The organism is Rhizobium sp. 05L429, assembly GCF_056397645.1.
Genome location: NZ_JBFTNV010000019.1, coordinates 1 through 54,702 on the forward strand (window position 1 = coordinate 1; position 54,702 = coordinate 54,702).

The following is a 54,702-nucleotide window of genomic DNA, read 5'->3' on the forward strand; positions in this document are numbered from 1 at the left end:
CCCAAACGGGTTATATCCACAGGCCGAAAGGCCAAAACGGCCCTAGCTCTTTCGAATCATCATATTTTTGAACGCAAAAGGCGCGCTCCGGGGAACGCGCCTTCAGGAATATTATACTCGCTATCCGCGATTATCCCGCTTCGCTAACTCGCGCCAAAGCAGTCCTCAGGCTTTCAATCTGGCTCGTCAGCTCTGCATGACGCTCGCGCTCGGCCTCCACCACTTCCGGGTTGGCATTGGCGACGAACTTCTCATTCGACAGCTTGCCGTCGATGCGCACGACTTCGCCCTCGGCCTTCGCAATCGCCTTTTCGAGGCGGCTCTTTTCCGCCGCCAGATCGATCAGATTGCCAAGCGGCAGACAGGCGGTCGCTTCTGCGACGATGATCTGAGCGGCACCCTTCGGCGCAGCTTCCGCCAGCGAAATGGCTTCGACACGTGCCAGGCGCTTGATGGCTGCGTCGTGACGGAACAGCCGTTCGCGCGTCAGGCTGTTGGCACCAACGACGACAAGCGGCGCGGTTGCCGCCGGCGGCACATTCATTTCCGAGCGGACAGAGCGGATGCCCGAAACGAGGTCGATCAACCAGTTGATCTCATCGGCCGCGGCATTGTCGGCGTAAGACGGCGACGGCCAATCGGCATGGCAGAGCAATCCGTCACGTTCCTGGCCCTCACCAGCCGTATGCGCCCACAGCTCTTCGGTCATGAAGGGCATGAAGGGATGCAGCAGCTTGTAGATCTCTTCCAGAACATAGGCGCTGCAGGCCTGAGCTTCGGCCTTCGCACCCTCGTCCTCGCCGCTGAAGACCGGCTTCAGAAGTTCGAGATACCAGTCGCAGAACTGGTTCCAGACGAAACGATAAAGTGCCCCGGAAGCATCGTTGAAGCGATAGGCTTCAAGAGCTTCCGTAACGTCACGTTCCGCGCGGGCAAGCTCCGTGAGGATCCAACGGTTGATGGTGAGTTCGGCGGCTTCCGGTACGAAATGCGGATCGCTTTTGACGCCATTCATTTCGGCAAAGCGGGTGGCGTTCCAGAGCTTGGTGCCGAAATTGCGGTAGCCGGCGATACGGGCCGGGTCGAGCTTCACGTCGCGACCCTGCGCGGCCATGATCGTCAGGGTAAAGCGCAGCGCGTCTGCACCATATTCGTCGATCAGTTCGAGCGGGTCGATGACGTTGCCCTTGGACTTCGACATCTTCTGCCCGTTCTTGTCGCGCACCAGAGCGTGAATATAGACGGTATGGAACGGCTCGACCGGGTTATCGTCCTCGTCCTTCATGAAATGCAGGCCCATCTGCATCATGCGAACAACCCAGAACGGGATGATATCGAAACCGGTAACAAGAACGCTGGTCGGGTAATATCGCTCCAGTTCGGGTGTCTTGTCCGGCCAGCCAAGTGTCGAGAACGGCCAGAGTGCCGACGAGAACCAGGTGTCGAGCACGTCTTCGTCACGTACCAGAATCTCGCCCGGCCTGAAGTTCTCAAGCAGGTCCTCGACATAGGCCTTCATCGGCCCTTCATGCGACAGGTAGTGCTGGATGGCGGCCTGCAGCGCCTCCTCTTCGGTCTTCTCGACGAAAACCTGACCATCAGGGCCATACCAGGCCGGAATCTGGTGACCCCACCAGAGTTGACGGGAGATGCACCACGGCTGGATATTGTCCATCCATTGGAAATAGGTGTTCTCCCAGTTCTTCGGGACGAACTTTGTCCGGCCTTCGCGAACGGAGGCTATGGCAGGCTTGGCAAGGGTCTTGTTATCGACCCACCATTGCTCGGTCAGACGCGGCTCGATCGGCACACCACCACGGTCGCCATGCGGAACCATATGCTTATGCGGCTCGATCTTGTCGAGCAGGCCGGCTTCCTCGAAAACCTCGACGATGATCTTGCGTGCAACGAAACGATCCTGGCCTTCCAGCCGGTCCCACGCGCCATGCAAGGCGGCCGGGTGATCGAGACCTTCCAGAAAGTCCTCGTTTTCTTTGATGGTCACCGAACCATCGACGTTGAGGACATTGATGGCGCGCAGGCCGGCACGCCTGCCGACTTCAAAATCGTTGAAATCGTGCGCGGGCGTGATCTTGACCGCACCCGAGCCGGCTGCCGGATCGGCATAGTCATCAGCGACAATCGGAATCCTGCGGCCAACAATCGGCAGGATGACATGTTTTCCAACGATGGACTTGTAGCGCTCGTCCTTGGGATTAACCGCAACGCCGGTATCGCCAAGCATCGTCTCCGGCCGCGTCGTCGCAACCACGAGGTAATCGCGTGTTTCGAATTCGGTGGGCTTGCCCTCCTCATCAAAAGCGATCGGGTACTGATAGGTGACGCCGTCTTCCAGCGGATAGCGCAGATGCCAGAGATTGCCTTTAAGCTCGATCTGCTCGACTTCCATGTCGGAGATCGCCGTCAGCAATTTCGGATCCCAATTGACGAGGCGCTTGTCCTTGTAAATCAGGCCTTCCTTGTAGAGCGTGACGAAAACCTCGAGAACGGCCCTCGAGAGGCCCTCGTCCATGGTGAAGCGCTCACGCGACCAGTCGCAGGAGGCGCCGAGACGCTTCAACTGGTTGAAGATCAGGCCGCCCGATTCGCCCTTCCACTCCCAGACCTTTTCGATGAAGGCATCGCGGCCCATGTCGCGGCGGCCAGGAAGCTGCTGCTCCATCAGCTTGCGCTCGACGACCATCTGCGTGGCGATGCCGGCATGGTCCATGCCCGGCTGCCAGAGGACATCCTTGCCGCGCATGCGCTCGAACCGCACCATGACGTCCTGCAGCGTATTGTTCAGCGCATGACCCATGTGCAGCGAGCCGGTGACATTCGGCGGCGGGATGACGATGGTGAAGCTCTCCGCACCCGGCTTCGCATTGGCGCCGGCACGGAAGGCATCCGCCTCATCCCATTTCGCAGCGATTTTCGGTTCGACGGCGGCGGAATCGTAGGTCTTTTCGAGCATTTTCTGACCAATTCGAAGTTCGAGGATGGGCGTTTTGTAAATAGGATGGCTACGGCCAAGTCAATAAAAAAGCCGCCCCGGAGACCGGAGCGGCTCTTGTCCAGAAAAAGCGGTTCCGATCAGCGGCGCGGGCCGCGCGCCACGCGTTCGATCTCTTCGCGCACGAGCCGTTCGACGAGCGTCGGCAGATTATCATCAAGCCATTCGCGCAGCATCGGACGCAGCATGTCCTCGGCAATCTCATCTAGCGAGCGGCGCTCAGCGGCGCCATCGATCGCGGCGGCAAGCTCATCGAAGGAGCGAGCAACCTGCAGGCCGGTGTTCTGGGACAGAAGCGCCGGCTGAATTTCTTCCGCTGCGCGCACAGCCGCAAGTTCGGCAGGCTGGAAAACCGGGGGCTCGACACGCTGTTCGACAGAAGAAAGCACGGGCGCCTCGTCGACGATTGCAGGCTGCGGGATCTCGGGCAGGCGTGGCTCGGCAAAGACCGGCGCAGGCTCTGGTGCATATTGGGCGACGGGCGCAATCGGGGCAACGAAGGGAGCCGGCTCGACCGGGCGCGGAGCAGCAGCCACGCGCGGTGCTTCAAAGGCCGGCTGTGGCTCGAATTGCGGCTGCGATTCATGGAACGCCTGGGGCATATCACGGAGAGCCTGACCGGCCTGAACAGCGCTGCGCTCGGAAGCGGCACGGACACGCGCTGCAACATCGGCAAGCGACATGGCGCGGGCCGGCATTTCCGGCTCGGGCGCCGTGCCGGCAGAATTTGCAGCGACGAAACGCGGATCGGGACGCAACGCAAGCGGTTCCGGAAACTCAACACCGGCGTAGGTGTCGTCAACCGTCAGATGGATTTCGGAGTCGTTTTCTTCTTCCGCACCGTAAACGGGAGGAAGCGAGGCGGATATCGCCTTTCCGGCGCCAGGCTCATTGCTTTCGATGATCTGGCGAATGGAGGCCAGAATCTCTTCCATGGACGGTTCACGCACTACACCTGGCTGAGCCATATCTATCCCCGTTATCCCTTAAACAACGACCGGACGGCGTGGAGCATGCATCCGAATCACCTTGACTTTAGAATACCCCAAAGGGGAAAAAAATCAGCGCGAATCAAACAAATGCAGCCATGCACAGTTTTGTTACCCAAGTGTAAGCGAAGTCTGTGAAGGCTTTTTGGGCGGCAGAAACGAAAGCGGGCGCCCATGGCGCCCGCTCAATAAATCGGCGACAGGAACGCCTTAAAATACGAACTCGCGAGCCTTGGCGAAACCGGGCAGCGGCTTGACCGAAGCATTGAAGAAGACGTTTTCGGAAACAGCGCCGCGCTCGCTGACAAAGACCTTGGCGCGGGCAGCATTGCCATAACCCTGCACGACAACGAGACGGCCGCCATCCTGCAGCTGGCCGAGAAGTGCGGCAGGAACCTCTTCCACCGAACCGTTGATAAAGATCAGATCATAAGGAGCACCGGCGCTATTGCCCTTCTCAAGCGGGCCAGTCGCTATCTGCACATTTGCATAACTGGCGAGATTCGCCTTGGCTTCAGAAGCCAGGGTCTCATCCGCTTCGAGGGCCACGACTGAGCCTGCGATCAGCGACAGCAGCGCGGAGGTGTAACCCGTGCCGGCGCCAACTTCGAGAACGGTATCATCCTTGGTGATGGCGGCGAGCTGCAGCAGCTTGGCAAGCGGCGATGCCTCCATGAGGAAGCGGCCCGGATTGCCGGCAGCCGCCGGAGCAATTTCGATATCATTATCGATATAGGCCAGCACCTTCGCCTTTTCCGGCACGAACGCTTCGCGCGGGACGGTGAGGAAGGCCGTCAGCACCGAATGCGAGGTAACGTCCGTCGTGCGGACCTGGTTGTCGACCATCTTTACGCGTGCTGCTTCGAAATCCATCATATCCTCTCGCCGATGAAAGCGGTTCTGTCTTCCGTCTCTTAGTCTCCGCCACGAATGCTTTCAAGGCTTGCCGGCCGCCTGCTTGAAGAATCCCGCGGGTCCTTCCCCGCATGCAACAGGTAAAAAATGGAAGCTGCAACTTCTGCGTGGAACAAACAGTGATTCCGTGATACTAATATGACCGGAGGAAATGAGGAGGAGGAGCAAGCCATGTCTGCCGTTCTGGAATATTTCACGCTGTTCGACTTTTTCATCGTCGCGGCGCTCGTTGGCATATTCTGCTGCGGGCTGCTGGACGGAAGAGCGACCTGAACAGATCGCGCTTCCTGTATAAAAGTTTCCTGGCCGCCTACCCGGCGCGCCGGAAAAATAGGTTTTGGTGTCCAATCGGATCAAGCCGGCACAGTCGATTGCGTTATTAACTCTATGTCAACCATATTGTTGCGCCAGCCGCGGCTTCCGCTAAGTTGGCGGCATGCAAACCTTCGCCATTCAATCGCCAGAGATCGAAACGCTTCACTACAATCCGGAAGCGAGGCTGCTGCTTGTGAAATTCAAAAGCGGCGCCATCTGCAATTTCACGCGGATCTCAGCGCAGGCGCTGCAGCGACTGCTCGGCCCTGATGTGCGGATAGAGAACAAGACGGCTGGTGACGATGCCGGCTATCTGGCGGGCCTGCGCAGCGGCGGATTGCGGGCGCTTTACTCTCTGACCGGCATCAAGCCAGCCCAATTCGATTTCAGCCAGGTTCCCGTAGTCTGGTAAGACTGCCGAATCGATACCGCGCCTCATTTTATGAAGCGGATCGGATTTCTATGTCGGTGAAAAAGTTATTGGAGGCCTCGCCCGGAATTGAACCGGGGTACAAGGATTTGCAGTCCTCTGCGTCACCACTCCGCCACGAGGCCTCACAGGCTGTATTAGCCGTGGCGAGCGTTTAGAATGATCGTAAGGAAATCGCAAGAGGGCTTTCCAAAAACATTTCCCGCAATTTCAAACTCTGGCCACATCGGGCGTATAGAGAACAAGGATCAATCCAGCGTCGTAGGCACCGAGACGCCGCTCCCAGGGACAATGATAAAAGCTCCATTCTGCTGAAAAATCGCGCTCGCCCGAACAACAAATAGGCTATCAGCTGCTTGAATAGGCCTTTAGGCCATCTGGATTGTGCAACAGGCTAAATTCAGCAAGCTTTACCCTATCGCCTATATTGATCGGTGAGACGCCAACTGTGAAGACGACAACGCGATCACTTCTGTTATATTAGACACATCGAAACATCGCTCAAATATTAGTAACAAATTCTTAACTTGACTTTCAGCATCGTCGTTACATCCTGTTGTGGGAGTGACAGGAGCAGAAATGAACTGGGTGCCTTTGAATTCCAAACAGATCCGCGCCGTATCCTACGATCCGGAGACCCAGGTTCTTCATGCCAAATTCGCCGGCGGCCGCTCAATTCGGCATAACGGGGTGCTGCCGCATATTTACGACAATCTCATCGAAACCAGCGATCCGGAATTTTACTATAAATATTATCTGGAGCCTTCGCGTATCCAGGCCGGCTGGTGGCAGAAAGCCAACCTCAGTTCCCATGCGGTGAAGCTGTTGATAATTCTCATCGCCGCACTCGTGATCACGGCGACCGCACTTGAGGAAAATGGCGAGCTGCCAATCCACCTCTCGGAGATCACAGGGTCAGAAACAACCGCTCCAGCCTCTATTGAAGGCCCTGTCGTCTCTCCGCAGTGACAAACCACACATACTGCACGACCGGGGCATACGATTCCGCGGGCAGACTTCTATTGGCGCCCATCCTCGATATGGCAGCTTGCGGCTTCCCTGAAGACTTTACGCAGGGCGCTTTCGGCGATGCCACCAGACCGCGACGCGTCGTCGCCATCTGCGTGCGATCGGCAAATCGTGGGACAGCACGAGGAAGCCGAGTGGCAACATCCAGAAGCCAAGAATAGGCAAAAAGCCCAGTATGCCGCCGAAAATGAGCAGTGTTCCGGTCGTCATGCGTGCAATGCGCGAGCGCGGCATCGGTACCCGCAGCGAGCCGAGAACCAGCTTGCCATCCTTGTGATCAATGCCGAAACGTGTTTCTGCGGCCTTTTTCGGCCCATTTTTCCTGTTAATCATCTATAAAAGATGGGCTTAAGCGGCACGAATACAAGCTGATTTCATTTTTTTGAAAAAACTGCTTGGCAAATCGGGAAAGCATTTGTATTACCCCGCTCACGCCGCGGCCAAGCGGTGATCCCTGGTAGCTCAGCGGTAGAGCATTCGACTGTTAATCGACAGGTCGCCGGTTCGAATCCGGCCCGGGGAGCCAGTTTCTTCAGCTAAGCAGCTGATTGTATTGAGGGAGTCGGTTCTTAAATGGGCCGACTCCTAATTTTTTTCCCAGTTCTGTTTCTGTGGATATAAGTTCGAGCCTGTAGTTGGCTCCCTCTCTCGAACCCATTCACCATGCTGTCGTTCCTAAAGCGCGCCGGTTTTGCCGTTGCGCCGATGATCGACTGGACAGATCGCGCCGCAAATCTGGGCCAGTGAACGGCTTGTCGTACCGACCTAAGGCTCCTGTTCCTCGAAGATGATGTTCTCAATGAGAAGCGACAGATACGTCAACTGATGCTGCCCATGTAGGCGATGCGGCCCAACCCTTCTCTGAGGCTGGGCGGGGCGTTAGGATTTTCTTGACTTCGCTCACCTGGGGCAGGCATTCACTGGCCAACCAACCAGTGCAGGTGTAAGCACGTGCCATGGCGCTAGATCCTCAGAAAGCATTTTTAGATTACAGTGCGGCGGACTGCAGCGTGCAGTTCTGGACCGCCAACGCACCCGCCGTGCAATTCACCTCTTTGGAGGCCGCCGTCAGGTTCGCGAAAGACAAGGGCGGCAGATGGGAAGAGATCGAGATAACGGTCCATCTGGCGCGCGAAGACATCGTTTTCGCCACCGGAAAAGTGCATCAACTAATTGATGCTTTACCAAGTGATGTCCGGAAAAAGCGTTAGTCTGGTCGATTTGCAGTCAAGAAACCGGCCGTCGGTGCCGGGCACGCGAAAATGGGATCTGCACGCGATAGACACCCTGCTCAACGCATTCAGCGGGATCGGTGATCCATATGCCAACAGATATCATTATCGCAACATTTGCGCTTTTCGCAGCCGGCCTCGCCTTCGCAAGCATCACCTCCGGCAAATAGGCAAGGAAAAGGCTGGCTCCGCTCCAATACGGCTTCTGCTATAGGCTAGAAAACAAAGACGCCCCGGAGGCCAGAGCGTCTTTGATTCAATCGTAATGCCGGCGGAGTGAACTCATGCGGACGGCTGCTTGGTCTTTCTGAGGTACGGCAGAACCGTATCGAAGGAGCCGAAGCGGGCGATGGCGTCTTCGTTGGAGACGGCGGCGGTGATGATTACGTCGTCGCCCTGGTTCCAGTTGGCTGGTGTTGCGACCTGGTGCTTGGCGGTCAGCTGGATGGAGTCGATCGCACGCAGAATCTCGTTGAAATTGCGGCCCGTCGTCATCGGGTAGGTGAGGATCAGCTTGATCTTCTTATCCGGGCCGATGACGAAGACCGAGCGCACGGTGGCGTTGTCGGCAGGCGTGCGCCCCTCGGAGCTTTCGCCGGCACCGGCAGGCAGCATGTCATAGAGTTTGGCGACCTTGAGGTCCTTGTCGCCGATCAGCGGATATTCGACATCGAAGCCGGTCGCCGTCTTGATGTCGTTCTTCCACTTGCCGTGGCTTTCGACCGGATCGACGGAAATGCCGATGATCTTGACGCCGCGCTTCTTAAACTCGCCTTCGAGGCCGGCCATGGTGCCGAGCTCGGTCGTGCAGACCGGCGTAAAATTCTTCGGATGCGAGAAGAGAACGGCCCAGCCGCTGCCGATCCAGTCATGGAACTGAACGGGCCCCTGGGTGGTGTCGGCGGTGAAATCGGGAGCAATATCGTTGATACGTAGGCTCATGGTCGGCCCTCCAATTGCGGATCGTTAAATCTGAACACTCGCAGGCAGTTCTGCGTGCCATGACTATCTACAGACCTGCGCCAACCGTGGTCAAACCAAAGCCTTCCCCGAAAGGGGCGACGGCGGAATATTTATTTCCAACGTGCAAGATGGCCTGACATCGGACTAACGACATCATGCGCGCAAAAAGGCAGCGGCGTGCGCGCAAATCGATGCTTTTCGCATGCCGCGTTATTCCCTACTCACTATCGAATAATGACAAAGAGGGAAGCGGCGATGGCGACACCATTCTTCTGGAATGAACTGAACACTTATGATTTTGCCGCGCTTTCCCCCGACACGACCATCGCTATCCTGCCGATCGCTTCGACTGAGCAACACGGTCCGCATCTGCCCATCGCCACCGATGTGGCGATCGCCAACGGCATGTTGGCGGAACTGCGCCGGCAACGGCCCGAGGACCTCGATATCCTCGTCCTGCCGACCCAGGAAATCGGCAAGGCCAACGAGCATGTCTATGGTCCAGGTACGCTTTCCCTCAGCGCCGAACTGCTGATCCCCGTCTGGACGGCGATAGGCGCGAAGGTGGCGGAAACCGGTCTGCGCAAGCTTGTCATCGTCAATTCGCATGGCGGCAATGTCGATATCATGAGCATCGTCGCCCGTGAGCTGCGAGTACGCCACAAGATGGCCGTCGTTTCCACCCAGTGGGGCCGGTTCGGCAATCCTGACGGCATGATCAGCGAGCATGAGTCACGTTACGGCATTCATGGCGGCGAAGTGGAGACGTCGCTGATGCTGCATTTCCGGCCGGAACTGGTGCGGATGGAGAAGGCCCAGAATTTTACCTCGAAAGCCGAATGGATGCGCGAGCAATCGCAGTATATCCAGCCGCTGCCGCCGCATTCGCTGGCCTGGATCGCTCACGACCTCAATCCAAACGGGGTCGTCGGGGATGCCTCCAAGGGCACTGCGGAGAAGGGCGAGGCGATCTGCGGCCATCAGGTCAAGGGCTTCATCGAGCTGCTCTACGACCTGAAGCGCTATCCGCTCTCCAACCTCTATTCGAAGTAATCAGGCGACTGCCGGCCGCTCCAGCGGGATGTGGCCCTTGGTCTGCAACTCCTGGACAAGGCCCGCGAGTTCGGCGAGCAAGTATTCAACGAAAAGGCTGGTTGCGGAATCGAGCGGCGTACGGGCGCGGGCAAAGAGCTTGAGCGGCTGGTGGCGGCTATGCGGGTCTGCAATCGAGCGAAAGACCAGCTCGCCCTGACGGCATTCGGTGATGACATCGAGTGGGTTCAGCATGGAGAGCCCTGCCCCGCATCTGACCAGCTTCTTCAGCATTTCCGAAGCATTTGTTTCGAGCACTGGCTCGATAGAGACGTCCAGTCTTGCCATTGCGAGGTTGATGACATCGCGAAGACTTGTGCCCTGCTGCGCGAGAACCAGTCGCTCCTGCACCACGTCGGCAAGGTTGATCGGCCCCGGCCCGATCAATGGGTGACCTGGCGGCAGGATGACGCCGATCGGGATATCGAAATTGCCGAGGGTGCGGATGCCGGGCGTGGCAGGAATATTGAAACCGAGGCCGATGTCCACCTCGCCTGACAGGACCTGATTGATCGAAGCCGTGCCGGCATCGCTGCGGAGCTGGAAGAAAACCCGTGAATGCTCCGACTGAAAGCGCGTGATGATTTCCGGTAGCGGGCCGGAAGCAAGGCCGACCGTTGTGGCAAGCCTGACCTTGCCTGCCTGCTGCATCTTGAGGCTCTTAATGCGCCCTTCCAGCCGATCGTAGTTCTTCAGCACTTCTCGAATATGTTCGATGCAAAGTTCTCCCGCAGCCGTGAGGCGCAGGCCTCGCGGCAGGCGCTCGAAGAGCGGAGCACCCATCTCCTCCTCCAGCGCCAGGATCTGCCTGTTAATTGCCGAAGAGGCGACGTTCAGACGGGCTGCTGCCTTCCGGATGGAGCCCGTTCTGGCGATCTCGTTGATGTAGAGAAGCTTTCTGGAGTGCAGCATCGCGACCTCGTTGCATCGTTTTTAAGCACAGCGCCTAAATTAGGCACAGACACATCATGAGATGCCAAAAAGGCATCACTGCGCACGAATTTTGCTGCTTTTCAAAGAGCGAAGCAATCGCTCAAATGAAGAAAATCGGGGTTCGAAAACGAGCTTCAAGGCACCAGAAGGGGAACGCCGCCATGTCCAACACACTGAAAACGTCCATATTTTCTGCAGTTCTTGGCCTTGGCGGCATGCTTGCTGCCAGTGTACCCGGCTATGCGCTCGACAAGGTGAGCTATGGCACCAACTGGCTGGCGCAGGCCGAGCATGGCGGTTTCTATCAGGCCGTGGCCGACGGAACCTATGCCAAATACGGCCTCGACGTTTCCATCGTGCAGGGCGGGCCGAATGCCGCCAACAATGCGCTGCTGATCTCCGGCAAGATCGACTTCTACATGGGCGGGCCGCAGGGCGAAATCTCAGCTGTCGAGCAGGGCATTCCGCTCGTCGATGTCGCCGCGATCTTTCAGAAGGACCCGCAGATCCTGATCGCCCATCCCGATGTCGGCGTCGACAAGTTCGGGGATCTTGCCAAGCTGAAGACGCTATTCCTTAGCAAGGATGGCTACCTCACCTATTTCGAATGGATGAAGGCAAACTTTCCCGGATTCAAGGACGAGCAGTACAAGCCCTATAACTTCAATCCAGGCCCCTTTCTAGCCGACAAGCAATCTGCCCAGCAGGGTTATCTGACCTCAGAGCCCTACGAGATCCAGAAGCAGACCGGCTGGGAGCCGAAGGTCTTCCTGCTCGCCGATAACGGCTATTCGCCCTATTCGACGATGATCACCACGACACAGCAGATGGTCGATACCAAGCCTGACGTCGTGCAGCGCTTTGTCGATGCCTCGATCGAGGGCTGGTACAATTATCTCTACGGCGACAACAGCAAGGCCAATGCGCTGATCAAGAAGGACAATCCGGAAATCACGGATGGCCAGATCGCTTATTCGATCGGCAAGATGAAGGAATACGGCATCATCGAATCCGGTGAGGGCCTGGAAAAGGGCATCGGCTGCATCACCAACGCCCATTACAAGAAGTTCTTCGACGAAATGGTGGCGATCAAGGTCTTCAAGCCCGAGACCGACTACACCAAAGCGTTCACTACGAAGTTCGTCTGCAAGAGCGTCGGTGTATCGCTTAAGAAATAAGCTCCCAAGGCAGGGCCCGTCGCCTTCCGGCGGCGGGCCTCGTCCCCTCGATAAAAGAGCGAAAGAATGTCCCTAGCCGAAACCAAGGCGGCGCCTTCGAAAGATATACGCAGGCGGCCGTTGGTCGTCATGCAGTCCCTCTCGAAGGTCTTTTCCAGCGGCACGATTGCGCTTTCAGGCATGTCCCTGACGGTCGAAAGCGGCGAGTTCATCAGCCTTCTCGGTCCCTCCGGCTGTGGAAAATCCACCGCGCTGCGCATCATCGCCGGCCTCGGCGACGTTACATCCGGCAAGATCGACTGGCCGAGTTCACGCATAAATTCAAAAGGCCTTCCGGAAGGCGATATCGGTTTCGTCTTCCAGGAGCCGACGCTGATGCCCTGGAAGACTGTTTTCGGCAATGTCTACCTGCCGCTGAAACTGCGCGGCGTCTCCAAGGCTGAAGCGAGCGGCCGGATCATGGAGGTGTTGGCGACCGTCGGCCTGCAGGATTTCGCCAGCGCCTATCCGCGTGAGCTCTCGGGCGGCATGAAGATGCGCGTTTCGATTGCCCGCGCGCTGGTGACAAAGCCCAAGCTGCTGCTGATGGACGAGCCTTTCGCTGCGCTTGATGAGATCACCCGCCAGAAGCTCAATGACGACGTGCTGCGGCTGTGGAAGGCGACTGGCATTACCGTGATCTTCGTCACGCATTCCGTTTTTGAATCCGCCTATCTTTCCAACCGGATCGTTGTGATGAAGGCGCGGCCGGGCCGGGTGCATGCAGATTTTCCACTGGCGACCAGCCTTGAGCGGGATTCGCATTACCGAACCTCGGAAGAATACCGGCGAGCCTGCGAAACCGCGTCCCGATCGCTAATCGAGGCCATGGGCGGATCGGAGGAGCACTGATGAGTGTCAACAGTATCGAAACGACCGAGGTCCCGCCCCTGCCCCTTCCCAATCCCGTCAATGCCAACAGGCGCGATCTGGCGCTGCGCATCGCCGTGCCTTTTCTGGTCATCGGCGCCCTCATCGCCATCTGGGAGCTTTACGTGGTGCTCTCGGGCGTTCCGCCCTACATCCTGCCCGGGCCCGGCGCTGTCGCGGCCGCCTTCATCAATGACTGGGGCACGCTTGCCCCAGCGCTTTGGGTCACGACGCAGATCACCTTGATATCGCTGATGCTGGCGCTGATCGGTGGCGTGGGTTTTGCGATCTTTCTGGTGCAATCGCGCTGGATCGAAATCGCCTTCTATCCGCTTGCGGTCATCCTGCAGGTCACGCCGATCGTGGCGATTTCGCCGCTCATCCTGATCTACGCACCGTCCACGCAGGTGGCACTCCTGATCTGCGCCTTCCTCGTTGCTTTCTTCCCGATCCTTTCGAACATGGTGCAGGGCCTGAAGAGCGTCGATCACAACCTGATCAACCTGTTCGAACTTTATGGCGCCTCACGCTGGCAGACGCTGATCTATCTGAAGATCCCGGCCGCTCAGCCTTACTTCATGACAGGGCTTCGCATCGGCGGCGGCCTTGCATTGATCGCCGCCGTGGTTGCGGAATTCGCTGCGGGTTCGGCGGGTGCCGGTTCGGGCCTCGCCTTCCGTCTGCTGGAATCGCAATATCGCATGAACATTCCCCGCCTGTTCGCGGCGCTCTTCATGCTCTCCATGCTCGGCGTCGCGATATTCGCCATTACCTCCTTCATTTCATGGCTCAGCCTGCATCGCTGGCACGAGAGCAGCCTGAAGCGGGAAAACTGATGACCTATTCCTTCATGTTGCCCCCGAATGCGGGCCGCTTCGTGCTGGCCAATGCGACGCTTCCTGCAGTTACCGTCAGCGGCTTTGCTGCTGAGGCGAATGAGGGGCTCGTCAAGGCCGATATCGTCATAACGGACGGGGCGATTTCAGCGATCCTGCCACCCGGCACAGCGCCAGCGGAGTTTGCCAAGTCCGATATGAGGGAAGGTATGGTCTGGCCGTGCTTTGCCGATATTCATACGCATCTGGACAAAGGCCACATCTGGCCGCGCAAGCCCAATCCGGATGGGACCTTCATGGGCGCATTGGAAGCCGTGGGCAGGGACCGGGAGGCAAACTGGTCGGCCGCCGATGTGCGCAAGCGTATGGAATTCTCGCTGCGCTCAGCCTATGCGCACGGCACCGGTCTTATCCGCACCCATCTGGATTCGCTCGCACCCCAGCACCGCATTTCCTTCGAGGTCTTTGCCGAACTGCGCGACGAATGGAAGGAGAAGATCGCCCTGCAGGCAGTCGCCCTCTTCCCGCTCGACAATATGGCGGACGAATCCTTCTTCGCCGATCTCGTCGCGGTCGTAAAGGACAAGGGCGGCTTGCTCGGCGGTGTCACCAGGATGGGACAATCGCTCGACTGGCAGCTCGACACGCTTTTGCATGCGGCGGCGAAGAACTGCCTCGATGTCGATCTGCATGTCGACGAAACGGATGATCCGGACGCCGAAACATTGAAGGCGATCGCCGAAGCCGTTTTGCGCAACCGGTTCGAAGGCAAAGTAACGGCAGGTCATTGCTGCTCTCTGGCGCGGCAGGATGACGATACGGCCAAGCGGACCGTGGATCTCGTTCACAAGGCAGGGGTTTCGGTCATCTCGCTGCCGATGTGCAACATGTACCTGCAGGATCGTTATCCCGGCCGCACGCCGCGCTGGCGTGGCGTCACTCTGTTCAAGGAATTGGCGGCTGCCGGCGTCGAGACGGCTGTCTCCTCCGACAATACGCGCGACCCCTTCTACGCCTATGGCGATCTCGATCCGGTGGAAGTGTTTCGCGAGGCGGTTCGCATCCTGCATCTCGACCATCCGCTCGATAATGCGGCGCGTGTCGTCACGGCGTCACCGGCTAAGATTGCCGGCAGGCCGCAGATGGGCCGCATTGCCGTCGGCAGCCCCGCCGATCTCGTGCTCTTCAGCGCCCGGCGCTGGAGCGAATTCCTTTCCCGTCCGCAGTCTGACCGCGTCGTGCTTCGCCGCGGCAAGGTGATCGACCGCAGCCTGCCGGATTACCGTGAACTCGATAGCGTCGTTGGAGGCTGACATGGCCGATTATCAGAAGATCAGACAAGAACTCGAAGGTATTGCGATCGAGGACAATCCGGCGCTCGTTCGCCAGAAGAGCCGCGATTTCTACTGGTATTCGCCGATCCTGAAGGCGCAGCTCGACAACGTGACGGCCGATATCGTCGTTACGCCGAAGAACGAGGCCGAAGTCATCCAGACGCTGAAGGTCGCCTATGCGCATGGGGTTCCGGTGACCCCGCGCGGGGCCGGCACCGGCAATTACGGCCAGGCTATGCCGCTTTCCGGCGGCATCATCCTCAACCTTGCCGCCATGGACAAGATCAAGGAAATCCATCCCGGCCGCGTCATCTGCGAGCCGGGCATCGTAATCGCCCAACTCGACAAGCAGACCAAGGTGCATTCCGGACAGGAACTGCGCTTCCACCCCTCGACCGCCCAAACGGCAACGGTCGGCGGCTTCATTGCCGGCGGTTCGGGTGGCGTCGGCTCGATCACCTGGGGCGGGTTGCGCGACCTCGGCAATATTCTGCGTCTGCGCGTCGTCACCATGGAGGCGGAGCCGCGGGTGCTCGACCTCACCGGCTGGGATCTGCAGAAGGTCAGCCATGCCTATGGCACCAACGGCATCATCACGGAAATCGAGATGCCGCTTGCGCCTGCCTATGACTGGGTGGATGTTCTCGTCGGTTATGACGACTTCATGGACGCGGTGCGCTTCTCAGACGCGCTGGCGAAGTGCAACGGCATTCTCGTCAAGGAAATAGCGCCGATCGCCGCACCCATCCCGCACGACTATTTCACCCGGCACAAGCCCTATATCCGTCAGGGCCAGTCGATCGTCGTGCTGATGATCGCGCCGCATTCCATGGATGCCTTCCTGGCCTTCACGGCAGCGCAGAAGGGCGAGATCATGTTCCGCTCGGACAAGGTCGAAAGCATGCGCGGCATTCCGCATGCCTATGAACTGGCCTGGAACCATACGACGTTGCGCGCGCTCAAGGTCGACCCGACGTTCACCTATCTGCAGGTGCAGTATCCGGGCCCGGATCATGTCGCCAAGGTGCGGAAGATGGTAGAGATCTTCGGCGATGAAGTACCCGGCCACCTCGAATTCATCAGGTTTGACGGGCAGATCCAGTGCTCGGGCCTGCCGCTGGTACGCTACACGACAGAGGAACGGCTGGAAGAGATCATCAAGATCCACCAGGACCACGGCTGCCCGATCTTCAATCCGCACCGCTATACGCTGGAAGAGGGCGGCATGAAGCGCACCGACAAGGTGCAGCTCGCCTTCAAGCACGAGACCGATCCGAAGGGGCTGCTGAACCCCGGCAAGATGATTGCCTGGGAAAATCCCAATTTCGACTTCAACGCCGGCAAGAACTATCTCTTCCCTGGTCTTGCGGCTGTCATGGAGGACTCATGAGGGTTCTCGTCCTCCACTCGCACCCGGTCGAGGAAAGCTACGGCAAGGCGCTCTACAGGCAGACCTTGGAAAGCCTTGCCGAAGCCGGGCATGAGGTGGATGCCTGCGATCTCTACGCGGAAAAATTCGACCCCGTTCTCTCTCAGCACGACCGGCTGATCTATCACGACTATCCGGAGAATACGTCTCTCGTAAAACCCTATGTCGACAGACTGAAGCAGGCCGAGGCTTTGGTCATCTGCACGCCGGTGTGGAATTTCGGTTTCCCGGCCATCCTGAAGGGCTATTTCGATCGGGTCTGGCTTCCCGGCGTCTCCTTCGAACTCGTGGACGGCAAAGTCGAATCCCGTCTGCGCCATATCAAAAAGCTTGGCGCTGTACTTACCTACGGTGCAACACCTTTCCGTGCCTTTGTCGCCGGCAATCCGCCAAAGAAGATCGTCAAGCGGGTTTTGCGGGCGCAGATCAACCCGATCAATCCGGTCACCTTCCTCGCTCATTATGACATGAACAATTGCACGCCGGAGACCCGGTCAGCATTTCTCGCCAAGGTGAAGAGCGCGATGGAACGTTTCTAAAGAATTTCCGTTTTCTTCGAATCCCGAAAATTCTCTATCCATTTGTTTTCACGCAGAGATTTCGATCAGCCCATAGAGATCAGACGACCCTTGCGGCCGTCACTTCCACTTCGACCAGAAATTCGGGCCGGGTGAAGCCGCTGACGATGATGAGTGTCGAAACCGGTTTCGGCTCAAGCGTGAAGCGGTCGCGCACCGCCATGTAGGCCGGGAAGTCGTCGCGCTTCGTCACGAAGCCGGATATGCGGATGACATCAGCAAAGCTCATCTCGGCCTCGACAAGGATCGCCTTGATCGCTTCGAAGCAGAGTTCGGCCTGGGCGGTCACATCCTCAGGGATCGTATCATCGAGAGCGATGCCGAGCTGACCGGATGTGACGAGAAGGGACGCGCCTGGCGGCACGAGGAGGCCGTGATTGTAGTTTCCGAAGGGGCGGCGAATAGACGCCGGATTGAAAATCTTCTTCATGAAAAACCTCGCTAAAGACAGAGTTTTATAGCGAAGAATTTCACCGCATTCCAAGCACTTGCTTGCCGTGCACCCTCAAAAATCCAGAGATTGCTGGGCCGGTGCGGGCGGACCGACGTGCACGCCTTCAAGCTCCAGCATGCGAAGCTTGGAAGACGAGCCGCCGGGTGCGGAAAAGCCGCCGACCTTGCCGCCCGCGGCAAGCACGCGATGGCAGGGAATGATGAGTGCCACAGGGTTCTTCGCCATCGCCTGTCCCACATCCCGCGCAGCCTCCGGCCCCGCTCCGAGCTCTTTGGCGAGCGTGCCGTAGGTTGTCGTATGGCCCCAGCCGATGCGGCGCGCAGCGGCATAGATATCGCGGAAAAATGCGTCCTGACCGTCGAGATCGATATGCACATCGGAGAAGTCGATTTCCTCGCCTTCGAAATAACGCTTCACCGCGGCAACGGCCTCCTGAATCAGTGGCGTCGGCGTGCCCGGTTCCGCAGCCGCCAGGCGGCGCAACAGCAACCGTTCGGTCGATTCGGCGCTTTTTGTCGGCAGCTGGAATCGCGTCACGCCGGCATCGCTCCAGGCGATGCCGCAAAAGCCGCCGGCGGTTTCGAAGATCAGATACTGATGCACTTTCTGAGCCATGGTGAAGCTCTCACATTCCATCTGATATCAGAATCGTACCGTGGAAGCTCAAGTTCAACCCGTTTCTTGCTCTGCCCCGATAAAACTTCACGCCGATGCGCCGGTCGCTGCAAGCGGGGATACCTGCGGTCTCTTTGCCTTCGCCTTGCCTTTCACCGCATCAAACAATGCATAACTACCGGTCCAGCGGCCGAAACCGCTGGCAATATTGATATGGCCTGCGAGACCGATATTGCGAACCTCGGTTTTCCAGAGGCGGGTGTAGAAGCTCAAACGGTCGAGCGACATGTATTTGTCGTCGAGGCTGCCGACGGTAAGGCTCGGAAAGGGAAGCGGGTTTGTCGGCATGGGACCGAAGGCGAGCGAACCGGGATGCAGCCTTTCAGTCGCAGGCAAATCGCACGGGGCGACCATAAGCGCTCCCTTTACCCGGCGAGCGAGTGGCCGGTCGGCGAGCCTGGCTGTGAGGATGCAGCCGAGGCTATGGGCAACGACATACGCTTCCCCTGCCTCCAGCAGCGCCTGTTCCAGCCGCTCCATCCAATGATCGAGACGGGCGTGCTTCCAGTCGTCCTGTTCGACCAGCCGGCTCTGCGGAATATCGCTCTGCCAATAACGTTGCCAATGTCCCTCGTCGGAACCGAACAGACCCGGCACGATCAGGATTTTTGTCATTGCCATCTCCTGGCGGTCCGCAGCAAAGTGCCGCGACGCATCTACGCCAGAATTATCCATAAAATTTATGGACTAAAGAAATGAAGCTCCAAAACCCAGGAGAAAGCTGGAAAATCCATCGCTGGGATCAGAAATTGTCGCCCAGCGAAAAGGCCAGCAGATCGCAGGATATCTTGAGGCCAATGGTGTTGTAGCAGGGCATTTCCTCGCCTGCGGCCACCTCCCGCCCGTCTGAAACCTCAATGCGCTCAGCGCCGTCGACGCGGACCGGGCCGGCGGACCAAAGCGTAGGTCGGTTGACGTCGATGACAGAAACCCGCCGCTCTGTTCCCTTCACGAAGGTGGACGCCGCAGCCATGCCGCTCGCCGTCAATGTGAGCGCAAGCGCGACCTGAAGGCAAAGATCTCCCGCCTCACGCAGTGAAAAGAACATGGCGGCCTCATGCCGTAAACAGGTGGTTTCGCTGCGCAGGTAAGGCAAGGAAGAGCAGACGCAAAGCGGCTTTCGCGGTTAAGGTTTATGCGTAACCATGCGCCGGTTTTCTCAACTACTCCGCTTTAATTTCGGAACAAGGAGTTTTGTCACGGGTTGGGGAAATGTCACCAAAGATGAAAATCGAAGGAGGATATCTCCCATGCGCAAATCCCTTATCGCCGCATCGCTGCTTGCCATCGGCATGGCGTCGTCGGCATTCGCCCAGTCCAATCCTGACGCCATCGGCCCGACCAATGGTGGTTCCACGGATCCGGGCTCGGGCAATTACTCGTCCGACTATACGAGTGACAGCAACGGTATTCATCCAATTCCCGCAGGCCCGGTAGATCCGACCACGACACAGAGTATTGGCGGGCAGGCAATCGAATGCCCGGGAATGCCGCAGCAGAACACGGGCGTTGATACGCGCGGCGGCGAAAGTGGTGCTTCGATCAGCGAAGCGTGCCGCGAATACGACAACTGATCGGGTAAAGCCCCGTTCATTGAGAGAGGCCGGCGCGACCGGCCTTTTTCATGCGCGCCCGATGAAACTGCTGATCCGATTGCCTCGTATTTCCGTAACAGACCCAGAGGCAAACAGGGAGCAGCCAGTGGCACGAGAGACTGTTGCAAGACCGGTGATCGTGTGGTTTCGCAAAGATCTGCGCGTTGACGATAACAGGGCTCTGCATGCGGCATGCGCATCGGGGCGGCCGGTCATTCCCCTTTATATCCGTGAACCCCGCGAAGACGGCATCGGGCCGCTCGGCGCAGCCCAGGCCTGGTGGCTGCATCATTCGCTTCACGCACTTGGCGCAGCCCTCAGAAAACATGACGGCAAGCTCGTACTTGTCAGCGGTGATGCCCGAAATGTGCTGGCCGACATCATCAAGCAAAGCAGTGCGGAAGCGGTGTTCTGGAACCGCCGTTTCGATCCGCCGGGCACCGCGATCGACATGCGCCTCAAACATGAACTGGAAAAGCAGGCCATCGAGGTGCGCAGCTTCGGCGGCCAGCTGCTGCATGAGCCGACGAAACTCAAGACATCGGCCGGCGCGTCCTATCGCGTCTATACACCGTTCTGGCGGGCACTCGAAGGTGGAGAGCCCGAGGCGCCTGTCGATGCCCCAGAGAGTTACCGCTTCCCCAAGCAGTTTCCAGCTTCCGAAACGCTCGCCTCCTGGCAGCTCCTGCCGCAGAGGCCGAACTGGGCGAAATTCTTCCCCGACATGTGGACGCCGGGTGAAGAGGCTGCCCACGAAAAGCTACAGGATTTCGTCGAAAATGGGCTTCACGGCTACTCGGCCGATCGGGATTTTCCTGGAAAGACGGCAACCTCCCTGCTCTCTCCGCATCTGGCGCTCGGTGAGATTTCGCCGGCTCGCATCTGGGAAGCGACAAAAGGCCTTTCCCGGCGCATTCCTTCAGACGACATCGTACGCTTCCGCAAGGAGCTGGCATGGCGGGAATTCTCCTATCATCTGCTATTCCATTTTCCGCAACTTGCCGAGGCCAACTGGAACGGCAATTTCGACGGTTTCGGCTGGCGGGAGGATGAAGACGGATTTCATGCCTGGTGTAACGGCCAGACGGGCTATCCGATCGTCGACGCCGGCATGCGCCAGCTCTGGCGCCATGGCTGGATGCATAACCGCGTACGGATGATAACAGCTTCGTTTCTCATCAAGGACCTCCTGGTCGACTGGCGCCGTGGCGAAGCCTGGTTCCGCGATACGCTTGTCGATGCGGACCCGGCTAATAATGCGGCCAGCTGGCAATGGGTCGCGGGCTCGGGTGCCGATGCCTCCCCCTTCTTCCGCATCTTCAACCCGGTGCTGCAGGGCGAGAAATTCGACGCAGATGGCAGCTATATCAGGCAGTTCGTGCCGGAGCTCGGAAAGCTCGAGGACAAATATATCCACCGGCCGTTCGAAGCACCAGCGAGCGTGCTCGAAGACGCAGGCGTGACGCTTGGTGAAACCTATCCCAGACCCATCGTCGATCACGCCACGGCGCGCCGGCGGGCGCTGAAGGTCTATAATGCCATAAAGGACGCAGCATGAACGCGCATGTTCCCTCGCTGCCACGCCGCCTCAAGGTGGCCATCATAGGGTCGGGCATATCGGGTGCCTCAGCGGCCTGGGCGCTCAACACTGTCCATGACGTGACACTTTACGAGAAAGATGCCCGGCCGGGCGGCCATACGGCAACGGTCGATGTCGATTATGACGGACTGAACATTCCGGTCGATACCGGCTTCATCGTTTACAACGAGTGCAATTATCCCAATCTGACCGCGCTCTTTGCAGAGCTCGGCGTCGCCACGCATGCCAGCGACATGAGCTTTTCACTGTCGCTGGATCAGGGCAGGCTGGAGTGGAGCGGCGGCGGGCTGTCGTCTATATTCGCGCAGAAGCGCAATCTGCTAAACCCCTCCTTCCTCTGGATGATCCGCGAGATCCTGCGTTTCAACCGCACCTGCCTGGAAGACCGGGCGGCCGGACACCTGGTCTCGCGCTCAATCGGCGATTATCTCGACTGGCGCGGCTTCTCGCCTGGTTTCACCAACAATTATCTGGTGCCGATGGCCGCTGCCATCTGGTCGACGCCATCGGTGCGTATGCTGCAATTTCCCGCCGAGCATTTCGTCAATTTCTTCGACAATCACCGGCTTATCTATCGCCGTCAGCATCAGTGGCGCACCGTCACCGGCGGAAGCCGCAACTATCTGAAAAGGCTTCTGTCACCGCTCGGCGACAGAGTGAAGCTCGGCTGCGGTGTGCGTGGCGTGATCCGCAGCGACAGGGGCGTCACCCTGATCGACGAGATCGGCGGCGAGGCCTTCTTCGACAAGGTGATCTTCGCCTGCCATAGCGATCAGGCCGCGCGTCTGCTGATCGATGCGACGGATCAGGAAAAGCGACTGCTCGCTGCCGTTCCCTACGAGCCCAATCGCGTGGTGTTGCACCGTGACGCCAGTCTGATGCCGACGCGGCGCAAGGTCTGGGCCTCCTGGAACTATCTGCGTTCAAGCCATGCCGACGGCGAGGCCGGTGTGGCGGTGACCTACTGGATGAACAGGTTACAGGGCATAGACCCGGATTTTCCTCTCTTCGTCACGCTCAATCCGCACCGCGAACCGGAAAGCCGCAAGGTCTTTGCCGAATTCACCTATGAGCATCCGCAGTTTTCCGCCGAAGCGATGGCAGCGCAGCGGGCGATCGCTACCATTCAGGGAAGAAACGATTGCTATTTCGCGGGCGCCTGGACCGGATACGGATTCCACGAGGATGGACTCGTTTCCGGCCTTGCGGCGGCGGAGGCGCTGGGCGGGATCACACCTTGGCGGACCGCCCGGCCCTCCTCCCGTGGAACCACACTGGAAGCGATGGCATGACGGCGTCCCGCACGAGGCCCCACGCAACGAGGTATGGCGTCAGCGTGACGCGAAACGGCCCTCCACCGGAGGCGCCGGCCGTCCTTTATGCGGGCGATGTCATGCATCAGCGCATGAAGCCGTTCGGCCATCGCTTCCGGTACCGGGTCTTTTCATTGTCTATCGATCTCGACCGGGTCGAGGAAGCCGGGAGACTGTCGGCGCTGTTTTCGGTCAACAGAGGCAACCTCGTCTCCTTCCATGAAAAGGATCATGCGGAAGGCGGAAGCCTGCGCTCCTATGTTGAAGGACTCCTTGCGGACGCCTGCGTCGAGCGACCGGCCCGGATCCTGCTTGTCTGTTATCCGCGGATCTTCGGTTACGTCTTCAATCCGCTTTCGGTCTATTATGCCTATGACAGCGGGAATGCGCTGATCGCGCTGATCTACGAGGTGCGCAACACCTTCGGCGAGCGGCATAGTTATGTATGCCCTGTCGAAGATGATGAAATCTCCGAAGGTGGTCTTCGCCAGACCTGCGAGAAGCTCTTTTACGTTTCTCCCTTCATCGGCACGGGCATGCGCTATCATTTCCGCATGCTGCCGCCGGGCCGCGAAATCCGCTGGCGCATCCTGGAAACCGATGCTGAAGGTCCGCTTCTTGCGGCAACGTTCTCCGGTCGACAAAAGCCGCTGACTGGCCGAGCGTTGGGTTATCTTCTCGCGGCCATTCCCTTCCTGACTGTCAAGATCATGGCCGGCATACATTGGGAGGCTCTGAAACTCTGGCTGAAGGGCGCCATCTATATTCGTCGGCCACCGCCTCCGGCCCCTGTGAGCGTAAAGCCGGCAAGCCGGCTTGCAGAAGCTGCGGAATGAATCTAGCGTTCGCCTCAATCGCCGGAGGAGAGGCGCAGGCGTCGTCCCCAACCGGCCAGAAAATGCGGGAGGACGGACGATGAGCAAAGCGCAAGACTGGAACCAAACTGCCCGGGATGCCGTGACACTGACGGCAGAAAACATCTCGCGCATCGTCAAGGGCTTGCCCTTCAAGGCCAAGCTTGCGCTGCGAGGTCTGCTGCGCATGCAGCACGGTTCGCTTGCCGTCACACTGCCAGACGGGCGCAGGGTGCTGATCGAAGGCAGGAGCGCCGGGCCGAATGCCGCGCTGACACTGCGCAACTGGAACCTTGCCGGACGGGCACTGACAAGCGGCACGATCGGGCTTGCCGAAAGCTACATGGACGGCGACTGGGACAGCCCCGATATCACCGCTTTTCTCGAGCTTTTCCTCGTCAATGGCGATGCCGCGCATGGCTATTCCAATGGCAAACGTGGTGTTGGTCGTTTCGTGGAGCGCCTCCGGCACTGGATGAATGCCAATACGAAGACCGGTTCCAAACGCAATATTTCGGCCCACTACGACCTCGGCAACGACTTCTACAAGCAATGGCTCGATCCGAGCATGACCTATTCCTCGGCGCTCTATTCGACCGGCGCCATTGACCTGCAATCGGCGCAGAACGCGAAATACCGCTCGCTGGCGGAGGCGACCGGCATCCGCCCTGGTGATCATGTGCTTGAAATCGGCTGCGGCTGGGGCGGTTTTGCCGAGTTCGCGGCGAGCGAATTGAATTGCCGGGTGACGGGGCTGACCATCAGTCGCGAGCAGCTTGCCTTTGCGCAGGCGCGCATCAGCAAGGCAGGGCTCAGCGACAAGGTCGATTTCCGCTTCCAGGACTATCGCGACGAGACCGGGATCTATGACCGCATCGTCTCGATCGAGATGTTCGAGGCCGTCGGCGAGAAATATTGGCCGGCCTATTTCTCCAAGCTGAAACAGTGCCTGAAGCCAGGCGGAAAGGCGGGGCTGCAGATCATTACGATCCGTCCCGAAGCCTTCGAGCAATACCGCAGCAATCCGGACTTCATCCAGAAATACGTTTTCCCCGGCGGTATGCTGCCGACGCGTCATCACCTTGCCGAACTCGGCAGGAAGATGGACCTTTCACTGGTCAGGGACTTCGGCTTCGGCCTCGATTACGCCCGTACGCTGGCGGAATGGCGCGAGCGGTTCTGGTCCGTATGGCACAAGCTCCGGCCGATGGGTTTCGACGACCGGTTCAAGCGCCTCTGGGAATTCTATCTGTTCTATTGCGAGGCCGGCTTCCGCGCCCGCAATATCGATGTGCGGCAGGTGGTCTTTTCGCGCAGCTGATCACTCGGCCGGATGCGGCGTCGCCGGACGGTGACTGGCGTTGGCAGGTCGCTCGCCCCAGCCGGTGAAGCGGTTCACCAGTGCGAAATAGAGACCATAGGGCAATATCCGCAGGAACTTCAGCACATAGGTGAAGCGCCTCGGGAAAGTGATCTCGAAGGCCTGCGATTTGAGGCCCGTCGCAATCCGCTCGGCTGCCGTCTCAGGCGAAACGAGTGCCGGCATGGGAAAGCCATTCTTGCGCGTTGCCGGCGTATCGACGAAGCCCGGATTGATGAGTTGGATGCGGATGCCGATCTTGTCGAGATCGAATTTCAGGCTTTCGGCCATATTGATCAGCGCAGCTTTGGTCGCGCCGTACGCGGCGCTGGTCGGCAAGCCTGAGTAACCCGTCACCGAGGACACGATGGCGATCTGGCCCTGCCCTTTCGCCTTCATATGGCTGATCGCCGGCAGCAGGCAATTGACGACGCCTGACAGATTGACGGCAAAAGTCTTCTCAAAATCCGCTCGGTTCAGATCCTCGCCGTGAACGGGCTGATAGACACCCGCACACAGGATCGCCATGGCGAGCGCACCGTGCTCATATTCGATCGAGGCCATGACATGTTCCATGTCCTCGGCATCGGTCACATCGCCATCGAGCACGATGATGCTGCCAGGCAGTCCGGCTGCCTCGACCTGCAATTCCACCAGCTTTTCGTGATTGCGTGCCGTGGCTGCGACCTGGTATCCCTCGCCTGCAAGCTTCAGCGCCAGCGCCCGCCCTATTCCAGAGCTGGCACCGGAAATCCAGACGATACCATGTTCCGGGCGGGCAATGAAATTACGCATGACACTTCCTCCAGTCTGCCGATATGAACTCGAAAACAGGCCCGGAAGTTCCTCATCCTCTCCCGGGACAATGGCTCTATCACAGCATTGTGGCTGCTTTCAGCCGATGAGGTCGCCGAGGATCTGCCGGAAGGAGCCGGTAAGCTTGATCGGCCCATCAGAAACGGCAAAGGCGATGCAGGGCCGATCTTTTTCAGCGACGGGGCGATGGTCGACGGTCGCGTCAGCAACCGAGATATCTCCCGGCCCAAAACGGCCGCGCTCGTCGCGGAAAGCGCCATCGAGGATGAGGATCAGTTCCATGCCCGCATGCGTGTGGGCAGGCAGCGCGCGACCCGGCCGTATCCACATCAGGCTGACCTCGCAGCCGTCTATATCGGTCGCATATTCTTTAAAGCCTGGAAGACGCTTGCGCCACGGCACGTCATCGACTTCGAAACCGACGAGATTGCGCAAGGCCCGCGGGAAAAGGGCTCCCTGCGGACGCGACGGCAGCTTCGGAAGGGAAGCAGGAGCCTTCGAGCCGAAGATTGCCGCGAGCTTCGCGTCGCGTTCGCTGATCGGGCTTGCCGGGGCACTTTCCAGAGCCTCTCCCGCCAGTCGTTCGAGGTCGGCCACCAGACTTCGATTGTCCGGTTTCATTTCCAGATGGGATTCCACGAGTGCGCGGGCCGGCTCCGGAAGGGAGCCAGCAACAAAATGCGCCATCAATGCATCGATCGTGTCGATATGCTCGTGAACCATGTCGGATTCGGTCACGCCTTGTTCCTGCGCCCGTGCTTGCTTTGTCGTCATCCATACGCCGAAAGTCAATCTTCGGATCACTAACGGCCGGACGCACGGCGAAGGGCTGGAATTGGAAGACTAATTTTATCGCGGGCTCCAAAGGCATGGAATAGGATTTCTTGCCAATGCCGCCTTGTGAAGGGAAAAGACCGTTCCTAAACTATGCGTAAACGAGGCAGATTCCATGACCTTCCACCCCTCCGTAATCGAGGCTATCGGCAACACGCCCCTCATCAAGCTCAAGGGTGTTTCCGAGGCGACCGGCTGCACCATTCTCGGCAAGGCCGAATTTCTCAATCCCGGCCAATCGGTAAAGGACCGAGCGGCGCTCTATATCATTCGTGACGCTGAGAAAAAGGGCCTGCTCAAGCCCGGCGGCGTCATCGTCGAAGGCACGGCTGGCAATACCGGGATCGGCCTGACACTCGTTGCCAAGGCGCTCGGCTATCGTACCGTCATCGTCATTCCGGAAACGCAAAGCCAGGAAAAGAAGGATGCGCTGCGGCTGCTCGGTGCCGAGCTCGTGGAAGTTCCAGCCGTTCCCTACAAGAACCCGAACAATTACGTGAAGGTTTCGGGCCGCCTTGCTGAGCAACTTGCCAAGAGCGAGCCCAACGGCGCGATCTGGGCCAACCAGTTCGACAACGTGGCCAACCGGCAGGCACATATCGAAACGACGGCACCCGAGATCTGGAACGATACCGAGGGCAAGGTCGACGGCTTCATCTGCTCGGTCGGCTCGGGCGGTACGCTTGCCGGCGTAGCGGCAGGTCTCAAGGCCTTCAACAAGGACATCAAGATCGGCATTGCCGATCCCGAGGGTGCCGCGCTCTACGAATTCTACGCGAACGGCACGTTGAAGTCCGAGGGCTCGTCGATCACGGAAGGCATCGGCCAGGGGCGCATCACCGCCAACCTCGAAGGTTTCACGCCCGATTTCTCCTATCACGTCACCGATGCCGAGTCGCTGCCCTACCTCTTCGATCTCGTCCAGAATGAGGGGCTTTGCCTTGGCGGCTCGACGGCGATCAACATTGCCGGCGCGGTGCGTCTTGCGAAGGATCTCGGCCCCGGCCACACGGTCGTGACAATCCTCTGCGACTATGGCAATCGCTATCAGTCCAAGCTCTTCAATCCGGATTTCCTTTCATCCAAGAGCCTTCCCATTCCCGGATGGATGGTCGGCTCGACGGATATCAAGATACCCTACGAACCCGCAGCGTGAGCCTCCATGCCAGTCAATGCCCTCTACCGTGACGACTTCTATCTCTCCACATGCGAAGCGGTCGTCACGGCCGTTCACGAGGACGGGGGCATTGAACTGGACCAGACCTGCTTTTACGCCACATCGGGAGGGCAGCCGGGTGATACCGGTTTCTTCGAACGGGCTGACGGTTCGAAGATAGAGCTTGGGCAAGCCAAACACGGTGCGAGCAAGGACATTATCCTCCATGTGCCGCTCGAGGGGCAACCGCGCGCCGAGATTGGCGAGAAGCTGGTGCTGCATATCGACTGGCCGCGCCGCTACAAGCTGATGCGAATGCATACGGCCTGCCATCTTCTCTCGGTCGTCTGCTCCTATCCGATCACGGGGGCAGCGGTCGGCGAGGATGAGAGCCGCGTCGATTTCGATATGACCGATACGATCGACAAGGACGAGGTGACGGCCAAGCTCATGGATCTCGTCAACCAGAATCATCCGGTCTATCTTCAGTGGATTACGGATGAGGAGCTTGCGGCCAATCCCGGCATCGTCAAATCGAAGAACGTGCGCCCCCCTGTTGGCCTCGGCCGCGTCAGCCTCGTCAGCATCGGCGAGAATTCGGCTGTTGACAGTCAGCCCTGCGGCGGCACGCATGTTTCGGAAACACAGGAAGTCGGCCAGATTCATATTGCCAAGATCGAGAAGAAGGGCAAAGAGAACCGGCGCTTCCGCATTCGCTTCGGCATGCCCGGCGACGAAGCCTGATAGACGATGCCTGCCATTTGGGCCTGATATTTGGGGAGATCATCATGAGTGACACCAAGAGCCGTTTCGTCGTCTCGGCCAACTGGCTGCAGGCTGAACTCGGTAAGTCCGACCTGCGCGTTCTCGACGCATCCTTCTATCTTCCGGCGCAGAAACGCGACGCCGATGCGGAATATGCCGCCGGCCATATTCCCGGCGCGATCCGTTTCGATCAGGACAAGATCGCTGACCATTCGACCAACCTGCCCCACACGATCCCCGCGCCCGATTATTTCGCCGCTCAGGTCGGTAAGCTCGGCATCAGTGAGAACGACCGCATCGTCGTCTATGACGGCATCGGCATGTTCGCCTCGCCGCGCGTCTGGTGGCTGTTCCGTGTGATGGGCGCAAAGAACGTCTTCGTGCTCGATGGGGGGCTGGATGGCTGGAAAGCCGAAGGCCGGCCACTCGAAACCGAGGTGCCGCACCATGCCCCGGCGACATTCAAGACAAATTACGATGCCAGCCGCGTCGTTCATCTCGAGCAGATGCGCGATATCGTAGCCAGCAGCGCCCTACAGATTGCCGATGCCCGCAGCGCCGGGCGTTTCGCCGCCGCAGAGCCCGAACCCCGCGCTGGCATGCGCTCCGGCCATATGCCCGGCGCGCGCAGCCTGCCTTCAGGCGTCTTCGCCAACCAGGGCCGCTTCAAATCGCTGCCGGAATTGAAGCAGACGATCGAAGATGGCGGCATCGACCTTACCAAGCCGGTCGTCACTTCCTGCGGTTCGGGCATTACGGCCGCGATCATCACACTGGCGCTGGAATCGCTCGGCCATACCGACAACAAGCTCTATGACGGCTCCTGGAGCGAATGGGGTAGCCGTGAGGACACGCCCGTCGTCACCGGCCCGCCTGAACCGGTCAAAGCCTGACCGCCATGGGAAAGACGCCCGCCTCGCTCAAGGCCCATATTACGCGGCTTGAAATGGTCGCTCCGCCGAAGGCAAGCCTGCCTGTGCCCGTCAACATCCAGACGGCAATCATGCGCGCGCCAGAAATTCCCCTGGCCTTCTATCGCTATCTTTACCGGCAGGTCGGTGCGCGCTGGCAGTGGGTCGAACGTCTCAGGATGAGCGACGAGGAACTGACCGCGGTGCTGCATGACAAGCGCAACAATATCAGCGTGCTGTACGTCAACGGTGCGCCGGCCGGCTTCTTCGAGTATCTCTGCGAGGACGAGGATACGATCGAGCTCTGCCATTTCGGGCTCTTCGAACATGCGCTCGGCCTCGGTATCGGCAAATGGTTCCTGCTCCAGGCGCTCTACGCCATCTGGACGCTGAACCCGAAGAAGGTCACCACGACCACCAATAATCTCGACCATCCGCGCGCATTGCAGCTCTACCAGATGTTCGGTTTCTCTCCGGTCTCTACCGGCACCGGGATCGTCAGACCGTTGAGCGACAAGGAATTGCTGGAAATAGCCAGAAAAAGCTGACTGCGTTTGCAGGTGCAAACTACCCTTTGCCGGTCCGAAGCAAGAATCGGGTGGCTTGGGCAACCGTCAGCGCAGACACTATGGCAAAGCTCACAAGGAGATTTGCCATGACCAGCATTCAGTTTTCCGCCATGCCGACAGCAGATGCCGAAGCGCTCTGGAGCGGCAGCCATGACGCCTATGACCGTTCACCGGAAATGCTGGTTTCCGACGGCGATGGTTATCCCTGCCGGCACTGCCTGAAAAATATCGGTGCCGGCGAGGAACTCTTCGTCTTCGCCTATCGGCCCTTTCCGGAACTGCAGCCCTATGCCGAGACCGGACCGATCTTCCTGCACAAGCAGCCCTGCAAGCGCTATTCCGCCGACGAGGTTCTGCCTCCGGTGCTGACCACGAGCCCGGATTTCATTGTCCGCGGCTATGGCGAGAACGACAGGATTGTTTACGGCACCGGCGCGGTGACGCCGATCGAGAAAATTCCCGGCTATGCGGCCGAATTGCTCGCGCGGCCCGGCATCGCCTATGTGCATGTACGCTCGGCCCGCAACAATTGCTATCAGTGCCGGATCGACAAAGTAAAAGCGCCGGCCCTTGCGGAATCCGGCGCCCTCGATTGACCTAAAGTCAGTTAGTTTACGCTACGTTCAGCGCGCTTTCCGGGGCAACGGCTTCGTAGCCCAGGGCCTCGGCAACCGGCTTGTTGGTGATACGACCCTTATGAACGTTCAACCCGTTGCGCAGATGCTTGTCCTCGGCAATGGCGCGCAGGCCACGATCGGCAAGCGCCAGGCCGTGGACGAGCGTCGCGTTGTTCAGCGCATGGGCTGACGTGACGGGAACGGCGCCCGGCATGTTGGCGACGCAATAATGCACGACGTCGTCGACGACATAGGTCGGGTCGGAATGCGTCGTGGCGTGCGAAGTTTCAAAGCAGCCACCCTGGTCGATAGCGACGTCGACGATGACGGAACCCTTCTTCATTCCCGAGAGCATTTCACGGGTGACGAGCTTCGGCGCGGCTGCACCGGGGATCAGCACGGCGCCGATGACGAGATCGGCGGAGAAGACTTCTTCTTCCAGCGCCTGGATGCTGGAATAGCGCGTATGGATACGGCCGTTGAAAATATCGTCGAGCTGGCGCAGGCGCGGCAGTGACTTGTCAAGAATGCTGACATCGGCGCCGAGACCGGCAGCCATCTTGGCCGCATGCAGGCCGACGACGCCGCCGCCGATGATGGCGACCTTCGCCGGCAGAACACCGGGCACGCCGCCGAGCAGGATGCCGAGGCCGCCATTGGCCTTCTGCAGCGCCGTGGCGCCTGCCTGGATCGACAGACGGCCGGCAACTTCGGACATTGGCGCCAGCAAAGGCAGGCCGCCACGCTCGTCTGTCACCGTCTCATAGGCAATGGCGGTAACGCCAGATGCCAACAGACCCTTGGTCTGTTCCGGATCGGGCGCGAGATGCAGGTAGGTGTAAAGAAGCTGACCGTCGCGGAGCTGCGCCCATTCCGAAGGCTGGGGCTCCTTGACCTTGACGACCATGTCGCACTTTTCGAAGATATTCTTGGCAGAGGCGGCGATCTTCGCGCCAGCGGCCGCATAGGCAGCATCGTCGGCACCGATGCCGGCACCTGCCTTGGTTTCGACCCAGACCTCGTGGCCGTGGGCGACATATTCTCTCACTGAAGCCGGCGTCAGACCGACGCGATATTCATGGTTCTTGATTTCCTTCGGGCAGCCGACACGCATTCGCGTTCCTCTCATTTTATGTCCGCGTTGCGCGGAACGTTCTCTCGCTCCTGAATCCAAGCACCACAGCCACGAAATGTCCTTGCAAAGAGGATTTGCGCGAAAGCAAAGTTTCGAAGATTATTGCGTCATCCATTCATTTTTCGAAGGTTCTTCGAATGTCTGACCTCGATAATATCGATCTTGCGATTTTGAGGGCGTTGCAGATCAATGCCCGCATCACCAATGCCGAGCTTGCAGACAAGGTGGGACTGTCGCCTTCGGCCTGTTCGCGGCGGCTCGACATTCTTGAAAAGAGCGGTGTCATCGGCGGCTACCACGCCCGACTTTCGCATAAAGCGCTCGACTACAAGATGATCGCCATTGTGCATATCTCGCTATCCGGCCAGTTCGCCAAGACGCTGTCGGAATTCGAGGCGGCGGTGAAGCGCTGTCCGAACGTGCTCGTCTGCTATCTGATGTCCGGTGAATACGACTATATCCTGCGGGTCGCTGCCCGCGATCTGGAAGACTACGAGCGCATCCATCGCGACTGGCTTTCAGCGCTGCCGCATGTGGTGAAGATCAATTCGAGCTTTGCGCTGCGCGAAATCATCGACAGGCCGAATGTCGGTCTCTGAGCCCTTGCAAAGCAACTGAAATCCTGCCCTAGCTAGCGCTGCGGGCATCTCCCGTTTCAACGGCAAGACATGAAATCCAAGACGCACGGTTATATCTTCCTGCTTCTCGCGCTCACGATCTTCTCAGCGCAGGACGCAATCTCGAAGCATCTTGGTTCGATCTATTCGCCCATCTTCGTGACAATGGTCCGCTATTGGGCTTTCGGCCTGTTCACCGTGGTTCTGGCGGCAAGGATGCGCGGCGGTATCGGCGCCACCGCCCGGACGAAGCATCCCTTTCTTCAGTTCTCACGCGGGGTTCTGCTGGCCACGCAGGTGGTGCTGGCAATCACCTGCTTTGCGCTGATCGGCCTTGCGCATTCGCAGGCGATCTTTGCCGCCACTCCCATCATTGTCGCACTGCTTGCCATACCACTCCTTGGCGAGCGGGTCGGCTGGCGCCGCTGGACTGCGATCGGTATCGGGCTTCTCGGAGTGCTGTTGATCCTTAAGCCGGAAGGCGGATTCTTCGACGTGAATCTGCTTGTTGCGGTCATTTCCTGCTTCAACTTCGCGCTCTATGTGATCGCCACGCGTTACGTGAGCCGGCAGGATTCGGCGATGACGAGCTTTTTCTATACGGGTGTCGTCGGAGCCGCCGTCATGACGCTTGCCGGGCCCTTCTATTGGACGCCGGTATACGGATGGGATTGGATATGGATGCTCGCCGTCTGCCTGACCGGCACGTCGAGCCATTACTTCCTGATCCGCGCCTATGACGCGCTCGATGCGGCAGCAGTTCAGCCGCTCACCTATATCCAACTCGTCTATGCCTCCATCCTCGGAGTGCTCATCTATGGGGAAACACTGACGCTGAACATGATCGTCGGTTCGCTCATCGTGGTCGCAGCGGGTATCTTCACCGTCTGGCGCGAACATGTGGTGGCGCGGCGGGCGGGCGTGCCGAATTGAGACTTTCGCAACAATTTTAGGTAAGCCCCTAAAGGCATTTCAATCTTCGAAGCGTATGTTTTGCCCGAATTCTTCACGGGGACAAGCATGACACGCAATCTCAAGATCTCGGCCCGCAAGACCGACCGCAAGAACTGCCGCGTCTTCGGCAAGATCCGTTATCTGAACAGCCAAGTGGATGCCCGCATCCTCGATCTTTCCACCACGGGTGCAGCACTCGAGGTCAAGGCGCCGCTTTATGCAGCCTCGGGCAGCAAGGTGCGCATCGAAGCTGACGATCTCGGCATGCTGGAAGGCGTCGTGCGCTGGAAACACAATGGCCGCGTCGGCATCCAGTTCGACGTGAATTCCAATGCCCGCGCGCTCGTTGCCTCCTATTTCCGCTTCTTCCACCGCGAAGTGCCACGCGTTCGGTAACGCTTTCCGAGACGATGCCGCTTCCTTGGCATCGTCTTTGCCGTTCTGTCATTTTCACGATGTACTCCTTGGCCAATCATCCTAAGTTCATCGAACCGGGTGGTGCATGATGTCAAAAGGAGTGTTTCCATGTCTTCCATTTTCGATGTGCCTTCGATGAGCCGCCGTTCGCTGCTCGGCGGTCTTGCCGCCACTTCTGCCCTGGTGCTGCTGCACCCATTCAGCGCCCGTGCCGCCTCCAACCAGGCACATCTGCGGCTCATGGAAACGACCGACATTCACGTCAATGTCTTCCCCTACGATTATTACGCCGACAAGCCGAACGACACGATGGGCCTGTCGCGCACGGCAGCGATCGTCGACAATATCCGTGCAGAAGCCGCCAACTCGCTACTGATCGACAATGGCGACGTGCTGCAGGGCAATCCGATGGGCGACTACATGGCCTATCAGCATGGCATGAAGGACGGCGACGTCCATCCGGTGATCAAGGCGATGAACACGCTCGGCTATACGGTCGGTACGCTCGGGAATCACGAGTTCAACTACGGCCTCGACTTCATGTTCAAGGTACTGTCAGGCGCGAACTTCCCCTTCGTCTGCGCCAACCTGACCAAGGGCCAGCTCGCCTCGGACCCGAAGCAGGACGAACTCTTCTTTAAGCCCTACATCATCGTCGAAAAGCAGATCAAGGATGGCGCCGGCAATGAAAGCCCTGTTAAAATCGGCTTCATCGGCTTCGTACCGCCGCAGATCATGCTGTGGGACATCAAAAACCTGGAAGGCAAGGCCCAGACGCGCGATATCGTCCAGGCCGCGAGGGCCTGGGTCCCAGCCATGAAGGAAGCCGGCGCCGATATCGTCATCGCGCTTTCCCATTCCGGCATTGACGGTTCCGCCCCCTCCGAAAAGATGGAAAATGCCTCGCTGCATCTTGCTGCCGTCGAGGGCATCGATGCGATCTTCACCGGTCACCAGCATCTTGTCTTCCCCGGTCCGAAGACCTGGGATGGCATTGGTAACGCCGATCCGGTCAAGGGCACGCTGCATGGCAAGCCCGCCGTCATGGCCGGCTTCTGGGGCTCGCATCTCGGCCTGATCGACCTTCTGCTGGAGAAGGACGGCAACAGTTGGAAGATCGTCGCCTTCACCTCCGAAGCACGGCCGATCTACCATCGCGACGACAAGAAGAAGGTCGTTGCCGATGTCGCCGACAAGAAGGAAGTCGTGGAGGCCGCCAAGACTGAGCATGAGGCAACGCTTGCCTATGTCCGCACACCTGTCGGCAAGACCTCCGCGCCGCTCTATTCCTACTTCGCGCTGGTCGCCGACGACCCGTCCGTGCAGATCGTTTCACAGGCACAGACCTGGTACATCAAGCAGATGCTGGCCGATACGCAGTTCAAGGATCTGCCGGTTCTTTCGGCCGCAGCGCCCTTCAAGGCCGGCGGTCGCGGCGGTGCCGACTACTATACGGACGTCCCGGCTGGCGATATCGCCATCAAGAATGTCGCCGATCTCTACCTCTATCCGAATACGGTTCAGGCCGTCGCCATCACCGGTGCGCAGGTGAAGAACTGGCTGGAAATGTCAGCCGGCATGTTCAACCACATCGAGCCCGGCTCAAAGGACGCGCTTCTGCTCAACAACGACTTCCCGTCCTACAATTTCGACGTCATCGACGGTGTGACCTATCAGATCGACCTGTCGCAGCCGCCGAAATATGATTCGTCGGGCAAGGCCGTCAATCCGGACTCCAACCGAATCCAGAACCTCGCCTTCGAGGGCAAGCCGATCGATCCGGCGCAGAAGTTCGTCGTCGTTTCCAACAACTACCGTGCAGGCGGCGGCGGCAGCTTCCCGGAAATCGCCTCCGATAAGGTGATCTTCCAGGCCCCGGATACCAACCGTGACGTCATCGTCCGCTTTGTCCATGATCAGGGTACGATCAACCCTTCCGCCGACGGCAACTGGACGTTCAAGCCCCTGCCCGGCACGACCGTCGTGTTCGAAAGCGGCCCGAAGGCCAAGCAGTACCTCGCCGACGTCAAGAGCGTGAAGATCGAAGATGCAGGCGAAGGCGCCGAGGGCTTCGCGAAGTTCAGGCTGGTCCTTTAGGCGAAGATATCGAGGAAGGCGCGGCGCCCGCGCCTTCCTTCATTCGGCCGCGAGCGGCATACTAGGTTCACGTAATTCTGCAATCTGAGCGTGTAAATCGGCTTGGCTCGGGCAGGCGGAAAGCCTCGTACGGAACGCGTCGATCATCCAGGTGGCGGCGGGTCCGGGCGGGTTGGCGGGCCGGCGCATCGAATAGATCGGATATTCCCCCTGTTCGTAGGCATCCAGATCGAGATGGACGAGCGCACCGCTCAGGAGATCGTCATGGATCAGGGACGCCGGAAGACCACCCCAGCCAAGGCCGGCCTTGATGAGCTGGTGCTTCGTCGCAATATCGCTGACGCGCCATGTCTTGTAGGATAGAACGTTGAAATCGCGCCCCTTCGTCAGGCCCGACGCATCGGTGACGACGAGCTGCACTTCCTCGCGCACGTCACCGAGCGTGAGCGGCCGGTCGGCTCGGGCAAGCGGGTGGCTCTGCGCGGCAACGGGCATCATGAAGGAATGACCGATCCGCTCCGTGACGATCGAATCGTCCTGCTTCAGGACTGCGCCACCGATCCCGATCGTCGCCTTGCCGCTCAGGACGAGATCCATGACCATTCCGAGTTCACCGACGTTGAGGCTCAACGAAACGGACGGAAACACCTCGCGGAATTCACGCAGCACGTCCACCATGGCACGTGAAGGCACCATGACGCTGATGGCTACGGAAACCTCCGCTTCGAGCCCTTCTCTCAGGCTCTTGACGCGCGCCCGCATGACCTGCAGGTCGCCCAGGATGCGCCGCGCATCCTCCAGCATCGCCCTGCCCGCTTCCGTCAGCTTCGGCTGGCGCGCACCGGAACGCTCGAAAAGCGGCACCTCGAGCTGTGCCTCCAGATTGGCGATCGTATAGCTGACGACCGATTGCGCACGGTTCAGTGCGCGCGAAGCGGCCGAGAAGCTGCCGGTTTCGGCAACGGTCAAAAACACCTGCAATTGGTCCAAGGTCGGGTTCGGAAGCATCTTCCATCCATTCCATCGATAATTTTGATCTACATTATCCCAGTTTTTTCGATAATCGGCCAGCCCTATTTCTTCTCTCGACGCAGCGGACTGCCGCTCCCAACGGGCCGCTGAAACCCAATTCGAGAGGAAATTCAACTATGTCTTCCATTCTTCTTCTGACGTCCAGCCCGCGTTCGGAGTCTCTTTCCACTTCAATCGCCGTGGAGCTCGCCGATAAACTCAAGGCTCAGAACCCCGGTAGCGTCGTCGTGCGCCGCGACCTTGCTGCAAACCCGCTGCCGCACATCGACGATCTCTTCACCGGCGCCATCCGCAAGCCGCCGGAAGCCCGTACCGCCCAGGAAACTGTTGCCGTCAAGACTTCCGACGAACTCGTCAACGAACTGCTCGCAGCCGACAGCATCGTCATCGGCACCGGCCTGATCAACTTCAACATCTATTCTTCGTTGAAGACCTGGATCGATAATGTGGCCCGCGCCGGCCTCACCTTCAAGTACACTGAAAGTGGCCCGGTTGGCCTCGCCACCGGCAAGAAGGTCTATGTCGTCCTCGCTTCCGGCGGCGTGTATTCCCAGGGTCCGGCTGCCGGCATGAACCATGCCGTCCCGTATCTGAAGTCGGTTCTCGGCTTCCTCGGCATTACCGACATTGAAACCATCTATGTCGAAGGCCTGGCCTTCGGCCCGGAAGCTGCGGAAAAGGCCATCGGCGCCGCCAAGTCGCGCGTCGAGGAACTCGCTCTCGCTGCCTAAAGCGTGTCGCGATCTTTCAGATCGCTTGCCACGCTTCAGATCTTTGTTCGATGCATGTCGTTATCGCAAAACCGCTGCACACTTTTGCGCTACATGCTTTAACCGACAAATTCAAAAGTTCCACTCGAGGGGGCCGGTGCAAGCCGGCCCTTTCATTTTGCCGAGAAACCATCGACGAAGGACCGGACCGTCTCCAGGATTTCTTCAGGGAGTTTTTCGTCGTCGGCAATGCGTGCAAGGCCGATCGCCCCGGTCATCAGGCACGAAACGATGATTGCCTTGCGGCGCGCTTCCGCCTCGTCGGCCGCGTTCATACGGCCTGTCATATTTCCGAGATTTGTCTTCAGCTGTTCCGTCGCAAGCGAGCGGCATTTCTCACCGCTGCGGGCAAGATCAGCGGTAAGCGCGGCAAAGGGGCAACCGCCGCTTACGTCATCGCGATGGATCTCGCTCAGGTAATTGGCGGAATATTCCGCCATCGGAATATCTGCCGGTGCCCTGCCCTCTGAACGCACCTTCGCTTCCCAGGAGCCGAAAGCCAGTTTCATGGCTTCGGCCACCATCTCGTCACGCGACGCAAAATGCTTGTAGAAACCGCCGACCGTCAGGCCCGCCTCCTTCATCAGGTCGGCCACGCCGAGCCCTTCCAGTCCTCTCTCTCGCAGGCGCTTCGAAGCGATCTCGACGATCCTGTCGTGCGTCTTCTGCTTTTCCAGTTGCGAATGACCCATCGAAAATCTCCCGATATGCGGACTTGACTCAATTGGATTACAATCATAATCCTTCTAGATGTCGATCATAATCTAGATCGAGCCGTTTTCCAATAGGAGCCATTCCATGCGTCTCAAGAACAAGATCGCGCTCATTACCGGCGGTAACAGCGGCATCGGACTTGCCACCGCCAAGGTGTTTCTCGCCGAAGGTGCCAAGGTAATCATTACCGGCCGCAATCCGGAAACACTCGCTGCAGCCGAAAAGGCGCTTGGTGGGCAGGTGCTGGCGCTGAAGATCGATCTCACCGACGTTGCGGCAGCGGAAAAGATCTTCGCCGAGGCCGCTTCAAAGGTCGGCAAGTTCGATATCGTCTTTGCCAATGCCGGCATCGGCGGCGCGACGCCTCTCGGTCAGACCTCGCTGGAACAGTTCGAGAAGATCATCAGCACCAACCTGACCTCGGTCTTCTTCACGGTCCAGTCCGCGTTGCCGCATCTGAACGATGGCGCTTCGGTTATTCTCAACGGCTCCGTCCACGCCGTTCTCGGTGCGCCGGGCTGGTCGGCCTATGCCGCCACGAAGGGCGCCGTGCGCTCCATGACCCGCAACCTCGCCTCCGAGCTTGCGCCGCGCGGTATCCGCGTCAATCAGGTAACGCCGGGCGGCACACGCACGCCGATCTGGTCGCCCTATGCGCAGTCGGAAGATGCGATGACGGCACTGGAAGAAAAGCTCGGGAACATGAGCGCGCTCGGCCGCATGAGCGAAGCAGACGAGATCGCAAAGGCCGCGCTCTATCTCGCCTCCGACGATTCCAGCAATGTCACGGGGATCGAAATTACCGTCGACGGCGGTATGACGAGCGCTCCCTCCGGCGCCAAGATTTTCCGCGCCGCCTGAGCGAACGGAAGCTAGCCGACTTTGACGACACCGGAGCGGCCGACAACACAGTTGCGGCCGCTCTTCTTTGCCTCGTAGAGGCGGCTGTCTGCCGCAGACAGCACGGTGGTGAAGCTGATGCCATCCTCGTCGGCGGTTGCAACCCCTATGCTCACCGATACCGATGCATCATCGGGCGTCTTTACACTGGTCACGATCGTCCAGCGCAGGCGCTCGGCGAGCAGCAAGCCTTCGTCATGACCCGTGCCGGGGCAAACGGCGACAAACTCTTCGCCGCCAAAACGGAAGATACGATCGCTCGAGCGCAGCGTCATTCCGAGCCTCGCGGCAATGGCCTTTAGAACCTCGTCGCCCTGAAGATGGCCGAAGCCATCATTGACGTCCTTGAAATGGTCGGCATCGATAATGAGAACGGTGGCATACTGGCCCTGCCGAAGCGCCTCACGCACCATCAGCGGTGCCTCCAGCTCCATGCGGCTGCGGTCATAGACGCCGGTCAGCATGTCGCGGCCGGTTCGCTCCAGTAGGTCGTTATAACGCTCACGGAATGTCAGATCGCCAAAGAGGTCGCTGATCGAGCGGGCGGAAGCGGCAACGCCGTCCCGGCGGATATGGTATTCATAGATGGCAAACATCAGAGAATAGAGGCAGACGGCCAGCATCTTGGCTTTCCATCCCGCCCAGAAGGCCGTCATCGGAACGCCCATGAAATAGTGCAGCCCGCTGAAGAATAGGATCTGGTCAAAGGTCAAAAGCACCAGGCCAGAGGTCATGAAACGCAGCACCACGCGCCGGCGCATGAAGTCGCCAAGCTTCTCGTAAAGCAGGATGATGCCGAGCGAGTCGAGGTAGAGGATTGCCGTTCCCCACACCATCAGCCAGCCCATTTCCTTCAGGAAATTGACGTCTGCCGGATGGCCGGGCGACAGTTCCAGCGGCTGATGAAGCTGCAGCACCCAGGCAATGGCGACGGTCAGGAGATTACCGAGAAACAGACCATAGATCGGCTGGCGGACGGTTGCCGCATCCTCCTGCAGGTAGAGCATGAGGATCATCATCAGCTTACCGGAAAAGAAGATCGAAGACCCCGGCGAGACGTTCCCGAACGGCAGGGAAACATAGAAGACCGCGGCGAGATAGGTCTCCATGAAATGCATGACGCCGAGCGCAGTCAGGAAGACGCCCAATCCGAGGCGTTGGCGAAAATGCAGGAGACTGACCATCAGCACGAAATAGCCGACAGCTTCGACGATGAAGAGCGCGGCGTTGAAGAGCTCCATTACGGCCCTCCGCCGACAGGACCGCGCGAGACAGCAGCAGCCGCTGCGGCAGATCTTCTGGTCAATCGTCCGGAAAGTTCAAACACAAGCGGCGCCCTGCAAAACCTGCAGGCGCCACCTTCACCAAAATCCTTTAAGATTAGGTGAGCAAACCAGCAGTTTCCGTCACGGAAATGCTGTCATAGTTTTGAAAAACAACGGGAAATTTGGTCTTAAACAAGACTTGCCGGCTAACGGCGCTCAGACCTGCCGAAGCTTCTCGCCATCGCCGAAGAGAGAAGGGCCGTGCTGATCAATGATCTGGTGCGCCTTGCGCACCGTGCATTCGATCGCATCATCGGACGAGGAAAAGAGATCGGCGCGAATGAACTTGCGCACAAGAACGTCCTCACCAACCTTCTTTTCGATGCGGCCGGCCAGACGATACTGGCCGCCTTCCTTCTGCGGCTCGGCATAGATGGTGCAATCGCCATAGAGCTGCGGCTCGCCGGAAGGACCCGCAGATGCCTCGTTGGAGGATTTACCGCCGCCGGAGAAGACCGAAAGAATGTTTGAAAGGAACGAAGCCATAATTCGCCTTTAGCACGCAGTGCAGTGGACGCAAAGTCAAATGATCAGGTTTGCGAGGATCTCGTTTTCGGTAATGTCCTCGAACCCCATGCCTGACCTTTCGAAATTGGCGACGAGCGTCGCGAAGTTTTCCGGAGCCGTCGTTTCGATGCCGATCAGGATCGAACCGAAATTGCGCGCCGATTTCTTGAGATATTCGAAGCGGGCGATATCGTCATGCGGTCCGAGAAGATTGAGGAAGTCGCGCAGCGCGCCGGGGCGTTGGGCAAGGCGCAGGATGAAGTATTTCTTCAAGCCGGCGTAGCGCATGGCGCGTTCCTTGACATCGGGCAGCCGCTCGAAATCGAAATTGCCACCCGAGACGACGGCAACGATCGTCTTGCCCTTGATGGCCTGGCGATCCATGGCGGCGATCGCCGTCAGCGACAGGGCGCCGGCCGGCTCCAGCACCACGCCTTCGACGTTCAGCATCTCCTGAATGGTGACGCAGATGGCGTTTTCCGGCATCAGCTTGACCTGATCAGGCGAAAACGTCTTCAATGCTGCGAAGTTCAGGTCGCCGATACGAGCGACCGCCGCACCATCGACGAAATTGTCGACTTTGGGGAGCGTCACCAGTTGCCCCGCCTCGAGGCTGCGGCGAAGGCTCGGCGCGCCGGCAGGTTCGGCAAAGACGAAGTCGGATTGCGGCACGATGCCATCGAGAAAGCCGGTGATACCAGCGGCAAGGCCGCCGCCGCCGACCGGCAGGACGACCATGTCAGGCACCGTGCCTTCAGGAAGCTGCTGCATGATTTCTGCGGCGACAGTCGCCTGCCCCTCGATGATATCGACGTGGTCGAATGGCGGCACCATGACGCCGCCGATCGCCTCCACATGGTCGCGGGCAGCCTGATAGCACTGATCGAAGAAATCGCCGATGAGTTCAATGGTGATGAAGCCGGCGCCAAACATGCGAGTCTTGTCGATCTTCTGCTGCGGCGTGGTAACCGGCATGAAGACGACACCCGGCACGCCGAAATGGCGGCACACGAACGCAAAACCCTGCGCGTGATTGCCGGCGGACGCGCAGACGAAGGTCTTGCCGCCCGCGCCCTCGGCGATCGCCTTGCGGAAGAAATTGAACGCGCCGCGGATCTTGTAGGATCGCACCGGCGAAAGATCCTCGCGCTTCAGCCAGATATCGGCGCCATAGCGAGCGGAAAGGTGATCATTAAGCTGCAGCGGCGTGGCGGGGAAAAGGCTGCGCATCGCCTCTTCGGCGCCTTCGACATCGTGTCTTGTCACGTGCGTTCGTCCATTTTTCAGAAATCCAACGCCGCTATGACACAGCCAGCCAGCGGAAAGAAGCCCGTTTGCGCCATTTGCGGTTCGCTCGATGAAAGGCTTCCTTAAGTGCGTCTTCAGATCACGCCCACTATCCACGTCACGTGGACGGCTTTTAACTTGATGGCGCATAGCGATTGCTAATATGACGACATCATGACATCCAAGATCGCAAAGCCACTGGCCTGGCTTCTTCTCGCCTTCATCGTGTTCGTGACAGTTTCGCCGATCGAATTGCGACCACACACGATCGAGACACCGGATATTGACCGTGCCGCGGCTTACCTGGCGGCAGGACTGGCTTTCGCTCTTGCTTATCCGAGACGATGGAAGACAGTCGCCGTGCTGCTGATCTTCGGTGCCATCGCGATCGAATATCTGCAGTACCTGTCGCCGACGCGGCATGCGCGCCTTCACGATGCAGGCGTCAAGGCAATGGGCGCGGCACTCGGCCTGATCACTGGCTGGGTCTTCAACAAATGGCGTCAAGCGAAAACCGGGGCGGATGCCGCCGCGTAATTTGCCAGACGCTGACAAGGGACTTGGACGTTAAAGCCCGCGTATCTGCAAGGCCCAGAAGAACAGTGGCACTGCTGCCACCACCGTTGCCATTAGTAGAACGGCACTCATTTTGAAAAGTCTGACGCGCCGCGTTCTTGCTCCATCCCAATCGTAAACCATCGTCTTACTCCCACTAAGACAATACCTACTCAACCGCACAGTGCCTACATTTCTTGCACCGTTGAGACCACAGACAAGCGCTGCCTATGGTTCATTCATCTTATACAAGCACATTCGAACGCGTTTATGAAGATGGTGCGAGCGACGGGGATCGAACCCGTATAGCCTAAGGCCGAGAGATTTTAAGTCTCTTGCGTCTACCAGTTTCGCCACGCTCGCGCGCAATCCAGATCAACGACTTAGGCGGATTCGTCAAGAAGGGTTTTGCAAAACATTCTCTCGCGTTTTGCAAATTCTGTTCGCTAGCCGTTCTGTCGACCGAGTTTTCACATTTTAAATCTTGAACACCGATGCATCGTCGGCTGCATCCCGCAGCCCCTTATATGACGCGTGCCGCAGCTTCCCGTCTCCAGTCCATGCCCTGTATTCTATCTCGGCAATGAGCTCTGGCTTCAACCATGTGATGTCCTTCCTACGCCCGCTATAGGCAACCGGCGCCCTTGCTGCCTCCAGCTTGTCCATCAGCGCCCGCAGCTTCCACGCCTCGCTGTCCTTTATGCCGGTACCGACCGAACCGACATAAACGAGCTTGCCATCCTTCTTCGCTCCGAGCAGAAGCGAGCCGATATGACCGCGCGCTACCGGGGACTGCTCCCATCCGACGATCGCGAAGCTGTCGCTCTGGATACATTTGATCTTCAGCCAGTCACCAAGCCGGCCGGATCGATAGGCGCTATTGCGGTCCTTCGCGATGATCCCCTCAAGCCCGTGCTCGCATGCGGCCTTCAGGAGTTGCTCACCGTCGGACTCGACCTCCTCCGATAGTCGGATGGCGCTTTCCCTACCTGGTGCGATCAACCCTTCGAGCAGATGCCGGCGCGTGGAAAGCTCGGTGTTCGTCAGATCGTGGCCGTCAAAATACAGAAGATCGAAGGCCATCAGCACCGATGCGCCGGAGTTCAGCTTCCCGCCACGGCCGCCTAGCGACTGCTGCAGTTGGCTGAAATCCGAGCGCCCTTGCGGATCCAGGACAACAGCCTCGCCGTCAATGATCGCCGTTGCCGCGCCTAGCTGCGCCGCCTCAGCAGCGATCGCTGGGAAGCGGTGCGTCCAGTCGTGGCCGCCACGCGTCAGGATGCGGACGCCCTTCGGCTCGATATGCACCGCGATCCGGTAGCCGTCCCACTTCACCTCAAAGGCCCATTGCGGCCCTTTTGGAGGTTTCGGCTTCAGCAGGGCAAGGCACGGATCGATTCGCACCGGCATCGGATCGAGGGGGAGATTTGGCTGCGAAGGATCTCGCGGCTTGCGCGCTCGGGAGCGGAGCGGCTTGTCGACCTGGAGGAGCGGCTTTGATTTAGGAGGCTTGGTCATGGGACCACTCCATCAGCAAATGCTTAAAATGCCGTCTATTGACAGGACGGGCAACGACTCCAGATCATGCCCCATGAGCAAGATCCCACCGCCGACCGTTCCCGAAAAAGATCCCGATCGCTTTATTCGGTGCCAGGACGCACTTCACGTCGAGTTTCAGGATCTCGTGGACCGTGCCGTGAGCGCCGGGTGGCGACCGGAAGAGGTTCTGATTTCACTCATTGAGCTCGCTGACAACGAGGCGCTGATGATGGAAGCCAACGCTGAGGTCGAGGCGGCTTTGAAAGTGCTGAAGCGGAAGGGTTTCTTATAGCAGGCTCGGCTGCGTCTCTTCACCGGCCTTGGATATGATGCTCGATCCGTATGCCTCCCTCGACGTCACCATGATCGCATCGTCGGGAAGCGGGCGGGCGAGAGCCCTCGCCTCCTCCCATGGCGCGTTCATCCACACGTCCACCTCCTGCTGCGTCAACAGGAGCACGGGCATCGCCTTCTGATGGATCGGCTCGACGACCGCGTTGGGCTTGGTCGTCAGGAACGCATAGAGATCGTCGGTCGTCAGACCATCCTTGACCTTTCGCACGCTCTGCCACTGTGGGACATGGACGCCGGCAAAGAACATCAGCGGCTTGCTTTCGTCGCGCGCGAACCAGGCGTTGGGTGTGGCCCCGCCTTCCTGCTTGTTCAAAGGATCCGGTTCAGCGAAGCTCGTTACTGGCACGATGCATCTGTTCTCGACACCGAACCATTGTATCCAATGCTTAAGGGTGAGGGTCCGAATGTTCGTTGTGCCCTTGTCCGGCTCCATCTTGATGAGATGGTCCATGTCGACCGGCTTACCTTTCTTGCGCAATCCCTCCGCCCGCTTCTCGGCAGCTTCCGCGATCACGCGAGGTGGCGACGGTACTCCCCACCGCGCATGGGCGAGTTGTTTTCGGCCGTCAGGTGTATTGCGGACGATCGGCCCCATCTGGCCGGGGTTCATCTGATAGGCCGGCATGGGGTTGATCAGGCTTTCGACGTCCAGTGCCCACTTTCGAACCCAGTCTTTGTCTTCCATGCGGTAAAGATTACACACGGTCAAACCCTCAGCTCCCAGAGACCTGAGCATCTCTGGCGACGACAGATTTTGTCAAGTCGATCTCAAAATTTCACGCTGCGCTTGACTCCTACAAAAACGAGAACATAATAAGAACACCTTGCAAGGTGAGCGGGCCGCGCGGTCCTCCTTGTTTCGATACCATAGAGCGCTGCGCGGCCCCGCTATCATTCGTAACCCTGTCACCTAGCGACCCCCATGAAACGCTTCGATGAAATTCGCCTGCCAACCAAGCAGGTTGTACGCTGGCGTTTTCTCGATCGAGAAAACCGTTGGCAGATTGCAGCTTACCGCACACCTGCCGCCGCCGAACTGCTGATGTCTGTCGCCGGTGAACCTATCCAGCGCTGGTCATCAGGCGGGCCGAGCACAGAAGAATTCAGCGAAGTCTTGGGGATGGTCGTCTTGAGCGCGTCACTCAGAATCCAGAGCGACCGGATCAATGGACGCCGAAACCTGCAGTGATGACGAATACAAACCGCGCTACCAATGGCGCGAGACTTGGCCCGGTGAGAGCGAGCAGGACTTCTCGGGGTATGATGCTGAGGAACTATTCGGCCGCATCCAGGTCGACACCACGACCTCTGGCAAAGAGCACCTTTGGCGCTGGAACGGCGGCTTTGCATCATGGGTGCGTCAACGCATCATGCCACAGCAGGGGTGGGCGGCGACGGCGCGGGAGGCGTCAAGGATGGTCGAAGAGCACTACGCCAACCTGAAAGAGATGCACGGGAGATGATGCAGCATGAGCTACGAAGGACATTCAACGGCGCCAGGTGCGAACGTGATCGTTGAGCACTACTGCGACCACGAGGAAGCAGACGGCAAGCGGTGCCCTGAATGGGGCTGCTACGGTTACGAGGAGAGCAAGACAATCACGCTCTGGTTTTGCAAGAAGCACCAGCCGTTGAACTATCGAGGGTTGCGGCCGCATGGGGATCGGCGCCCTCATTAAATCCAGTGCCGGATGGCAAATGATCGGGGGAACTTTCTGTCACGATCTGTGTTTGACGCGCGGATCGCGCGGCGAACCTTACTCTGTGATGACCCGTCTAAGCCCTGGGTTCGTTTGCGCGGTCCACCTAGGAGTGGCTGAACAAATCGTGTGGGCTGGAAACCTACAAGTATACATCTGCTACAGGATAGCTTATTTAATATTTGCTGTCGCTTATTTAGCTCTGAATTATGCATTATAGCAACAACGGTAAATGTCGTGGCAAAATTATAATCTGGTCCGCTTGAAAAGCGGGAGACCTGTATCTAGCTCTACTGTGTTAGGCCAATGAACTAGCGGAATATCATGCCGATTATTGACTCAGATCGAATATTGTTCGAACGGGTATGGGCTGCAGGCGTCAAAGTGGTGAGAGAAAATCGCATTTCTGCGCTGATCGACGTCACGCTCGATACCCCTACGCTGGAACAGTACCAGGACAGCCACGGGCAGCGAATGACCGACATGATCAAGGTCGTTCAGCTTGGGATAGCGCAACTTCGCGGGAGCACGGACCTCGCCCAATCCGATGACGCGCAGATGCCTACTTCACCCTCGCGTCGTTTCGCCAACAGTCGGAACTGATGCTAAGTGGATATACGTCCTATTGCTGACTTGCCCGAGGATCATTGGTTTCGTCACATTCCTTGCCGGCCCCAAGTTTCCTGTCCCCGGCGCGCACCCCAGGCCGTTGGCCAGAAGATGCGGGGCCGGCACCATCGCTTGGTCTAACGGTGGCTTCTGAGCTAGCCTCCACTCTGGGCCGCAGAAAGCCGTTGGCGCTCCATCCGGTCGATCCGCTCTCTCAGGTCGAGCAAGATATCCCTTGCGCCATAGACTGAACCTTGCGCCGTCTTGACCTCGTCTATCTGGCGCTGCTGGTCAATGAAGCGCTGGTCGTAGCTGCCGAACACGCGGTCGAGCTCTTCCCGCGGCACCTGGGCGTCTCTCAGTTCTTTAACGTTCGCATCTGTACGGGCACGGTCCTCTGCTCCTCGAGCGGTCCGCCACTCCATCTCCTTCTGTGTCACCATCTTGTCGACGACGGCTGAAATTGATGCCGATGTGTCAGACGCCTGAGACTTGGCATCCTCCCGGATAGTGGCAATGCTATCCTTTATCGGTTGCAGGGCCATGAAACCGAGGCCGGTCAGGATCGCAACACCCACGCTGAGGGCCGCCCATATGGCCGGCCACTGCGTCCGGGAATTGGAGCGCAGTTCATTGGAGAGAGCATTCAGGTTCGCATTGACGCCCTGAAAGCCAGTGTTCATGTTCGATCTGAGATCGACGATATCCTTGCCCTGGTTCTCCACCCGCTCGGATAATCGAGCATATTGGGCCATGGGGTCGAAGCTGCCACCGTTGCTAGACATATCGGAATTCCCTGCCATTTAAGCGCGCCCTGCCCTTTCGAATGCCATGCTAGTGGGCGCCGCCACGCCCTGATTTCTTTTGAAGCCTCTGATGCGCCAAGTCGCCCGGAAGGGTTATTGACGGAACGAATCACGGCTGCATCTGTTGAGTCGCGAATCAGTATTGCGTGAGGTTTAGCGATGAGCGCCGCGACCGGAGTTCCAATCAAACCAATGACCGTTCAGGTGGGGGATGAAGGCCCCCGCCGGCTGAGCGCCACTGTCGAGGATCTCATGGGGATGCTCATGAGCGACAGGTGGCCGGATAGGTCATCGCCGAAATTCAGCCGCGCAATGAGCGCCTGCATGGACGCCACGGTCGGTGGCAGCGGCGATAGAGCCCGCACTGCCTTCGTCGATGCCGCCCATGATGCTGGGATCTCTGTTTCGCCCGATGATGACAGGAAGGCTAATCCCCGCCGCACCGATAAAGTGCGTAGCGACCGCGGTGCTGTGCGATCGAAACAGCCGCCTGCCGATCATTTGCGATAAGGTAGCTGTTCGTCGCCGGTTTTGGGTTGATCGCGACCAGGACGTCGCATGGCTCAGTTACCTTCGCCGTCTGGCAGCTCGCACCCGCCGAGCATAGCGCAAAGGCCGGGATCATCAGCAGCAAGTGCTTTCGCATCGATCTTCTTCCCATCTTTGAGGATTTGAACACGGCTGGCTTGAAGGTCGGCATAGACGTCTGATCGGCCGCCGGAGTATCCGAAGCCGTAGCCGACCAGAAAGGCGATGCCCGAGGCCGCCAGAGCGCCGAGCGCTAGCTTGAGCAGCGTCCCGATGGTCACCGGCGCTCTCCGGACTGGAAGGCTTCGACGCCTTTCTTCTCACCGTGGCGAGCGACCAGATAGACGCCGCCGGCAACAGCAACCACCGCTCCCATCCAGACATAACCCGGAACGTCAGACGCATAGTCCTTGACGTTGTCGACATAGCCTCGAGCAATCCCGAGATTGGCGACGATGCCATCGAAGAATGCGCCGGCGCTGGAGATGCCCGCCGTGACGAGCGCCCCGATCTTCATCATCCAGTTCGACCTTACTTCCGGCACGGCCTGGCGCACGGTCTGGGCCGACGCGTCGTTGCGGGCGAGCTTGCGCGCTGGTGCCGTATCGAGAGCATCAAGAAGCTGCTGGTCGATGAAGTCGCCGGGCGGGAGATCGTTCTCCTGCCGAAAGACAGTAATCGCGCCGCGCGTCATCTTGCCCATCTCACCGTCGAAGGAACCGTCGGCACGGCGGCTGCCGACTTCGGTATAGCCCTTCTCGAAAAGCTTGCGCTGAACGATCTCGGCCGTTGTCGTGTCGGTCCTGCCGGTAGGAACGGCCAGAGCAGCCACGGGAGCAGATGGCGCACCTTCGGAAAGGAACTGCGCCTGCTCCTGCTTCCGGCGCGCGGAGAGACCGGCGATAGCCACCTTCTTGCCGTTCACCGTTCCCTTGTTCCAAACGAGGAACTGGCTGGCCGCGCCCTGATAGTCGCGGGCGTTCAGCTTTCGGAGCAGCGTGGATTTCGAGAAGGCCATGCCCCCGATGTTGAAGACCAGAGACACAAGAGCGTCGAACTGGCTTTGAGTGAGCGGAACCTTCACGACGTTGTTGATGCTGTCCTCGACTGCCGCCAGGTCGCGGGTGAGGATCTGATCGGACTGAGCCGCGGTGATCTTCGTCCCCTTCTTGACTGCTGGCGGGCCGGCCGCCGTGGTGTGGCCTACGCCAACGGTCCAGATTCCGACGCTGTCGAGATAGGCGACGAGCTTATTGCCTTCACGCTGCGCAATAGCCTTGCGGCCCGCAGCGCTGGTGCGCATCGAGTTCATGGGAAGTCTCCGATGTTGGGAAAGTTTCGCGCAAGCTTCGCGATCGATTCATCCGCTTGCAGGAATCAAATGACGCGAGCATTCTCGCGGGTGATCATGAGGATCTTCGGTTATGGCCTATGACTGGACCGGCGTGCGCAGCAGACGTACTCGCCGTATCAAATTTGCTCTCGCTTCTATGATTGTTCTGGCAGTCGTCACGGCGCCGGTGCTCGCCTTTAGCTGACCACAGCGGTAACGCCTCGCCGGATTGAACCAATCCTGTGGTATTTTATCTGCTGGCTTGTGAGCCGATCGTCCTCATCAGGGGAGCGATGTCGGCCATCACCGTCTTGGCTCCGAGGCCTGACAGGTGCGTATTGTCGGAATAGATCGGCCCATCAGTAATGAGCGCGCATTGACCGTCCTTGCAAAGCGCTCCGAAAGGGTCGACGAAGGTGACCGTCGACGGCAAGTTAGCTTTCAGCAGCTCGTTAGTTTTTGCTCTCTGCGAGATAACCGGGTTGGAGATCGGCTGCACGGAGCATCCTGGATCTATATGATACAGATTCCCGTAGCAGCTCAGTGGCGCTCCTACGCCGCCTGATGTCGGGACGCTTCCGAGCACGATCATCTGGCGACCGCCAAACCCCTGCTGTAGCTTGGCTACCTCTGCGCCGACGAATTGATAGTAGGCTTCTGGCGACGTCACCGGAACGGAGGCGCCGCCGGCCTCCGAAACCATGGCCATCGGATCCCAATACTCGCCGAGCACGACCAGCGCGTTAGGGGCGTTCTTGACGGCCTTGAAAGCGTTCTCCCTAGCCTTGCGGCATCCGCGATCGTAAAGAACCGGGTCAGTAAATCCGGTATAGTCCCTTGTGTATTCCGGTGAATAGAACTGGCAGCTGCTGAACTCGTAGAAATCAACCTTCAGCCCCGCCAGCACCTCCTTCGCACCGAGAAAATATTGCCGCGAATGGGAATCCCCGATGAAAACGACATCTGGTGCGCGGCGTTCCTTCGAGGTGCTGCAGGGTGGCTTCTTACATGCATCGCCGCCGTATTTCCCGTCCGCGATGCGATCGCCTGCGACGAACTGCCCAATGAATGCCCCTCGCTCGCCAAGCCTCCAGAGCCATCCGCGCGACACCTGAATCTGCAGACCGATAGCGGTCACCACGAGTGCCGCGGTTATGGCGCTTCGGATATAGATCCGCGGCAACATCGTATAGCCGGAGACGCCGCGAGCCCTGAAGGGTCGTTCGATGCAAAAATACATGCCGATGGCTATCACGAATGTCAGAGCCAACAGCCAGACGCGCTCATGATGGAACAACGGCTCCACCCGGATGTACTGCCAAAACACGAGCAAGGGCCAGTGCGCGAGATAGAGCGAATAGCTGATAAGCCCGACCGCGACCGCAGCCTTGTTTCGGAGCAACACGCCGGACCACTTGGCTTGACCTCCCCAAATCACCAGAGCCGCGCCAACGGTAGGCAACAGAGCCGGATAAGATGGGAATAGCGTTGCTTCCGAGAAATACCGATAGGCATAGGTGATCATTGCCAGGCCGACCACCAGAGCGAGCTCCATCGCTCCATTCGACCTTGCCGCCGGCAGGAAAACTAGACCGGCTCCGATCGCAAACTCGAAGAACCGGAATGGCGACAGATAGAACAAGGTCGACTGATACGGCTCGAGCGCCAGGTTAGCGCCGAGGCTGACAATAAAGATGACCGCCAGAGCGAACACCGCCGGCCTCCGGCCAGACCTGAGAAGCCAGACCAGCGCGAACGGCCAGACGAGATAGAATTGCTCTTCGACGCTCAATGACCATGTGTGCAGCAGCGGCTTCAGATGCGAACTGACATCGAAATAGCCATGTTCAGACCAGAACAGGATATTCGATACCGAAAAGACCGACGCCGCCAGTGATCCACCAAACCTCGTCATCTCCTCTGGCGGGAAGAGGAAGGCCGCAGCCACCAGCGAGCACAGTAGCGTGAAGATTAGCGCCGGGAACAGCCGGCGGATGCGCCGCACGTAGAACCTCTTCGCCGAAAACCTTCCATGCTCGACGTCATCGATGATCAGCTTTGTGATCAGGTATCCACTGATGACGAAGAAGATGTCGACGCCGGTGAATCCACCGGGGAACGGCCCGAGCGAGAAGTGGAACAGAAGCACACCGAGCACTGCTACGGCTCGGAGCCCATCAATATCGGCGCGATAGTGCATTATGACCTTTCATCTATTCCGAGCAGACATACCGCATACTCGGATTTCTCCACAAGGCCTCGGTAGACGGGCGCAAGAAGTTCGATCGCTCAATTAGTGATGTCTGCAATGAAAAGAATATTGATCGCTTCCGGTCACCCTTTTGGGTTGCCGTCCGATCATGTTTCGTCTTAGGAGCTTAGAAAGGAACGGAGTCCGGTCATTGCTTCAGCGGAATATCGAAGGCGGCGCGAAGGGCGCATATCGTCCAGACATTGACGGCCTTCGCGCTATCGCAGTCGCTGCTGTCGTGCTCTACCATGCGCTACCGGTCACATTGCCAGGCGGCTTCGTTGGCGTGGACGTGTTCTTCGTGATCTCCGGGTTCCTCATCACCTCGATAATTCATGCCGAGATGGTGGGTGGACGCTTCAATATTCTGACGTTTTACGCAAAGCGAGCTCGGCGAATATTCCCGGCTCTCGTCACGGTCATGTTAGCCGTTCTGGTCGCAGGGTGGTTCCTGCTCCTGCCCGACGAATACGCTGAAGTCGGGAAACACGTTGCCGCCGGCTCTGGCTTCATCTCCAATCTCGTGTTGCTCGGCGAGGCCGGCTACTTCGATGCCACCGCAAAGTTCAAGCCGCTGCTTCATCTCTGGTCGCTCGGGATAGAAGAGCAGTTCTATTTGCTTTGGCCTCTTATGCTGATGATCGCTCTCAAGGCCAAACGTTACGGCAACACCTTGGTCGGCATTTGCGGGGCGGCCTCCCTAATCTATTGCATCGCATTGACCCGCACTCATCAGTATTCGGCTTTCTACTTGCCTCAGTCTCGCTTCTGGGAGCTGCTCGCCGGTGGCGCGGTCGCGATGATCTTGGCCAGCAGGAGCCAACGCGCGGAAGCATTCATTGAGCGGCGGGGCGATGTCCTGGCTGCGATCGGCCTCGCGCTCGTTGTCGGGTCCGTACTTCTTGTTCGGGAGAACAGGCATTTCCCCGGCCCGTCGGCTATCTATCCGGTCGCCGGTGCCTGCCTGCTCATCATTGCTGGGGCTAGAACCGCAATTAACCGCTTCGCGTTGGCTGCTCGTCCCATGCAGTTCGTCGGACGGATAAGCTATCCGCTCTACCTCTGGCATTGGCCGTTGTTGAGCTTTCCAGCAATCATCCTTGGAAAGGAGCCATCGCTCGGCCTGCGGCTGTTGGCAGTAGTCGCTTCTGTCGTCCTAGCCTTCGCCACATATCGGCTCATCGAAAGGCCAATCAGATATCGAGGCCGGCTGGCGGTCCCGGCAATTGCGTCAGCCATAGCGCTCGCGCTGGTCGGATTTTCAGGCATCGCCGTCATGTTGAAGCAAGGCATTCCGGATCGTCCTGCAATTCAGAGGCTTGAAGGCGCTCAAGCCCTCTTCGTCGGGCCTCTATGGCAGTTCACTTCGAATGACATCTGCAAACAGCGTTATCCTCTCGCCGGTTCCGAAAATTACGGCTGGTGGTTCTGCATGGCGAACAAAGATGCCGATCCGACAGTCCTGATCCTCGGGTCAAGCTACGCCAATCACCATTATCCGGGAGTCGTCTCGAATCCGGCCTTTGCGGGCCAGTCTGTTCTATCAATAGGCTCATGCGAGCCGGGTTGGGTGAACGAGACTGACGTCGAGGCCAGCCCCGACGCCGATCAGTTCAACCCATGCACCACCCGCCACGCGTTCGAGCAGATGAACATGATCAACGGCATAATCGCCAAGGGGACGATCAAGCTTGCGATCCTCGACGGGCTTGTGAGATCACCGCCGACGCCCGCCTACATTTCTGCGGTCGAGAAGCGGATTGCATTCCTAGAAGCTAACGGTGCCAAAGTCGTTCTGCTGACGCCACATATGAAATCTGAATATTTCATAAAGGCGTGTTTTGCTCGCCCGCTCCGGCCGCCGGCTGAAACTTGTGAAGTTCCGATCTCGAAGGCTGAAGAGCTGACGCAGACGATGAAGCCTCTAGTTGACCACCTCATCTCCAAACACCCGGAGGTGGCGATCTTCGATCCCAATTCGCTATTTTGCGACGGCGCTACCTGCTCCTTCATCAAGGATGGCAAGCCCTTGTTCCGTGACGAGTACAATCACCTTTCCGAGTTCGGCAGCGATGAGATGAGCCGAAAACTCGTTGAGTGGCTCAACTCCAATCGCCCGGAGATGCTTGGGTCTCTGGCTACCAGCCAACAATCGGCACCGAAGCCTCAATGAACATCGTCTTGGTCGTGGCGAGGATGGCGTTGCCATTCTGGGCGAGCACAGGTGTTCCGGGAACGGAAAAGGCCAGATAGTTCACGTTCCCGAACGCAATGACTTGGCCGCTTGGTAGGCTTACGTCGTCACTCGACCAGGCCCCCGCCCTGAAGCCAGTAGTATTTTTCGCGATATCTATGACCAGCGGAGACCCGGACGGTCCGCAAGACACCTGCGCCTGCACAGCGGTTGGCGTCTGGGAGCGGAAACGACCTCTTATGAAGAGTGTGTCTCCTACACGGCGCTGAAACATCGACACCTGATCAGGCGTGCCGAACCCCTGGAAAACGGGGGCATACGACACCCATGGCGTGATTATCGGAATATCCGCCGGGATGCCCAGCAGAACCCGAACGGCCTCGT

57 protein-coding genes, 3 tRNA genes and 1 pseudogene (1 of these 61 only partly in view) are annotated in these 54,702 nt (G+C 58.8%); 34 read left to right on the forward strand and 27 right to left on the reverse strand.

The features are described 5' to 3' along the window. Window positions 1–130 precede the first annotated feature (130 nt). The 3 genes from AC1DNW_RS19910 to AC1DNW_RS19920 form a co-directional block, all read right to left on the reverse strand. Entirely contained in the window at window positions 131–2,974 is a 2,844-nt protein-coding gene (locus AC1DNW_RS19910; protein ID WP_113311589.1) for a valine--tRNA ligase, read from the reverse strand. Window positions 2,975–3,093: 119 nt separating this feature from the next. Continuing rightward, window positions 3,094–3,981: a DUF2497 domain-containing protein gene (locus tag AC1DNW_RS19915; protein ID WP_113311588.1), complete on the reverse strand. Its 888-nt coding sequence runs from the start codon at window positions 3,979–3,981 to the stop codon at window positions 3,094–3,096. A 231-nt stretch (window positions 3,982–4,212) separates the two neighbouring features. Then, on the reverse strand, window positions 4,213–4,878 hold the full coding sequence (locus tag AC1DNW_RS19920; protein ID WP_477854120.1) for a protein-L-isoaspartate O-methyltransferase family protein: 666 nt from the start codon (window positions 4,876–4,878) through the stop codon (window positions 4,213–4,215). A 475-nt stretch (window positions 4,879–5,353) separates the two neighbouring features. On the opposite strand from AC1DNW_RS19920, the gene AC1DNW_RS19925 reads away from it, so the two are divergent. Continuing rightward, window positions 5,354–5,644 carry a hypothetical protein gene (locus AC1DNW_RS19925; RefSeq protein ID WP_113311587.1) on the forward strand — a complete coding sequence of 97 codons (291 nt, stop codon included), beginning with the start codon at window positions 5,354–5,356 and terminating at the stop codon, window positions 5,642–5,644. 69 nt (window positions 5,645–5,713) lie between these two features. Here AC1DNW_RS19925 and AC1DNW_RS19930 read toward each other — a convergent pair. Beyond that, window positions 5,714–5,787: transfer RNA gene (locus AC1DNW_RS19930), tRNA-Cys, on the reverse strand. A gap of 454 nt (window positions 5,788–6,241) precedes the next feature. Here AC1DNW_RS19930 and AC1DNW_RS19935 point away from each other — a divergent pair. Then, window positions 6,242–6,631, forward strand: a complete 390-nt coding sequence (locus AC1DNW_RS19935) for a KTSC domain-containing protein (protein WP_113297813.1) — start codon at window positions 6,242–6,244, stop codon at window positions 6,629–6,631. Window positions 6,632–6,730: 99 nt separating this feature from the next. On the opposite strand, the gene AC1DNW_RS19940 is transcribed toward AC1DNW_RS19935, so the two are convergent. Beyond that, window positions 6,731–7,024 carry a hypothetical protein gene (locus AC1DNW_RS19940; RefSeq protein WP_113297814.1) on the reverse strand — a complete coding sequence of 98 codons (294 nt, stop codon included), beginning with the start codon at window positions 7,022–7,024 and terminating at the stop codon, window positions 6,731–6,733. A 118-nt stretch (window positions 7,025–7,142) separates the two neighbouring features. Between AC1DNW_RS19940 and AC1DNW_RS19945 the strand changes: the two genes are divergently transcribed. Further along, a tRNA-Asn gene (locus AC1DNW_RS19945) sits at window positions 7,143–7,217 on the forward strand. 430 nt (window positions 7,218–7,647) lie between these two features. After that, window positions 7,648–7,902 carry a hypothetical protein gene (locus tag AC1DNW_RS19950; protein ID WP_113297815.1) on the forward strand — a complete coding sequence of 85 codons (255 nt, stop codon included), beginning with the start codon at window positions 7,648–7,650 and terminating at the stop codon, window positions 7,900–7,902. A gap of 303 nt (window positions 7,903–8,205) precedes the next feature. On the opposite strand, the gene AC1DNW_RS19955 is transcribed toward AC1DNW_RS19950, so the two are convergent. Further along, entirely contained in the window at window positions 8,206–8,865 is a 660-nt protein-coding gene (locus tag AC1DNW_RS19955) for a peroxiredoxin (protein WP_018114238.1), read from the reverse strand. Between the two features lie 276 nt (window positions 8,866–9,141). Between AC1DNW_RS19955 and AC1DNW_RS19960 the strand changes: the two genes are divergently transcribed. Continuing rightward, window positions 9,142–9,939 (forward strand): creatininase family protein, encoded by a 798-nt coding sequence (locus AC1DNW_RS19960; RefSeq protein ID WP_113311586.1) that lies wholly within the window; start codon window positions 9,142–9,144, stop codon window positions 9,937–9,939. Here AC1DNW_RS19960 and AC1DNW_RS19965 read toward each other — a convergent pair whose 3' ends face one another. Continuing rightward, window positions 9,940–10,890, reverse strand: coding sequence for a LysR family transcriptional regulator (locus AC1DNW_RS19965; RefSeq protein WP_113311585.1), 951 nt, complete (start codon window positions 10,888–10,890; stop codon window positions 9,940–9,942). It lies immediately after the preceding gene. 182 nt (window positions 10,891–11,072) lie between these two features. Between AC1DNW_RS19965 and AC1DNW_RS19970 the strand changes: the two genes are divergently transcribed. The 6 genes from AC1DNW_RS19970 (at window position 11,073) to AC1DNW_RS19995 (ending at window position 17,136) form a co-directional block, all read left to right on the forward strand. Further along, entirely contained in the window at window positions 11,073–12,089 is a 1,017-nt protein-coding gene (locus tag AC1DNW_RS19970; RefSeq protein WP_113311584.1) for an ABC transporter substrate-binding protein, read from the forward strand. A 66-nt stretch (window positions 12,090–12,155) separates the two neighbouring features. Continuing rightward, window positions 12,156–12,980 (forward strand): ABC transporter ATP-binding protein, encoded by an 825-nt coding sequence (locus AC1DNW_RS19975; RefSeq protein WP_113297819.1) that lies wholly within the window; start codon window positions 12,156–12,158, stop codon window positions 12,978–12,980. Continuing rightward, complete coding sequence (locus AC1DNW_RS19980) at window positions 12,980–13,834, forward strand: ABC transporter permease (protein ID WP_113311583.1); 855 nt, start codon at window positions 12,980–12,982, stop codon at window positions 13,832–13,834. Before AC1DNW_RS19975 ends, AC1DNW_RS19980 begins: the two co-directional genes overlap by 1 nt. Beyond that, entirely contained in the window at window positions 13,834–15,147 is a 1,314-nt protein-coding gene (locus AC1DNW_RS19985; RefSeq protein ID WP_113311582.1) for a cytosine deaminase, read from the forward strand. The genes AC1DNW_RS19980 and AC1DNW_RS19985 overlap by 1 nt, the downstream gene beginning before the upstream one ends. Window position 15,148: 1 nt before the next feature. Continuing rightward, on the forward strand, window positions 15,149–16,558 hold the full coding sequence (locus tag AC1DNW_RS19990) for an FAD-binding oxidoreductase (RefSeq protein ID WP_477854121.1): 1,410 nt from the start codon (window positions 15,149–15,151) through the stop codon (window positions 16,556–16,558). Further along, entirely contained in the window at window positions 16,555–17,136 is a 582-nt protein-coding gene (locus tag AC1DNW_RS19995) for an NAD(P)H-dependent oxidoreductase (RefSeq protein WP_113297823.1), read from the forward strand. The genes AC1DNW_RS19990 and AC1DNW_RS19995 overlap by 4 nt, the downstream gene beginning before the upstream one ends. 79 nt (window positions 17,137–17,215) lie before the next feature. On the opposite strand, the gene AC1DNW_RS20000 is transcribed toward AC1DNW_RS19995, so the two are convergent. The 4 genes from AC1DNW_RS20000 to AC1DNW_RS20015 form a co-directional block, all read right to left on the reverse strand. After that, on the reverse strand, window positions 17,216–17,605 hold the full coding sequence (locus AC1DNW_RS20000) for a RidA family protein (protein WP_113311580.1): 390 nt from the start codon (window positions 17,603–17,605) through the stop codon (window positions 17,216–17,218). A gap of 75 nt (window positions 17,606–17,680) precedes the next feature. After that, the gene (locus AC1DNW_RS20005) at window positions 17,681–18,244 is read right to left on the reverse strand and encodes a methylated-DNA--[protein]-cysteine S-methyltransferase (protein WP_477854122.1); all 564 of its coding nucleotides are present in this window, start codon (window positions 18,242–18,244) and stop codon (window positions 17,681–17,683) included. Window positions 18,245–18,331: 87 nt separating this feature from the next. Beyond that, entirely contained in the window at window positions 18,332–18,919 is a 588-nt protein-coding gene (locus AC1DNW_RS20010) for an RBBP9/YdeN family alpha/beta hydrolase (RefSeq protein WP_113311578.1), read from the reverse strand. Window positions 18,920–19,046: 127 nt separating this feature from the next. Further along, entirely contained in the window at window positions 19,047–19,352 is a 306-nt protein-coding gene (locus AC1DNW_RS20015) for a hypothetical protein (RefSeq protein ID WP_113311577.1), read from the reverse strand. 202 nt (window positions 19,353–19,554) lie between these two features. Here AC1DNW_RS20015 and AC1DNW_RS20020 point away from each other — a divergent pair, with 202 nt between their 5' ends. The 5 genes from AC1DNW_RS20020 (at window position 19,555) to AC1DNW_RS20040 (ending at window position 24,987) form a co-directional block, all read left to right on the forward strand. Then, a complete protein-coding gene (locus tag AC1DNW_RS20020; RefSeq protein WP_113311576.1) occupies window positions 19,555–19,878 on the forward strand; it encodes a hypothetical protein in 324 nt (107 codons plus the stop codon). 127 nt (window positions 19,879–20,005) lie between these two features. Next, complete coding sequence (locus AC1DNW_RS20025; protein WP_477854123.1) at window positions 20,006–21,457, forward strand: cryptochrome/photolyase family protein; 1,452 nt, start codon at window positions 20,006–20,008, stop codon at window positions 21,455–21,457. Further along, window positions 21,454–22,791: an NAD(P)/FAD-dependent oxidoreductase gene (locus AC1DNW_RS20030; RefSeq protein WP_477854124.1), complete on the forward strand. Its 1,338-nt coding sequence runs from the start codon at window positions 21,454–21,456 to the stop codon at window positions 22,789–22,791. Before AC1DNW_RS20025 ends, AC1DNW_RS20030 begins: the two co-directional genes overlap by 4 nt. After that, window positions 22,788–23,648, forward strand: a complete 861-nt coding sequence (locus AC1DNW_RS20035; protein ID WP_113309154.1) for a DUF1365 domain-containing protein — start codon at window positions 22,788–22,790, stop codon at window positions 23,646–23,648. Before AC1DNW_RS20030 ends, AC1DNW_RS20035 begins: the two co-directional genes overlap by 4 nt. A gap of 79 nt (window positions 23,649–23,727) precedes the next feature. Beyond that, window positions 23,728–24,987, forward strand: coding sequence for a class I SAM-dependent methyltransferase (locus AC1DNW_RS20040; protein WP_477854125.1), 1,260 nt, complete (start codon window positions 23,728–23,730; stop codon window positions 24,985–24,987). Here AC1DNW_RS20040 and AC1DNW_RS20045 read toward each other — a convergent pair whose 3' ends face one another. Together AC1DNW_RS20045 and AC1DNW_RS20050 are read right to left on the reverse strand one after the other, a co-directional pair. After that, window positions 24,988–25,821 carry an SDR family NAD(P)-dependent oxidoreductase gene (locus AC1DNW_RS20045; protein ID WP_113297831.1) on the reverse strand — a complete coding sequence of 278 codons (834 nt, stop codon included), beginning with the start codon at window positions 25,819–25,821 and terminating at the stop codon, window positions 24,988–24,990. It abuts the gene before it with no gap. Window positions 25,822–25,920: 99 nt separating this feature from the next. Further along, the gene (locus AC1DNW_RS20050; RefSeq protein WP_477835519.1) at window positions 25,921–26,580 is read right to left on the reverse strand and encodes a ChrR family anti-sigma-E factor; all 660 of its coding nucleotides are present in this window, start codon (window positions 26,578–26,580) and stop codon (window positions 25,921–25,923) included. 211 nt (window positions 26,581–26,791) lie between these two features. On the opposite strand from AC1DNW_RS20050, the gene AC1DNW_RS20055 reads away from it, so the two are divergent. The 5 genes from AC1DNW_RS20055 to AC1DNW_RS20075 all read left to right on the forward strand — a co-directional run bounded on the left by AC1DNW_RS20055 (window position 26,792) and on the right by AC1DNW_RS20075 (window position 30,673). Beyond that, window positions 26,792–27,832, forward strand: coding sequence for a cysteine synthase A (locus AC1DNW_RS20055; RefSeq protein ID WP_113297832.1), 1,041 nt, complete (start codon window positions 26,792–26,794; stop codon window positions 27,830–27,832). Window positions 27,833–27,838: 6 nt separating this feature from the next. Further along, entirely contained in the window at window positions 27,839–28,576 is a 738-nt protein-coding gene (locus AC1DNW_RS20060; protein WP_113309156.1) for an alanyl-tRNA editing protein, read from the forward strand. Between the two features lie 44 nt (window positions 28,577–28,620). Beyond that, entirely contained in the window at window positions 28,621–29,490 is an 870-nt protein-coding gene (gene sseA / locus AC1DNW_RS20065) for a 3-mercaptopyruvate sulfurtransferase (RefSeq protein ID WP_113309157.1), read from the forward strand. A 5-nt stretch (window positions 29,491–29,495) separates the two neighbouring features. Continuing rightward, window positions 29,496–30,056, forward strand: coding sequence for a GNAT family N-acetyltransferase (locus tag AC1DNW_RS20070; RefSeq protein WP_113297835.1), 561 nt, complete (start codon window positions 29,496–29,498; stop codon window positions 30,054–30,056). Between the two features lie 107 nt (window positions 30,057–30,163). Next, a complete protein-coding gene (locus AC1DNW_RS20075; RefSeq protein WP_113309158.1) occupies window positions 30,164–30,673 on the forward strand; it encodes a DUF1203 domain-containing protein in 510 nt (169 codons plus the stop codon). A 16-nt stretch (window positions 30,674–30,689) separates the two neighbouring features. Here AC1DNW_RS20075 and ald read toward each other — a convergent pair whose 3' ends face one another. After that, complete coding sequence (ald, locus tag AC1DNW_RS20080) at window positions 30,690–31,808, reverse strand: alanine dehydrogenase (protein ID WP_113309159.1); 1,119 nt, start codon at window positions 31,806–31,808, stop codon at window positions 30,690–30,692. A 158-nt stretch (window positions 31,809–31,966) separates the two neighbouring features. Between ald and AC1DNW_RS20085 the strand changes: the two genes are divergently transcribed. The 4 genes and pseudogenes from AC1DNW_RS20085 (at window position 31,967) to AC1DNW_RS20100 (ending at window position 35,914) form a co-directional block, all read left to right on the forward strand. Continuing rightward, window positions 31,967–32,428, forward strand: coding sequence for an Lrp/AsnC family transcriptional regulator (locus AC1DNW_RS20085; RefSeq protein WP_113297897.1), 462 nt, complete (start codon window positions 31,967–31,969; stop codon window positions 32,426–32,428). Window positions 32,429–32,497: 69 nt separating this feature from the next. Then, on the forward strand, window positions 32,498–33,379 hold the full coding sequence (locus AC1DNW_RS20090; protein ID WP_477854126.1) for a DMT family transporter: 882 nt from the start codon (window positions 32,498–32,500) through the stop codon (window positions 33,377–33,379). A gap of 87 nt (window positions 33,380–33,466) precedes the next feature. Beyond that, window positions 33,467–33,781: pseudogene (locus tag AC1DNW_RS20095) on the forward strand (PilZ domain-containing protein); the annotation flags it as partial. A 144-nt stretch (window positions 33,782–33,925) separates the two neighbouring features. Then, entirely contained in the window at window positions 33,926–35,914 is a 1,989-nt protein-coding gene (locus tag AC1DNW_RS20100) for a bifunctional 2',3'-cyclic-nucleotide 2'-phosphodiesterase/3'-nucleotidase (protein WP_113309161.1), read from the forward strand. 39 nt (window positions 35,915–35,953) lie between these two features. On the opposite strand, the gene AC1DNW_RS20105 is transcribed toward AC1DNW_RS20100, so the two are convergent. Beyond that, the gene (locus tag AC1DNW_RS20105; protein ID WP_113309162.1) at window positions 35,954–36,922 is read right to left on the reverse strand and encodes a LysR family transcriptional regulator; all 969 of its coding nucleotides are present in this window, start codon (window positions 36,920–36,922) and stop codon (window positions 35,954–35,956) included. A 140-nt stretch (window positions 36,923–37,062) separates the two neighbouring features. Between AC1DNW_RS20105 and AC1DNW_RS20110 the strand changes: the two genes are divergently transcribed. Next, entirely contained in the window at window positions 37,063–37,677 is a 615-nt protein-coding gene (locus tag AC1DNW_RS20110) for an FMN-dependent NADH-azoreductase (protein ID WP_113309163.1), read from the forward strand. Between the two features lie 152 nt (window positions 37,678–37,829). On the opposite strand, the gene AC1DNW_RS20115 is transcribed toward AC1DNW_RS20110, so the two are convergent. Continuing rightward, window positions 37,830–38,408, reverse strand: a complete 579-nt coding sequence (locus tag AC1DNW_RS20115) for a TetR/AcrR family transcriptional regulator (RefSeq protein ID WP_113309164.1) — start codon at window positions 38,406–38,408, stop codon at window positions 37,830–37,832. Window positions 38,409–38,514: 106 nt separating this feature from the next. Between AC1DNW_RS20115 and AC1DNW_RS20120 the strand changes: the two genes are divergently transcribed. Beyond that, on the forward strand, window positions 38,515–39,291 hold the full coding sequence (locus AC1DNW_RS20120) for an SDR family oxidoreductase (protein ID WP_113297843.1): 777 nt from the start codon (window positions 38,515–38,517) through the stop codon (window positions 39,289–39,291). Between the two features lie 11 nt (window positions 39,292–39,302). Here the strand turns inward: AC1DNW_RS20120 and AC1DNW_RS20125 are convergent, their stop codons facing one another. From AC1DNW_RS20125 to ilvA, 3 genes are all read right to left on the reverse strand, one after another. Then, the gene (locus AC1DNW_RS20125; protein ID WP_113309165.1) at window positions 39,303–40,571 is read right to left on the reverse strand and encodes a GGDEF domain-containing protein; all 1,269 of its coding nucleotides are present in this window, start codon (window positions 40,569–40,571) and stop codon (window positions 39,303–39,305) included. Window positions 40,572–40,811: 240 nt separating this feature from the next. After that, window positions 40,812–41,141 carry an HlyU family transcriptional regulator gene (locus tag AC1DNW_RS20130; RefSeq protein ID WP_113297845.1) on the reverse strand — a complete coding sequence of 110 codons (330 nt, stop codon included), beginning with the start codon at window positions 41,139–41,141 and terminating at the stop codon, window positions 40,812–40,814. Window positions 41,142–41,177: 36 nt separating this feature from the next. Beyond that, window positions 41,178–42,428: a threonine ammonia-lyase gene (gene ilvA / locus AC1DNW_RS20135; protein ID WP_113309166.1), complete on the reverse strand. Its 1,251-nt coding sequence runs from the start codon at window positions 42,426–42,428 to the stop codon at window positions 41,178–41,180. A 195-nt stretch (window positions 42,429–42,623) separates the two neighbouring features. Between ilvA and AC1DNW_RS20140 the strand changes: the two genes are divergently transcribed. Next, window positions 42,624–42,986, forward strand: a complete 363-nt coding sequence (locus AC1DNW_RS20140; protein ID WP_477854127.1) for a VanZ family protein — start codon at window positions 42,624–42,626, stop codon at window positions 42,984–42,986. A gap of 295 nt (window positions 42,987–43,281) precedes the next feature. Here the strand turns inward: AC1DNW_RS20140 and AC1DNW_RS20145 are convergent. Both AC1DNW_RS20145 and ligD read right to left on the reverse strand, forming a co-directional pair. Then, window positions 43,282–43,367 (reverse strand) — tRNA-Leu (locus AC1DNW_RS20145). A gap of 114 nt (window positions 43,368–43,481) precedes the next feature. After that, window positions 43,482–44,522, reverse strand: coding sequence for a non-homologous end-joining DNA ligase (gene ligD, locus AC1DNW_RS20150; protein ID WP_477854128.1), 1,041 nt, complete (start codon window positions 44,520–44,522; stop codon window positions 43,482–43,484). A gap of 73 nt (window positions 44,523–44,595) precedes the next feature. Here ligD and AC1DNW_RS20155 point away from each other — a divergent pair, with 73 nt between their 5' ends. Continuing rightward, window positions 44,596–44,835, forward strand: a complete 240-nt coding sequence (locus AC1DNW_RS20155; RefSeq protein WP_477854129.1) for a hypothetical protein — start codon at window positions 44,596–44,598, stop codon at window positions 44,833–44,835. Here the strand turns inward: AC1DNW_RS20155 and AC1DNW_RS20160 are convergent. After that, entirely contained in the window at window positions 44,830–45,600 is a 771-nt protein-coding gene (locus tag AC1DNW_RS20160; protein ID WP_477854208.1) for an SOS response-associated peptidase family protein, read from the reverse strand. The two genes, AC1DNW_RS20155 and AC1DNW_RS20160, sit on opposite strands and share 6 nt — an antisense overlap. 219 nt (window positions 45,601–45,819) lie before the next feature. Here AC1DNW_RS20160 and AC1DNW_RS20165 point away from each other — a divergent pair, with 219 nt between their 5' ends. The 3 genes from AC1DNW_RS20165 (at window position 45,820) to AC1DNW_RS20175 (ending at window position 47,200) form a co-directional block, all read left to right on the forward strand. Further along, window positions 45,820–46,086, forward strand: a complete 267-nt coding sequence (locus AC1DNW_RS20165; protein WP_113510549.1) for a hypothetical protein — start codon at window positions 45,820–45,822, stop codon at window positions 46,084–46,086. Further along, complete coding sequence (locus AC1DNW_RS20170; protein ID WP_477854130.1) at window positions 46,064–46,360, forward strand: hypothetical protein; 297 nt, start codon at window positions 46,064–46,066, stop codon at window positions 46,358–46,360. Before AC1DNW_RS20165 ends, AC1DNW_RS20170 begins: the two co-directional genes overlap by 23 nt. Before the next feature lie 561 nt (window positions 46,361–46,921). Beyond that, window positions 46,922–47,200: a hypothetical protein gene (locus tag AC1DNW_RS20175; protein WP_477854131.1), complete on the forward strand. Its 279-nt coding sequence runs from the start codon at window positions 46,922–46,924 to the stop codon at window positions 47,198–47,200. A 161-nt stretch (window positions 47,201–47,361) separates the two neighbouring features. Here the strand turns inward: AC1DNW_RS20175 and AC1DNW_RS20180 are convergent, their stop codons facing one another. Further along, window positions 47,362–47,991, reverse strand: a complete 630-nt coding sequence (locus AC1DNW_RS20180) for a hypothetical protein (RefSeq protein WP_477854132.1) — start codon at window positions 47,989–47,991, stop codon at window positions 47,362–47,364. A 213-nt stretch (window positions 47,992–48,204) separates the two neighbouring features. On the opposite strand from AC1DNW_RS20180, the gene AC1DNW_RS20185 reads away from it, so the two are divergent. After that, the gene (locus tag AC1DNW_RS20185; protein ID WP_477854133.1) at window positions 48,205–48,522 is read left to right on the forward strand and encodes a DUF982 domain-containing protein; all 318 of its coding nucleotides are present in this window, start codon (window positions 48,205–48,207) and stop codon (window positions 48,520–48,522) included. 53 nt (window positions 48,523–48,575) lie between these two features. On the opposite strand, the gene AC1DNW_RS20190 is transcribed toward AC1DNW_RS20185, so the two are convergent. The 3 genes from AC1DNW_RS20190 to AC1DNW_RS20200 all read right to left on the reverse strand — a co-directional run bounded on the left by AC1DNW_RS20190 (window position 48,576) and on the right by AC1DNW_RS20200 (window position 52,073). After that, entirely contained in the window at window positions 48,576–48,821 is a 246-nt protein-coding gene (locus tag AC1DNW_RS20190) for a hypothetical protein (RefSeq protein WP_477854134.1), read from the reverse strand. Further along, the gene (locus AC1DNW_RS20195; protein ID WP_477854135.1) at window positions 48,818–49,852 is read right to left on the reverse strand and encodes a lysozyme; all 1,035 of its coding nucleotides are present in this window, start codon (window positions 49,850–49,852) and stop codon (window positions 48,818–48,820) included. Before AC1DNW_RS20195 ends, AC1DNW_RS20190 begins: the two co-directional genes overlap by 4 nt. A gap of 271 nt (window positions 49,853–50,123) precedes the next feature. After that, window positions 50,124–52,073 (reverse strand): acyltransferase family protein, encoded by a 1,950-nt coding sequence (locus tag AC1DNW_RS20200; protein ID WP_477854136.1) that lies wholly within the window; start codon window positions 52,071–52,073, stop codon window positions 50,124–50,126. A 202-nt stretch (window positions 52,074–52,275) separates the two neighbouring features. On the opposite strand from AC1DNW_RS20200, the gene AC1DNW_RS20205 reads away from it, so the two are divergent. Further along, on the forward strand, window positions 52,276–54,297 hold the full coding sequence (locus AC1DNW_RS20205; RefSeq protein WP_477854137.1) for an acyltransferase family protein: 2,022 nt from the start codon (window positions 52,276–52,278) through the stop codon (window positions 54,295–54,297). Here the strand turns inward: AC1DNW_RS20205 and AC1DNW_RS20210 are convergent. Further along, window positions 54,263–54,702 carry the 3' portion of a hypothetical protein gene (locus tag AC1DNW_RS20210; protein ID WP_477854138.1) on the reverse strand. 73 nt of this gene lie beyond the right edge of the window, so only the last 440 of its 513 coding nucleotides appear in the window; its start codon lies beyond the right edge, outside the window — the gene reads right to left on this strand; it ends in the stop codon at window positions 54,263–54,265. The two genes, AC1DNW_RS20205 and AC1DNW_RS20210, sit on opposite strands and share 35 nt — an antisense overlap.

Excerpts from the sequence above, each read along its gene's own strand:
- AC1DNW_RS19910 (WP_113311589.1), bottom strand. The coding sequence starts at position 2,974 with ATGCTCGAAAAGACCTACGATTCCGCCGCCGTCGAACCGAAAATCGCT.
- AC1DNW_RS20085 (WP_113297897.1), top strand. The coding sequence starts at position 31,967 with ATGTCTGACCTCGATAATATCGATCTTGCGATTTTGAGGGCGTTGCAG.
- AC1DNW_RS20130 (WP_113297845.1), bottom strand. The coding sequence starts at position 41,141 with ATGGCTTCGTTCCTTTCAAACATTCTTTCGGTCTTCTCCGGCGGCGGT.
- sseA (WP_113309157.1), top strand. The coding sequence starts at position 28,621 with ATGAGTGACACCAAGAGCCGTTTCGTCGTCTCGGCCAACTGGCTGCAG.
- AC1DNW_RS20120 (WP_113297843.1), top strand. The coding sequence starts at position 38,515 with ATGCGTCTCAAGAACAAGATCGCGCTCATTACCGGCGGTAACAGCGGC.
- AC1DNW_RS19970 (WP_113311584.1), top strand. The coding sequence starts at position 11,073 with ATGTCCAACACACTGAAAACGTCCATATTTTCTGCAGTTCTTGGCCTT.
- AC1DNW_RS19925 (WP_113311587.1), top strand. The coding sequence starts at position 5,354 with ATGCAAACCTTCGCCATTCAATCGCCAGAGATCGAAACGCTTCACTAC.
- AC1DNW_RS20170 (WP_477854130.1), top strand. The coding sequence starts at position 46,064 with ATGGACGCCGAAACCTGCAGTGATGACGAATACAAACCGCGCTACCAA.
- AC1DNW_RS20195 (WP_477854135.1), bottom strand. The coding sequence starts at position 49,852 with ATGAACTCGATGCGCACCAGCGCTGCGGGCCGCAAGGCTATTGCGCAG.
- AC1DNW_RS19985 (WP_113311582.1), top strand. The coding sequence starts at position 13,834 with ATGACCTATTCCTTCATGTTGCCCCCGAATGCGGGCCGCTTCGTGCTG.
- AC1DNW_RS20055 (WP_113297832.1), top strand. The coding sequence starts at position 26,792 with ATGACCTTCCACCCCTCCGTAATCGAGGCTATCGGCAACACGCCCCTC.
- AC1DNW_RS20200 (WP_477854136.1), bottom strand. The coding sequence starts at position 52,073 with ATGCACTATCGCGCCGATATTGATGGGCTCCGAGCCGTAGCAGTGCTC.
- AC1DNW_RS20000 (WP_113311580.1), bottom strand. The coding sequence starts at position 17,605 with ATGAAGAAGATTTTCAATCCGGCGTCTATTCGCCGCCCCTTCGGAAAC.
- AC1DNW_RS20100 (WP_113309161.1), top strand. The coding sequence starts at position 33,926 with ATGTCTTCCATTTTCGATGTGCCTTCGATGAGCCGCCGTTCGCTGCTC.
- AC1DNW_RS19980 (WP_113311583.1), top strand. The coding sequence starts at position 12,980 with ATGAGTGTCAACAGTATCGAAACGACCGAGGTCCCGCCCCTGCCCCTT.
- AC1DNW_RS20035 (WP_113309154.1), top strand. The coding sequence starts at position 22,788 with ATGACGGCGTCCCGCACGAGGCCCCACGCAACGAGGTATGGCGTCAGC.
- AC1DNW_RS20075 (WP_113309158.1), top strand. The coding sequence starts at position 30,164 with ATGACCAGCATTCAGTTTTCCGCCATGCCGACAGCAGATGCCGAAGCG.
- AC1DNW_RS20030 (WP_477854124.1), top strand. The coding sequence starts at position 21,454 with ATGAACGCGCATGTTCCCTCGCTGCCACGCCGCCTCAAGGTGGCCATC.
- AC1DNW_RS20040 (WP_477854125.1), top strand. The coding sequence starts at position 23,728 with ATGAGCAAAGCGCAAGACTGGAACCAAACTGCCCGGGATGCCGTGACA.
- AC1DNW_RS20115 (WP_113309164.1), bottom strand. The coding sequence starts at position 38,408 with ATGGGTCATTCGCAACTGGAAAAGCAGAAGACGCACGACAGGATCGTC.
- AC1DNW_RS20010 (WP_113311578.1), bottom strand. The coding sequence starts at position 18,919 with ATGACAAAAATCCTGATCGTGCCGGGTCTGTTCGGTTCCGACGAGGGA.
- AC1DNW_RS19960 (WP_113311586.1), top strand. The coding sequence starts at position 9,142 with ATGGCGACACCATTCTTCTGGAATGAACTGAACACTTATGATTTTGCC.
- AC1DNW_RS20060 (WP_113309156.1), top strand. The coding sequence starts at position 27,839 with ATGCCAGTCAATGCCCTCTACCGTGACGACTTCTATCTCTCCACATGC.
- AC1DNW_RS19915 (WP_113311588.1), bottom strand. The coding sequence starts at position 3,981 with ATGGCTCAGCCAGGTGTAGTGCGTGAACCGTCCATGGAAGAGATTCTG.
- AC1DNW_RS20070 (WP_113297835.1), top strand. The coding sequence starts at position 29,496 with ATGGGAAAGACGCCCGCCTCGCTCAAGGCCCATATTACGCGGCTTGAA.
- ligD (WP_477854128.1), bottom strand. The coding sequence starts at position 44,522 with ATGACCAAGCCTCCTAAATCAAAGCCGCTCCTCCAGGTCGACAAGCCG.
- AC1DNW_RS20155 (WP_477854129.1), top strand. The coding sequence starts at position 44,596 with ATGAGCAAGATCCCACCGCCGACCGTTCCCGAAAAAGATCCCGATCGC.
- AC1DNW_RS19920 (WP_477854120.1), bottom strand. The coding sequence starts at position 4,878 with ATGATGGATTTCGAAGCAGCACGCGTAAAGATGGTCGACAACCAGGTC.
- AC1DNW_RS20185 (WP_477854133.1), top strand. The coding sequence starts at position 48,205 with ATGACCGTTCAGGTGGGGGATGAAGGCCCCCGCCGGCTGAGCGCCACT.
- AC1DNW_RS20175 (WP_477854131.1), top strand. The coding sequence starts at position 46,922 with ATGCCGATTATTGACTCAGATCGAATATTGTTCGAACGGGTATGGGCT.
- AC1DNW_RS20180 (WP_477854132.1), bottom strand. The coding sequence starts at position 47,991 with ATGTCTAGCAACGGTGGCAGCTTCGACCCCATGGCCCAATATGCTCGA.
- AC1DNW_RS20125 (WP_113309165.1), bottom strand. The coding sequence starts at position 40,571 with ATGGAGCTCTTCAACGCCGCGCTCTTCATCGTCGAAGCTGTCGGCTAT.
- AC1DNW_RS20090 (WP_477854126.1), top strand. The coding sequence starts at position 32,498 with ATGAAATCCAAGACGCACGGTTATATCTTCCTGCTTCTCGCGCTCACG.
- AC1DNW_RS19940 (WP_113297814.1), bottom strand. The coding sequence starts at position 7,024 with ATGATTAACAGGAAAAATGGGCCGAAAAAGGCCGCAGAAACACGTTTC.
- AC1DNW_RS20165 (WP_113510549.1), top strand. The coding sequence starts at position 45,820 with ATGAAACGCTTCGATGAAATTCGCCTGCCAACCAAGCAGGTTGTACGC.
- AC1DNW_RS20015 (WP_113311577.1), bottom strand. The coding sequence starts at position 19,352 with ATGTTCTTTTCACTGCGTGAGGCGGGAGATCTTTGCCTTCAGGTCGCG.
- AC1DNW_RS19950 (WP_113297815.1), top strand. The coding sequence starts at position 7,648 with ATGGCGCTAGATCCTCAGAAAGCATTTTTAGATTACAGTGCGGCGGAC.
- AC1DNW_RS19995 (WP_113297823.1), top strand. The coding sequence starts at position 16,555 with ATGAGGGTTCTCGTCCTCCACTCGCACCCGGTCGAGGAAAGCTACGGC.
- AC1DNW_RS19990 (WP_477854121.1), top strand. The coding sequence starts at position 15,149 with ATGGCCGATTATCAGAAGATCAGACAAGAACTCGAAGGTATTGCGATC.
- AC1DNW_RS20110 (WP_113309163.1), top strand. The coding sequence starts at position 37,063 with ATGTCTTCCATTCTTCTTCTGACGTCCAGCCCGCGTTCGGAGTCTCTT.
- ald (WP_113309159.1), bottom strand. The coding sequence starts at position 31,808 with ATGCGTGTCGGCTGCCCGAAGGAAATCAAGAACCATGAATATCGCGTC.
- AC1DNW_RS20005 (WP_477854122.1), bottom strand. The coding sequence starts at position 18,244 with ATGGCTCAGAAAGTGCATCAGTATCTGATCTTCGAAACCGCCGGCGGC.
- AC1DNW_RS20045 (WP_113297831.1), bottom strand. The coding sequence starts at position 25,821 with ATGCGTAATTTCATTGCCCGCCCGGAACATGGTATCGTCTGGATTTCC.
- AC1DNW_RS19975 (WP_113297819.1), top strand. The coding sequence starts at position 12,156 with ATGTCCCTAGCCGAAACCAAGGCGGCGCCTTCGAAAGATATACGCAGG.
- AC1DNW_RS19935 (WP_113297813.1), top strand. The coding sequence starts at position 6,242 with ATGAACTGGGTGCCTTTGAATTCCAAACAGATCCGCGCCGTATCCTAC.
- AC1DNW_RS19955 (WP_018114238.1), bottom strand. The coding sequence starts at position 8,865 with ATGAGCCTACGTATCAACGATATTGCTCCCGATTTCACCGCCGACACC.
- AC1DNW_RS20105 (WP_113309162.1), bottom strand. The coding sequence starts at position 36,922 with ATGCTTCCGAACCCGACCTTGGACCAATTGCAGGTGTTTTTGACCGTT.
- AC1DNW_RS20140 (WP_477854127.1), top strand. The coding sequence starts at position 42,624 with ATGACATCCAAGATCGCAAAGCCACTGGCCTGGCTTCTTCTCGCCTTC.
- AC1DNW_RS20020 (WP_113311576.1), top strand. The coding sequence starts at position 19,555 with ATGCGCAAATCCCTTATCGCCGCATCGCTGCTTGCCATCGGCATGGCG.
- AC1DNW_RS19965 (WP_113311585.1), bottom strand. The coding sequence starts at position 10,890 with ATGCTGCACTCCAGAAAGCTTCTCTACATCAACGAGATCGCCAGAACG.